The following is a 57351-nucleotide window of genomic DNA, read 5'->3' on the forward strand; positions in this document are numbered from 1 at the left end:
ATAGAACTGTATGCGCTCCCCCTCTACCTTTCCTTTTAAAATAATTGCCCTTCCCTCTTCTATTGGAATAAAGCCTATCGGGTATTCATACCTTTTGTTTTCCGCCTTCAGAATGCTGATTACCTTTCCCAGCTCTTCATCATGGCTCACATGCAGATACAGATAATTCTGATCATCATACATGAATATCAGCCCCGCCATCTGCTTGAAAACCTCCGGTTCAAATTCCATACAGGCGGATGCTTCAAAGGAAAATTCAGTCCACCTCCTGGCTATCAGGCTCTGGGAAAAACGGCTGGCAAGCCCGGAGCGTCCGTACATACGAAGGAAGCCCGGACGTTCTGTCAGGCTGATGTAATGCGCATCCATCGCAACCCTGAGGGACTGATATTCCCGGTCCAGCTCCTCTTCATTAAAATCATCCCGTGCTGCTTTCCCAGGGAACGGACATAGTGGCAGCTTCGGCGCATCCGCTTCCGTTTCCGGCAGGCTGTCTAACGTCTCCTTATCCAGGACAAGCCAGTCATCCTCCGTCCATCTTACCTTTTGGATTGCCGTTTCCCGTCCCAGGGTATAACGGCGGCTTCCCGGGAATCGGGGCGCATCCGCGCTGTTTCTGGCGGTAAGGGGTCTCCCGCAAAGATGGACCATGTACCATTCTCCGCCCTGCGTCTCCACCAGATCCCCATGTCCGCATTTCTGAAGGGCAAGCTCCTCATGATGGCGGCAGGTCAGAATCGACCAGGCTTCCTCTCCGGTATGCTCCATAAAATCCGCACGGTACATTTCGTATGGCCCCCATACGCTGCGGGAACGCTGGATAGTCTGTCCATGCGCCTCACCGGTCCCCGTGTCCGCCGAAAAAAGATAATACCATCCATTCCGTTTATAAATATGGGGGCCTTCCAGGAATATAGTGTCCGCCGCATAGATTTCCCTCACCGGCCCTGTCATTTCCTTCCTGACCGGATCGTACTCCTGCAGCACCAGCCTCCCCGCATATTTCTTCGGCACCCGGTGGTCCGTCACCATGCTTACCATATATTTTCGTCCGTCCTCATCGTGGAACAAAGACGGGTCAAATCCAAAATTATTCAAAGCGATGGGATCCGACCAGGGCCCATGGATGCTTTCCGCCGTCACCAGATAATTATTGGTATCGTACATATTACAGTAAAAGGCCTTCACAACCGTATAAACCAGATAAAATATCCCTTTATCATAGGTCAGGCACGGCGCCCAGACGCCCTGGCTCGCTCCCACGCCCCTCAGATCCAGCTGACCGGTTCGGTTCAGCGGATATTCTATCAGCTCCCAGTTGACCAGATCCCTGGAATGGTGCAGCCTTACGCCCGGCCACCACTCAAAGGTGGACGTTGCTATGTAGTAATCGTCGTCCACCCGAATGATGGACGGATCCGGATGAAAGCCCCTCAATATGGGATTCTTAATCTTCATAATGCACTCCTCTTTCATTTCGGATTACCAGGGCAATCCGCTCTCTACTTACAATTCTCCTTCCTGTATTCCACCGGCGTCATATTTTCCGAAGCCCTGAATACCTTGGAAAAGTAATTGGCATTGGAATAGCCGCAGCGCTCCGCGATCTCCGAAACCTTGATATGGGGATTGCAGAGAAGCTTTTTAGAAAGGTTCAGACGGTAGTCACTGATATACTGCTTTACGGTAACGCCGGTTTCCTTTCTAAACAGCACATTCAGATGTGCCGCCGAAAAATGCATATCCGCAGCGATATCCGTGACAGACAGCTCCGCTTCCCGGCAGTGCTGCTCTATATAGGTAATGGTATCACGCACCAGCCGGGAGTACTGTGTTTCCTTCTCCCTGTGGATGCCAAAGGCCTCCAGGAGCCTGTCAAACAGCTCCATCACTTCCGCCATTGAAGAGGCCTCCCGGATTTTCTGTTCCGCATCCTCCTCCGTATCAATACCCTCCACCGACAAAAGCAGCGCGTTCTTCTCCTGTATCAGAAGTCTGGCAAAGGCGCTCATCAGCATGACAATGTCCTCCTGCCGGTAGAAGCCCTCCCCGCATATTTTCTCCGCCAGCTCATGCAGCCAGGCGGTTACCTCTCCGGCGTCTTCCTTGAGGATTCTGTCAAACTCCGCATAGAGTCCCGGATTGAGCTTTTTCATCTCAGGAATGCCGTCTTCAATTTCAAATATCCGCCTTTCACTTTTAAAAAAGGACTGCTCTGCATTCAGAAGCGCAATTTCTGAGCTTGCCGCCACAGCCATCAGATTGTCGGTTTCAAAGCCTATGCCCAAACACAGGCCTTCCTTCAGTCCGGCCATCTCACGGCATTTTTCCCTGATTCGGCTTTGCTGAAAGGCACCGAAAGCGCCGAGGAACAGATATTTTCCCCGATCCAGCATGGTCAGTAGATAATCTATTCCCGTATCCTTCCAGAATTCGGCCGCTAAAGGCTCCAGTTCTCCGGCATTCTCCTCATTTTTGTTCCAGAGTACTGCGGTCAGATAGCCTGCTTTTTCCGGGAAACCGACCTCGCGGCAGAGCTTTTCGATCAGCGCTTTGTCCTTGGTTTTCAGCTTCAGCATGTTTAAAAGCCGCTGGCGTTCCAGTTTCTGCCACTGGCCCTCTTTTTTCTCAAAGAGCTCTTTTTCCCGGACAAACGTTACGGCCTTCTTCACCGCCTGCTCCACCTTATCCAGTTCAATCGGCTTTTCCACGAATTCCACCGCATCCAGGGAAATCGCCTTTTTCAGGTATTCGATTTCCATGTAACCGCTCATGAACAAAAGCTTGCTGTCAGGGCACTGGCGTATCAGCCGTTCCGCAAATTCCAGACCGTTAAGCTTCGGCATACGGATATCGGTCAGCACGATGTCCGGGCGGAACCAGCCCGATATCGTCAGCGCTTCCCGGCCGTCCTTCGCCTGCATAATCTCGTCAATCCCGTATTTTTCCCAGGGAATGGATTCAATCAGCCCTTCTCTTGCATAATCCTCATCATCCGCAATCAGTAATCTCACTGTGTTTCCCCCTCTCCCGTCTTTTTCCCGATTCTTATGCTGACGCAGGTTCCCACGCCCTGCGTGCTTTCATAGGTAATGCATTTGTCCATATTATAAAACAGGGTCAGCCGTGTCTCAATATTGCTGATGCCGTACTTGCTTCCCTTATGCTTCCGCTCGTTCTCCTGCCCTGTCGCCATGCCCACGCCGTCATCGGTTACGGACAGGAAGATTTCATCGTCCTCTTCCCAGCCGCTGATCAGGATGGTTCCCCGGCCGCTGCTTTTTTCCATGATTCCATGGACAATGGCATTTTCTATCAGGGGCTGCAGTGTAATTTTTGGGATAAGGAACCTGCGTATCTGGTCGTCCACATCGATCTCAAACAGGATTTTGCCCCGGAAGCGCTTCTGCTGGATGGCAATGTAGGCTTCACAAAGCTCGATTTCCAGCCCGATGGTGATGATATCCTGCCCCTTATTCAGTATCAGCTTGTAATACCGGGCCAGGGAAAGCACGGTTTCCCTGATATTATCCATCTCATTCCGGGAGGCCATCCAGTTGATCATATCCAGGGTGTTGTACAGAAAATGTGGGTTGATCTGGGACTGCAGCGCCATCAGCTCGGCCCCCTTCTTTTCCTGGCCCAGACGGTATTGCTCCTCTAAAAGCATGCGGATACGGCGGATCATATAATTGTAATTGCCAATCAGCTGGCCCACCTCGTCCTGTCCCTCTTTTTCATCCAGAGTTTCCAGTTTTCCTTCCCTTACCTTTGCAACCGTCGTGGACAGCTGCAGGATTCTGGCGCAGACCGAACGGGCGATCAGCCACACCGCCGCCAGAAGCGCTGCGCAGACAGCGGCAAAGAATATGACCGTCCACATCCCGGTTTCCCAGAAAATCCCCTCCACCGTATCTGAAGGCATTACCGCAAAAAGAATAAGCCCGCTGTCCCCGATTTCATCCCTTCTGGCATAATATTCCCTGCCGTCCGCCCGGACCTTTCCGCCCTCCTTAAGGCAGGCATTTTCCAGTTCATCAGAGGGTGCTATTTTTTCATACAGGGCTCTGTCGCTGACGGTCATCAGCTCCCCCTGGGCGGACTTGATATAATACACTTCTTTCTGTGGGGTATTCAAAAAGCTTTCCTTCAGCTTATCCGCATGGATATATACATGCATGCTTCCCAGGTTCTTGCTGAAATCCTCCAGATTGGTCACGGGGCGGATGAATATCAGGTACTGCCCGTTTTCCCCGTTCTTCTCCATTTCCCCGGTAAGCCATACCGGCCGGTAGCCGTTCTTTTCCATGAGCGCATGGATTTCCTGGCCGCGTTCACTGTCCCAGTCCCTCACATAGCCGGAAATGCTGTCGGCAAAGGGATAATCGCCGTCCAGATAAAAAAGGCAGGAATCATAATCCGTGCCGTAATATATGTTTTCAATCCAGTCCCAGGCCGACTGCAGCTGTACATACTGCTGGCTGAAGCCTTTGCTTTCCATGAGGTTCTTCAGATAATAATTCAGGTTTTCATTGCCGATAGCCATTCTTGTGATGCTTTCCACCCGCTCCAGACGCTCCTCCAGCATGGAACGGGTCTGCTCAAAACGCTGCCTGGCCAGAAATTCCTGATTGATTTCCGTGGATGCGTAAAGCTGCCGGTAGGATACCGCAAAGGCCGCCCCCATGGCTGCCAGACAGGCACAGGAAAACAGCAGGAACATTTTTATGGTAAGCGAAAGATCGCTGAATTTTCCCGGAAAGAAATGCTTACGTGGAATGCTTCCACTCCATTTCCAGCCGGACAGTCTATTCCGAAATGAAATATCCTTCATGATTCTGCCCTCCCGACGCGTGTTTTAATTACGCCAAAAGCCTTCCCGCGATCCGTCTGCCGGACCGCAGGAAGGCGGTGCCTGTCTTTAGTTTGCCGTTTTGCTGTAACTGTACGGTATCTTCCCAGTTACGATTTCTTTTCCTTGAATGCAGTAAGCTGCCGCTGCATTTCCTCTATATATTTCTGGATGCCGGCCTTATCCAGCTGTGCAAGCACGTTTTCATAATCCCCGTTTCTGTCCTGTGTTACACCGCAGAGCAGAGGTGTCATATACTGTGCCTTTACAGATTCCAAAGCCGCTGTTTCCGAAGAAAGTGAGGAAGCATCGAAGATAAATCCATCCAGAGGGCTGAATTCCTCCGGGGTAACCCGAGTTGCGTCCATCTGCTCCTGCCAGTAAGCGTTTTGGCTGGGAACCTCTTCCTCCATATAGCCGTCAACCAGCCCGGTCCAGGAGGGTTTTATATTTGCCGCATCGATTCCTGCCGTGGTAATTTTTCCTTCTTCCCTGCTATAGTTTTCACCTTCCACTCCCCACCTGAGCAAATCATAATAGTCCTGATCCGTATGGGCTTTTTCTATAAACTGCAGGGCCTTTACCGGCTCCTTGCATTTGGGGTTTATGGAAATACATGTGGAATTGGATACGGAAGGAAGGTATACGGGAGCTTTCCCGAAACCATAATCATACCAGCCCATTTCCCATTCCGGATTTGTTTTGCTGATTTCGTTCACGGTCGCCGTCAGTGACCATGCCGGGGAATTGGTGGTAGTCACCTTTTTGTCCGCCTTTACCAGTTCCGAAATCTTATTGCCTTCATTTGCGCTCGAAGCCAGAATATCGTGATCGATGATTCCGTCTTTGTACCATTTTTCCATATATTCCAGCATGGTTTTGTATTCCGGTGTTTGTGTCCTGTCTAACACCGTATAGGGATCGTCAATGGAAACCACCGTATAAGGAGTATTCATATAACTGTCAAGCTCCAGATATTTGCCTGCGGCCAGAATATTCCATACACAGGACCAGATGCGGCTGTCCATTACCACCGAGCTTTCCGGATATTCATCCTTTGCTTTATACATGTACTGTTCCATCGTTTCCAGGCTGTTGATTTCCGGAAGCCCCCAGCTCTTGCGGAGATCCTCCCGGTACATGAAGCCTTCATTCGCAGCTACGCTGTCCGTTGCTTTTCCAAACTGCGGAATCCCGTACAGCTTCCCTCCGATTTCACAGCTTTCCAGCGTCTTATCGGAAACCACGGAATAATGGGCCACCAGATCAGGCACTTCACTGAGCAGGGGCTTCAGATCGAGGAATGCATTTTTAGTCGCCATCACCTTATAATCTGAAAAATTGCCGCCCACATACAAATCGTATTCGCCGGAAGCGATGTTCAAATTGATTTTATTCTTTTCATCACCCCAGGGGATAAAATCAAACCGTACCTTAATTCCCAGATCCTTTACTGTAAGGGCATCCAGCTGCTCATAAAATGTATCCATGCCGGACGCCGGCTCATTTCCCATGGTAAATGCTTTTAAGGTAACAGCTTCACCGGATTCCTCCGCGGGCTGTTCCTGCTGCACTGTCTGTTCCGTACTGCCAGCATCTGCAGCGCTTTCACCGCCTGCCGTTCCTGCACCGCCTGACGTATCTGCCGTACCGCAGCCTGCCAGTGACGCCGCCAGAACTGCCGCCGTCCCCAAGGCTACCGCTTTTTTCCATACATTTTTCACCGTAATCATTCTTCTCTTCATACCCGAACCTCCTTTTTTATTATACATCAGGCCCATTCGGCCTGTCTGCATACCACTTGAAAAAATAGCTATACGTATTCCTGCCTCAGCATCAGCCCTTAACGCCGCCAATGGTAAGCCCTCCTACAAAATACCGCTGTACAAACGGATAAAACAGCAGCACCGGCCCAGTGGCTATAATTGCCGTCGCCAGCTTCATCGTCTCACCAGGCAGGGAAGCAACGCTGTCCACCAGCCCTTTCTCACTCATCATGGCGGACAGGTTCGCCATCATGGACTGCAGAAAATACTGCAGGGTATACAAATCCGTATTTTTGATATACAGATTGCAGCGGAACCACTCATTCCAGTAGCCAAGGGCCAGAAACAGGCCGATGGTAGCCACCGCAGGCTTTGCCAGCGGCATAATAACCTTATAATAGATTTTAAAATCACCGGCGCCGTCAATCCGCGCAGATTCCACCAAATCATGGGGAATGCTTTTCACGAAATTGCGAAACAGGAAGATATTGAACGGATTCATGACCGCCGGCAGGATCAATACCCAGATATTGTTGTTTAAATGCAGGATATTCACATTCACAAGATAGGAGGGAATCATTCCCGCTGAAAACAGGGTAGTGAAATAAATAAAAAAAGCAAATTTATTTCTGTGCTTAAAGTCCGGCCGGGATAGCACATACCCGCTTACAGAGGTCGTCAGCAGCCCGATTGCAGTTCCGGCCAGGGTAATGAAAATGGTCACAAGGTACGCCTGGGGAATGGAATTCCCCATATGAAAAACCGACCGGTAGGCGTCCAGGGTAAATTCCTGCGGCAGCAGGGAATAACCGTTGACCGCAATCGCAGATTCGCTGCTGAAGGAGCCTGCCAATATGAAAATAAACGGAGTCACGCAGGCCGCGGCCAGCAGGGAAATAAAAAGCATGCTCAGGCCATTGAAAACTGCCGCCTTCCAGCCGTGCCGGATATGTACATCGGCCTGTACCCGGCCGTCCATCGTTTTTCTTTTCTTTTTCATTTAAGTCTCCCCCTAAAACAACGCATTTTCCGGACTCACCTTATTCACAATCCGGTTAACCACCATGACCAGCACAAATCCGAATACTGACTGGTACAACCCCGCGGCCGCCCCCCGCCCCATGTTGAAATCCACCGCCAGGGAACGGTAAACATAGGTATCTATAATATCCGTTTTATCCAGCAGCAGGCCGTTGTTCCCCACAATCTGGTAAAACAGCTCAAAGGAGCCTTTGATAATCCCTCCCAGAGCCAGCATAATCAGCATGATCGCCGTAGGCTTCAGCAGCGGAAGGGTGATATAGCGGATTCTTTTCCAGTTGGACGCACCGTCCACATAGGCCGCCTCATAGATGCTTTCGTCAATTCCAAGAATGGCCGCCATATAGACCACGCTGCCATAGCCCAGCCCCTTCCACACCTGCACCGCCACGATTATGGCCGGCCACACCTGTGGATTCTGGTAAAAATCAAATTTTTCAAAGCCAAGGGCTGTAATGATATTATTCGCTATGCCGTATTTGTAGCTGAAAATGTTATAGACGATAACCCCTATGGTAACCATGGACACGAAATAGGGCATAAACATCAATGTCTGGGAAACCTTTACAAAATATTTTCTGTGTATCTCCTTCAGCAGCACGGCCACCGTTATCTGCGCCAGGTTGCCGATTAAAATAAAGGCCAGGTTATACAGTATCGTGTTTTTCGTCAGCTTCCAGATGATGGAATCCATGCCTCCTGAAAAAAGGAATTCAAAATTCCGGAATCCGCAGAACGGGCTTCTCAGCCCCTGCATGAAGTCATAATCCACAAATGCATAATAAAGGCCGGGCATGGGAAGGTAACAGAAAAGCAGGAAGAAAACCACCATGGGAATCAGCATAAAATAGTAGGTTTTATGACGGCGGAAATCATCAAAGGGCCTTTTCTTTTTTACTGCCGCCTGCATATTATTCTTTTTCATAAACTCTCCGATCCGTGCGTAAATACACACCTGCTGCTTTTTGAAACCGCTTTGCTTTCTTGCTTATATTCAGGATAGCGGATCCGGGCAGCGGAAAAAATATGACTTTTTGATTAAAAAGGGTAATTTTTGAATAACCGGTATGGCCCGGGCATGCGTCGAACGATCTTCAGACCAGGCTTTGTATGGAAGTTTTCCATCCCAGAGCTGTAATATGGAAAACTTCCACACAAAAAAAGACAACCTTATATGATTGTCTTTTTTGCATGTACTTATTAAATTTTACTTTGTTAATTGTCTGCTTTCTTTTCTTGCCTGGAATCCTGTTCCAAAATATTATTAACTAATTTTTCAAGTTCCTTACGATCAGGGAGATATAATTCGTATTTTGAAACAAACAAATTACTATCCATACCGTATGTTGCATACTCTACATTTGAAACAGTCGTTTCAATCTCATTAACCAACGGCTGAAGCATATCTGTCTGCTCTAAATCATGCATACTATATCCTTTCTGAATTTGTCAGACGTTGTCTGACAAATTGAATATTCCTTATTACTCATAACAATGCTCTTAAATAAATATTATATTTCAAATTGCACTAAAAAGAAATAACAGAATTATACGAATTAAATTGGAATAACTTATATAAGGAATTTTGCAATTCACTTAAACCCAGATAAACAGTCTCCTTTGCTTATCCGCAGACTTATTCCTTAACTCCCTGCGCAGGAATCCTCTTCCGTGTTATTCCTTACACCACTTTTTCCGCTCCACCATCCGTCCCATCAGGAAGGCAATTATCCCCACTCCAATCCCGGTCTGGACGCAGAATAAAAGACTTTCAACCTCGCCCGGGATTTCCCCGTTCAGGGCGGTTTCAAAGACAGGCGTGAACCAGGGCTCATATTCCCCGGCAATCTCCTCTATCTTCTGGCTCCCCGCGTCGTCGGAGCCGCCAAATTCCGCTCCCTTCCTGGCAAACAGCGGCACCACCACAATCAGTACCACCAGAACTATCAATATTATTGCTGTTTTTGCTTCTTTTTTCATGGCTATACCCCTTTCATACCGCAGGCAGGCCTGCAATACTGCATTAATAAGTAGTTTGAAATGAACTTTCAAACCTCTGCCTCCTGTACACCGCAGAAAAACCTGCGGTACCGAATCAATCTCTGCCTGTAACTGTCCGGTTTCCTCACAGCTGCCTCTGTTCTATCATTTACCGGCCTTCATAAAACCGATTGCCTTTAACTCCGGCTTCGCATAGTTTTCCAGCGCCATCATAATCAGCACGGTCAGCAGGCCTTCAACAACGGCCAGCGGCAGCTGGGTCGGCGCAAACACGCCGAGGAATTCCAGGGCGGACGCAAATACGCCTCCCTGCGTGCTGGGATATGCCAGCGCAAGCTGTATGCTCGTTACACAATAGGTAAAAAGATCCCCGAAGAAAGCGGCGAGGAAAATCCCGGCCATCCTGTTCACCCTACATTTTTTGCAGAGCAGATAAATTCCATAAGTAACGAACGGTCCTGCAATCGCCATGGAAAAGGTATTGGCTCCCAGCGTTGTCAGTCCCCCATGCGCAAGCAGAACCGCCTGGAACAGCAAAACAATAATGCCCAATATGCTGACGGTGCCGGGGCCGAAAAGGATTGCGCCCAGGCCGGTTCCCGTCATATGGGAACAGCTTCCTGTGACGGAAGGAATTTTAAGTGCGGACAGGACGAATATGTAAGCGCCCGCCATGGCCAGCATAGTGATTGCCTTTCTGTTTTCCTGAAACAGCCTGCGTATGGTAAAAAAACCTTTTACCAGGAACGGCAGGCAGACAACGCCCCAGGCGATGCAGTAGCCGGCCGGAAGGTAGCCCTCCATAATATGCATGGCATTGACCGTTGGGTATACTGCAAAGGCAACGGAAAATGCAATGCTCAGCTTCAGAATTTTCTTTTGTTTCTCTGTCATTCTTTTGAATCTCCTCTCTCATTTTTACAGGCGGCGATCCATTCCGCCGCCTGCTGTGTGGTAGACGGATATCCCTTTCGATCCGCCACCAGCCCATTTTTAAGCAACGCGTCCCAGACCTCCATAATGGATGGCTTTTTTAAATGGGCCCTTTCCATCATTTCCTTTTGGGCAAATATTTCAGCCGGCGTTCCGTCACCAATCAGTATTCCATCGCAAAAAACAAGAATCCTGTCTGCAAAACGCCATGCGAAATCCACATCATGTGTTGCAACCAGCAGAGTTTTTCCATCCTCATGAAGCTTACCCAGAATATCCTCCACCCTCTGCGCATTCATTGGATCCAACGCAGCCATCGGTTCGTCAAATATGAGCAGCTCAGGCTCCATCGCCAGAATATCTGCAATGCTGACCTGTTTCTTTTCCCCTCCGCTCAGATAATGCGGCGCACGCTGCTGCAGCTCTTCCAGGCCAAGATAGGAAACTGCAGCATCCACCCTGTGTATTACCTCACTGCGTTCCAGGCCCAGATTCATGGGCCCGAAGGAAATTTCCGCCCGTACATTCGCTGCGATAATCTGGCTGTCCGCATCCTGGAATACAAAACCTACTTTTTTGCGCAGCAGGTTCAGCTCTTTTTTCCCTATTTTGCTTCCGCAAAGAAGGATATCCCCGGAATCAGGCCTCAATACCCCGTTCAGATTCAGGAAAAAGGTGGATTTTCCCGCTCCGTTCGAACCCATAACCGCAATTCTCTCACCGCGCCTGATAATGAGATTCACATCTTTTAAAACCGGTTCCTCCCCGTAGGTAAAGGACAGTCCCTTTACCTGCAGCAATACTTCATTTTCCATATGCTCTCCTATACAATGACCGCGATACCCAAAAGGACAAGCAGGTAAAGCCCGGTAAAAACAAGCTGCCCTCCCGCAGGCGGATTTTCTTCCGATAAAAATTCCAGCTTCCCGTCATATCCTCTTGACAGCAGGGCATCGTAATAAGCATTCGCTTTTTTTAACGATACAAGAAACAGGTTCCCTGCTATCTGGGCAAAGCTTTTGCAGGACTGGCGGAAAGAATGGCAGCCCAGCCGCGCTTTCGCTGCGATCTGCATTTGCTCCGAGACATCTATCAGGATAAAAATATATCTGTATATCAGGTTCATCAATTCAACCAGCAGGCGCGGGAGGTGAAGCCTCTGAAGCACCAGAACCAGTTCGCTGACCGGCGTGGCAAGGGATATCATATATAAAGCGCTCATTCCGGCCATTGCCTTCAGGAACACCCTACCTGCCAGAATCAGGTTTTCCTGATAAAAGCATATCCAGAAAAAATGGGCCGGAAGATTCCAGTCTCCCAAAGGCGCACGGCCAAATTCCACGGCAATCGCCGCGCCGCTGAAAACCATAAAGGCAAGAGGCACCGTCATAAAATGTATGTAGGCCTTCCATGGTATTTTCCCTTTCATCAGCGTAAGCGCTCCCATGGTGAGTATCACGTAAATGGAAACCGCCGGCTTATCAAAGGCTATTACCAGGCAAAGCGTCATGACCGCAAGAAACATTTTCAGCCCTGCATTCCAGCAACGCATTCCTGAACGATATGCATAATAATCTATTTTCATCACGTATTCCCTGTATGTCCGCAATCCGGCCCGGCGCAAATGCATGAGCCGCCTGAATTACAGCCTCTTTTGAGCATAAAAAAACCTGCTTGTACACAATCGGACTGTGCGTACAAACAGGTAACAAAAATAAGGCCCTCAAAAGGGCTTATTTTATAAGTTCCTGTCCATCGCAGTCCCTATAAACACAAATAAAAAGGCAGGTCTTCTGACTTGCGCATCCTCACATTTTCTCGTCTTCCCATTTCCACAGTGACCGCCTTCCGGCTGAAAAAATGCTCCGCGTATACAGCGACGGGATCGTCCGGGATTCCCACCCGGTTCCCTATTATCCTGAACTGCGGCAAAAAACCGCATCAGGCACCTTTTTACTTCAAATTTCCATCAGTATATCATTCCTTGTAAAATTTAGCAATGACATTTTGAGATTACAGCCGCTCCGGGCAAAACCACTCCGGCACATCCCTCCTGAAATTATCAAACCACCGCAAAACATCCTTCACGTGTTTCACAGCATACGGAAGCTCATCCTTCTGCAAATAATATGCCCAGGGCACCATAATAACCGCGCCTACAGCCAGATAATAGGCAAGCAGCTTCCAAAATTGCAACGGAGGTTCCCCGCCAAAATATCCCCGGATCAGACCTGTAACAAAATACGGATGCACATCGGTAAGGCCTATGCTGCCAAACTCCTTCCAGGGATCCGCATAATTATCAAAATCAAGCAGCTCCCAGTCGATTACAGACACCTCACCCGCATCAGTTATCATCAGATTGCCAACATGGTAATCCCCATGCTGGAGGCACTGCGGTCTGCCGTTAAGCAAATGCCTGTTATTCTCCACAAAGGCAAGCAAAATATCGCTGCCGTCAATCCGGATCCCGCAATCCGAAAAAGCCTTTATCCGGCAGTCGTTTTCATTGAAATACCTTTTTTGCCAGGGTTCCAGTTCCGGCGCAGGTATCGTGTGGATAGTCCGCAGTATCTCCCCGGCTTTTATGCCGATACTATATTGCCTCGTTTCAGGCAGAAACGGCAAAAGCTTTTCCCCATTCCTTCCCTCACACCAGGTCAAAAGCTGATAAACGCATCTCCCGCCATCACAGCTTCCGAAAGCAGCGGGCCTGCACATGGGAATGCCAATGCTGTCGGCTTTCCGCATTCTATCAAACGCCGTTTTCTTCCGTTCATACTCCGTTCCAGCCGACAACCGCAGTAAAAAGTGCCCACCGTCTGAAGTCTCCACATGAAATTTTCTGTCACCCGACAGACCTTCCGTAACTGTTTCATAGCTTTTTATATCCAGCTTTTCCATCAGTTCCCTGCATATTTGCGTACCTGTATCTTCCTGCTCCTTTTCCGCCCATCCTGTATCCATCATTCCATCCCCCTCCTGCCGTTTCAGTCAATACCATACAGTGCACGAATGGCATTCCCAATCCGCCTGATCCCTTCCACAATCTTCTCCTCCTGCGTATTGGAAAAATTAATCCGCATCGTATTGGTTTTTCCGCTGTTGGGATAAAAGGAATCCCCCGGAACAAAGGCCACATCCTGCTCCAGGCATTTTTCAAGAAGCTTGGTCGTATTCACTTTTCCATCCAGCTCCACCCAGAGGAAAAGGCCGCCCTCCGGCTTCGTGTATTTGATATTGTCCGGGAAAAAACGCTCAATTGAATCCACTGCCGCGTCACGCCTTCTGTGGTATACCTCCCGTATTTTATCAATATGCTCATCAATATCATACTTTTCCAGGAAAGAAGAAATAACCATCTGCGCCACTGTATTACACTGCAGATCCACGCCCTGCTTCACCAGCACATATTTGCGGATCACCTCTTTTTCCCCTGCGATCCAGCCAATCCGATAGCCGGGGCAGAAAATTTTGGAAAAGGTTCCTGTACACAGCACATTCCCCTCTTTGTCAAAAGATTTTACAGAGGGCAGGAAATCTCCTTCATACCGTAGCTCCCCATAAGGATTGTCTTCAATGACCACAACGTTATATTTTGCCGAAAGCTCGGCAAGCTGACGCCTTCTTGCCAGGCTCCAGGTCCGTCCCGTAGGATTCTGGAAATCCGGGACAATGTATATCAGCTTCGCCCCCGGATTCTCCTCCAGGGCCTTTTCCAGCCGGGAGATTACCATCCCATCTTCATCCGTTTCCACCTCGGCAAATCTGCAGCCGTAAGCCCGGAAAGCGCTGATGGCCGCCAGATACGTGGGGCTTTCACACAAAACCACATCCCCTTCCTCCAGAAAAACCTTTCCGGTAAGATCCAGCGCCTGCTGTGACCCATGGGTAATCATTATATTGTCCTCGTCAAAAGACGTTCCCAGCCGGGAGTTCATCCGTTCCGCAATCCATCTGCGCAGCGGCTGGAAGCCTTCTGTGGTCGTATACTGAAGGGCCTGCTCTCCGCAGCAGTCCAGCACATAATCGTTGACCTCCTTGATTTCCTGAATGGGAAACAGCTCCGAGGCAGGCAGGCCTCCGGCAAAGGATATGACCTCCGGCCTTTCCGTCAGCTTCAGCAGCTCCCTGATTTCAGAAGCCCTGATATTGGATAATCTTCCTGCATATCTGTATTCCATAACAATCTCCTCCTGCCGTTTTCCGAAAACGGCACTTTTTTATATCACTGCCCCCGCAGTGGTTTTTCTTATAAAATAGGACTGATTTCACCGTCTGAAAATGCTCCGTCCTCTTTTTCCGATACCGTCAGCTTCCTGATAACCTCGCATAAAACCCTGATCCCCTCCGCAATTCTGTTCCTGGGAGGGAAGGTGTAGTTCAGCCGGATATAATTTCCCCCCTTCTGTCCCGGCAGATAGAAGGGCGTTCCCGGAAGGACGGCAACGCCGTTTTGCGCCGCCTGGGTGGCGAGCAGATCCGCAGGCAGCCCCTCCGGCAGCCTGCACCACAGGTAATAGCCCCCGTCCGGGTGATTCCAGGTGAGGCCCGGCGGCGCATAGGTTTTAAGCGCATCCATCATAATATCCCTTCCGTCCCTGTATTCCCGGCGGATCAGGGAGAGATATTTTTCCATTTCCCCACTGGCAATAAAGCGTTCCACAATCAGCTGGGAAATGCAGCTGGAATGCAGATCCATCAGCTGGCGGATATTGGACAGCCTGTAAATCAGCTTTTTATTCGCCCAGATCCAGCCCAGCCGAAGCCCGGGATAAACGGTCTTGGAAAAGGTGCTCAGGTATATGACATAACCGCTCTTATCCATGGATTTTAGCGGGGTCATTGTCTGTCCCTCATAGCACAGCTCACTGTAAGGATCATCCTCCAGCACCGGCACCCCGTATTTATTTATCAGCTCCAGGAAGCGGATGCGCTTGGAGGTGCTCATGGAAACGCCGCAGGGATTATGATAGGCCGGCATCGTGTAAATCAGCTTTGGCCGGTACCTGGTCAGCAGCTGCTCCAGCACATCCACATTCATCCCGTCCTCTTCCATGGGTATCGCCATCAGCCTCGCCCCCAGGGAGCGGAAGGCCTGGATCGCCGGAAAAAAGGAGGGTTCTTCAATAAACACGATATCCCCCGGGTTGATAAAGGCCCTCGCCACCAGATCGATACCCTGCTGCGCCCCGGAAACTATCATGATTTCCGAAGGCTGGCAGAAGCAGGAACGCTTCTGCATGTAAGAGCTCATCACCCTGCGGAAGGAGGAAAAGCCTGCCACAGGTGAAACAAGCATGCTGCTCTGCCTTTCAAGCAGCTCCTCCCCGATGCCTTCAAAGGCCTGTATGGGCGGATTCTCAAAAGAGGCAATGCCTGCCGCAAAGGAAATCACATCCTTTCTGTTTGCTATTTCCAGGTATTTATTCACATCGAAGCCGTCGCTGTTTTTCAGATAATCACTGAACAGGTGATCCCAGATGGGTTCTCCGGGATAAACTGCTTTCACCGGTTCCTCACCACACGCCCGGACGGCAATCGTTCCCCGTCCCACATGGGACGCCATCAGTCCGTCCGCCTTCAGCTCCTTGTAGGCGTTCAGCACCGTGGTGCGGTTTACGCCCAGCGCCTCCGCCAGCTGGCGTTCGGATGGGAACTGGTAGCCCTCCGGAATTTCCCCGGAGGTGATCTGCGCCCGGATTTGTTCCACGATCTGCTGGTAGAGCGGTAGTTTTTTTGATTTGTCTATCTGAAGCTTCATAGATATTCTCATCTGCCTTTATTTTTATTGGTTGGATCCAATTTTATTTTATACGTATAATTTTATTGGTTCAACATCCAATTTGGTTTATTTTTATACAGCCAATTTTAAAGGGGATTTTTTCTATGATTCTCTAAGATTACCCGATATTACAGCTTTTCCGCCATTCTACTTTTAGTCGGTAGCATTTTTAAGCCCCCTTTCGTATAATGAGGGAGCAGACAAAGGAGGGTACAATGGAACCGAAAGACATGGGAAACAAAATTAAAAATGCCCGTATGGCAAAAGGAATGACACAGAAGGAACTGGCCTCCCAAGTTCATGTTACGGACAAGGCCGTTTCCAAATGGGAACGCGGACTCTGCTTTCCTGATATGAGCAACCTGGAGCCGCTGGCCGACGCTCTGGGTATGAAAATGACAGAGCTTTTTATAGACAGCTCTGTAAACGAATCCGAAGAAGAAAAGGCGGAAACCTCTTTAAAAGAGGCGGTACAGCTTGTAAAGGCAAGGCAGAAGAAACAGCGACGTGACATTATTCTGGCATTTGTGGGCATGTTCCTGTTTGAGCTGCTGGCCTTTATGGCCATATGCTTTTTTTTAGTTACTGATCTTTTTGTGGAAAAAGACAAGGCAGAACGGATTGAAGATTATGAAACCTATATGGCAGTTCCCGATGCCCGCCATAATCCCTTTGCACCACATGGAAAGGTGGAATGGATTTTCCCCCGGTCGATCCCGGAGGGCGCCCATGTAAATGATTTCTATTATGAATATTATAATCCCTGGGATCCCAATTACGTCATCTATCTGGACGTCACCTATGACGAAGACGCCTATGAGAAGGAACGGGACCGAATTTCCACAAAATGCGGCATGCCTTTGGATCAGACACGGTATCAGGTATACGGGGCCGAGGGCTTCTACTACCCTGTTTTATCCGCTTCAGGAGATTCCTCAGGCATCCTGTATGCGCTGACCGATGAAAAGGCCCGCCGCATTATGTATGTGGAAATCGCTTTCTGCAACTATTTCTCCGATATTGACTATGAACCGATTATCCCTCCGGAAATTCTTCCCGTGGGCTTTGACGCCGGTAAAAATAACCCGACAAGGCGGAAATTCGTGGTGGAACAGGAAGGGCTGCGCATTTACAACGCAGCCCCTTCCTGACTTTTCCTATTTTACCAGTTCCCTTATCACCTCAGGCGCAATCTCCTGCTCCGGCAGGAATTCCTCCGATATATATATACCTGTAAACAGCAGCCTTCAGCGCCTTTAAAAAGCATAGGAGGATGACTCCCGCACAGTACGGGGCTGAGTGTGAGGGTTAAGCTGCGGGATGCCGCAGCCCTTCACGCGGCCCGGCGGACAAGGTGCCGCAGCATTTCACTCCGGTCTGGCCTCCCCGTGCTTTTTGGCACAGCCCGGCCGCCCGGAAATTTATATTCATCCTTCCCGTGCCGCCGATACTGCCAGCAGCAGCGCCGTTGTGGTCTGGTTCATGCTTCCGTCATAAATCTCTTCGTCCAGCGTAACCGCATCCTTATAGGGCGTCACGTTCTGCAGCACATTTCCGTCCGCATCCAGCAGCTGTATCCGGTAAGAATACCCGATTCTTTGCTGCAACGCTTCCCCAGGCCGTATGTCCAGCGCCGCGTAGGCTTCCAGAATCTGCTTCTTCTCTTCCTGAGTGCCCACCATAAAAACCGTGCCGGTATTTCCGTTTGTCACCCGGATATCGGCCACCTCTTCCACCGGCACCAGAACCTCCCGCACATCAAATCCAGCTGCTTCTTCCCCATTTGCTTCCGTATTCACACCATAAACGCCTTCCGCAGGATCTGCAAGCCTGAAGCAGTCCTTCCCCGCAGTTTCCGGGTCCTCGTAAATGACCCGGAATGCCACATCCTTTCCCGGATAACCCGGTTCGGGAAAAACACTGTTCATAATACCAACACCGACATAGAGATAAATCTGATCTCCTAACGCATATCTTATATGGCTGCCGTAGCTGACTCCCCCAAATCCTGCATCTTCATTATCCTCCAGCTTATATGATAATCCGCCAAAGATAACCCTTCCGGTTTCCCGCTCCGTAATGTCCACGGTCTTTTTTTCCGTATCCACACGATAATCCAGCAGCCTGCCGATTTCCTCCTCCAGCTTTTCACCGCTCAGCTCATAAGGATCCATATGCGCGGTATCATAAGTTTCAAATACCAGGAGCTTTTCCAGATACAGCCCCGTTCCGCTTCCTACCAAAAAAGCAAGCGCCGCCTCGTCTCTTCCATCTCCGTCATAATCCCCGGCAGAAAGCTTCGGGCCGTCATACAAATTCACCCACTCCGCATCCACTTCATTAATGTTGTCCATTCCATCCAGACGGAAATTCATGTAAATGCCCCGATAACCGTATTCCGGGCTGACACAGCCGTATGCCTCATAAAGCCCGTCCTCTGTTGCGGCCAGCCGTACCATATAATCCCCGTCCTCCGGAACCACATCACCAAAGGAAAGCATCCTCCGGCTCTTCCAGCAATTTTCAAATACCCTGCCCATCACCTCATGAATATCGGGCAGTACCGTATCTTCCCGGCTCCCCTCCTGTGACATGGATGACTCTGGCTGACCATCCTCAGTATAGTTCACAGTTCCGGCCGTTTCAGGGGTTCCGGCCGTTTCCTCCGTTCCGTTTATTCCTGCGCTGTTTATTTCTGTGCCGTTTATTTCTGCTTTGTCTGTCCCCGCTCCATCCGCGCCGCCCGTCCCATTGGTCAGGCATACGGCGGCGATAACAAGAATCATAAGCGTTCCTCCAACGGCAGCCCATACGCCTGGCTTACGGAAACCAAGGATATTTTTTACGCGGCTTTTTGCATCCTTTTCCCCAAAAGAAAGGGGACCGGCGGGATGCAGCCGTCTGTTGGATGCAAAGGAAAGCAGCGAAAGGCTGTAATCCTTTTTGATTTCGCTTCCCATCTCCACCAGAACGTGCTCATCACAGCTCATCTCCATATCCCGCCCCATGCAGAAAAAAGCAAGCCACACAAACGGATGGAACCAGTATACGGCGGCCAGAAAAAATGCCAGTGCCTTGACGTAAACATCTTTTCTTCTGATATGAAACTCTTCATGGCGGATAATATACTCCCGTTCCCGTTCACTCAGGCGGAAAGGAAGGTAAATCCTTGGCCCAAACAGCCCCAGGACAAAGGGTGAACTGATATTGCCGCATTCATAAACATTGTCCTGAAGGCGGACCGCCATATGTACCGTCCTTCTGAGCCGCAGCCAGCAAAACAGGCTGTATAAAAGAATCGTTGCCAGCCCGGCCAGCCAAACCCACGATGCTATACGCAGCAAATCTGCCGCGCTCACACTTCCTCCTGTGATGCCGTCCAGAACCTTCTGCATCATACCTTCAGCCGCACCGGCCGGTATATTTCCGGTGGAATTTCCTGCCGCGCCGGCTATATCCACACCGGCTGTACCCGCAGCCACAGTTCCCCCTGCGTTTAATGCGTTTGCCGCAGCTCCTGCCCCCTGTGCCATTCCCTGCGCCCCGGAAGCCAGGCCGGCACCGGCTCTCTTTGCAACTCCCGCAGCACTTCCTCCCGCGGTAAGCCATTCCACCGCCGCTGCAATCCCCGCAGCCTTCCGCCCGATAAAATCAACATTAAACAGGCTGAATGCGGAAGAAACCGAAACCGGGCATATCAGCCGGAGCGCCGGAACCGCCCACAGATAATAGGAGTATTTCTTAGGAAGCCGCAGCCTTTGAAACAACAGCCGGACGGCCAGTACCACAAGGATCACCCAGGATGCCGTCATTCCCATGGAGATCAGCTGTGAAAACAATCCGCTTGCCATAAACAATCCCTCCTATTCCTCTTTATGTGCATCGATTAATGCCTTAATGCTTTCCGCTTCTTTTTCCGAAAGCGTTTTCCCCCCAAGGAAAGCGGCCACAAACTGGGGCAGGGAGCCTCCAAAGGTACGCTCCACAAAATATTCCGTTTCCTCCTTCTGTACCCGCTCCCTTGGGATCACAACGGAAACCACCGCATTTTCATTGGTAATATAGCCCTTATCACAAAGCTTTTTTATTGCCGTATAAGTGGTTGATTTTTTCCATCCCAGCTGACCTGCGCACAGTTTTACCAGTTCTCCTGAATTCACCGGCGCATTCTCCCATACAATCAGCATAAAACGATAATCACTGTCACATAATTTCAGATACTCCATAAAAAATCCTCCCTGATATAATAAGTCGGTGGTTATAGACCTTCTTTCCTTTAGTCTATAACCACCGACCTGCTTTGTCAATCAGTTTCTGAAGTATTTACCTGAAGAAACTGCCGGCCTTTAATAATTCATTATATAACAACAAAGAGGATATCGTTTAGGATATCCCCCTTGCCCTGTTACATATTCATCGTTCCCATCCGAAGCCTTTTCACCGAAATCTGCAAAAGTTTCAATACGTTTACTCTTACTGCCAAAATCAATACGTTCCTGTACTGTCAGCGGAAGGCGAAAGGATTGCCCTGGGGCTGTAGCAATTCCGGAATTCCTCTTTTGCGGCCTTCGAATACTTTTCAACAAACTTCAGTTTCGCTTCCGAATAGCCGTTGGGCCTTCCGTCTACAATGCGCCGTATTTTCCCACTTTCAATATCGCTCAGTATATTTTCCTTCAGCTTCCCGTATTCCGCCGCCACATCAGGATGCGCAATCAGGTAATCCCTAAAATATAACTCATCCCAGTTCCCCAGGTATCTCACATGGAGATGGAAAACCCTTTCTTCATACCCATCAATGGAATAGCCTTTCCCAAGCAGTAATTTCATCGGGTCATCCCACCGGATAAAAATTGCCTCCCCATATCCAATCGCCTTTAAAGCATCAACCAGCCTGGTTACATTACAGCAGCCATCAATCTCAAGCAGCATATCTATTGTAGGTTTCGCTATGACACCTTCGACAGCACTGCTCCCAATATGGTTCATCCGCACAACATCCTCGGCATTTACAGCATCTAAAATAATTTTCTTCTCGCTTTCATACCAGTCCTTATAACTTGTATTGTACTCCTTTAAAATGATTGGGAACGTTTTCTTAAATTCGTCCGCCGATAGTTCAGATACTTTCTTAGCCATAGCTGACACTCCTTGTCTGTGATAAAAAATCGCGCTGTTGATTTGATGGTTAAATCATAACATAACCGTTCCGGAGTTTCCACTTCGGTTTTCGGTTATTTCCGAAGGAAATTATCATTCCGTCATTTTCCCAAGAACGATAAAGGCAAAAAATTTATATCATCACGCATTCTGCAGAACCTCAATTGCATTTTGTCACAATCCCGCACAATTTTAATTTAAAATAAAATGCACCACTCCGCAGTCATACTGCGCCCAGATCCCATGTCTCGCCTCATCCCCTGACCTCACTCTGTCCACCACAAAACGGCCCTCCTCAAAATGCCCTTCCTCCAGGCAAAGGAACTCCATATTGTGAGCCAGATGCTGTCCGTTCAGCCAGTTAACCGGTATCGATCCGTCCTCCGGCTCAGCACCGGTAAAAAACAGTCTTACCTTATGCCCCACCAGATAAAATTCATTCTCCGCCATACAAAACAGCATTCCTCTTGCCGTCTCCTCAGCCAGGCTGGCCGGAAGACGGTTCAACCCCTCCAAATCCCGGTTATGATGGTAATCAAGCGGCACCCAGCCGGCATAATCTGTTCCCACACCCGCAAAGGAAACCCGGCATCTGCGGCCCGCGATTTCCATGTACTGTGAGTCCTGCCCCAGGCTCTGGCAGAAAACAGCAGTCTGCCGCACCCTGCCATCATACAACAGCTCCGATGCCGCCTTCAGCATGGCAAAGGAATGCATGATCGGGACAGCGGAAGCCTTCAGCTCCCCACTCTCATCCAGACAGCTTTCTATGCCGAACACATGATATCCAACGGCCTTGTGCTCACCCACCGCGCCAAACATACATGCAGCGTTCACGCTTGTCAGCCCCGATTCCGGCACATAAAGCGGCCAGCCTTTTTCCTTCCCGTCATAAATGTCATAGGCTTTGCGTACCGTGTCAGGGTTCATCTCGTAAATATCCGGGCACAGGGCATCCAGATGGCCGCATACACACTGCCACAGCGGCAGGCACTTGGAAACCGCCCCTCCGCAGGGATATTCCAGCCCGGCCAGATTCCAGCCGTGCATGCTGTTCCTGTCCATCCACACATTGGTATACATGAAAATATCCCTGACCGCTTTCCCTCTGGCCGCGATTTCATCGATATAGGAAGCAATCGCCCATGCCGTACAAAGCTCTGCGCCGAAGGCGCCAAACATTTCCTTCCAGCTTCCCGTGCTGACACCGCCGTTTTTCAGCCAGCTTTCATGTATGGCGCCCGCATCCTGCGACTGCGCCAGCAGCCTGATAGCCTCCGGCACCTCCCTGGAAAAAGCAGCCGTCCCCTGCTCACTGAAATCCCTCCTGGTCGCTGCAAAAATACCCGGTTCATTTTCCACCTGAACCGCTATAATGGTTTCTCTTTTTTCATCATAATCTTTCAGAATCTTCAACAGCTCACAGAAAGCTTCCGCATCTTTTTCCAGGTTATTCCTGCTGTGAGGGGAAAGCACCGTGGTTTCCGTGCCGTCCTTACACCGCACCCTCGGAAAACGTTCCCGATCCTTCTTCACCCAGGCCGGCGTGTATTCCATCTGCCCGTTTTTCCAGGTGCCGAACCATAACAGGATTCCATGCAGTCCATGGCTGCGGACAGCATCAATAATCGCATGGACGTAGCTGGTATTATACACGCCCTCCTCCGGCTCAAACGCATCCCAGCACACAGGGACCGCTATCGTATTTCCCCCGATTGCCCTGACGCTTTGGAACGACCTTTCCGCATCCTCCCCTGCTTTTCCTTCCCCAATCCCTCCAATCGGATAGGACGAAGAATTATGTACCTGTCCTCCTAATGAAAAAAATGGTTTCCCCGAAACCGTAAAACATGAATGTCTCATATTGCCCCTCCTTTTTCTGCCGCTCTTTCAACGGCCCCCAATCTTCGTTACAATCTCTTTAAATCATCTTAACCAAACTCCACTTCCCATTATTACAGTGCTCTCCGCAGTTCCTCCCATCCCGGCGCAAAGACCTTTTCACTCCCCTCCGACAAAACAGGCCCCCCAGCGCCGCCAGCATTGCATAGCCCTCCCCTGCGGCATCCATCATAAGATCCAGCTGTTTCCCCCTGATTTTCGTCAGATTACAGTCCAGCGCATAGCAGACATAGCATATCGGCAGGATAAACGCCAGGTGGCTTTATACCAGCCATCCATATATGAAACATAAACCGGCTGATATTTTCCCGTAAAAATGCTGGAAAACACAGTTTTCGTCCCTTCATCCGGCATGCTGTGCAGAAAACCGCAGGATAAATGTGAGATACCGAAACGCACACAGATTACCTCACCCTCCTCCCTGCGCCGCGTGCCAACACCGTTACCTCATGACCATTTTCCCATAATACATGGCACAGATAACTGCCGATAACCCCTGTACCGATAACCATAATTTTCATACCGGATACACCCCCTTTCTCCTGACAGCCGCCTGTGAATCTCTTTTCCCGGCTATAATGTTAGCTGGTTCTAACTAAGAGTAACACACTGGCAGGAATAATACATTGCAGCACAAGGGATGAGACAGTTTACAAGCATAATAATAAGCGAATACCATGTATCAATGACACGCGCCTTGACAAGGCCTGATACATCTTCTATAGTACAAATATTATCGACCGTGGGGACAGGCCGCTGAATACACGGAGCAACTACCAACCTCCAAAACAGCCGGCCCTAAGCCCGGCATTCTGTTCCGATACCGCCACTTAGCAACTTTCGCCCTTTTATCAATGATATCGCCGCCCGCTAAACTCACAATCACAGGAGGAATCCGCCATGAAGCACATGATAAGACTTACCGACCACACAGCAACGGACATTATGGATATCTTTCACATCGCAGATGAAATCCGGCAGGGAAAATACGCAAATATCCTGAAGGGAAAAAGTATTGTCATGTTTTTCCCCGAAACAAGCATCCGCACAAGAGTTACCTTTGAAAAAGGCATCTCCCTGCTGGGCGGCCAGCCCATCCTGTTCCCGCCTGAAGCCCTGGATAAAAAAGAGGCGCTGCAGGATGTCTGCGGCTATCTCAGTCTTTGGGCCGACGCCCTTATCGTCAGGCACAAGGATATCCGCCTCCTTGAAAAACTGGCGCAGCATTCCAATATCCCCGTGATCAACGCCATGACCGACAGCAACCATCCCTGCGAGATCATCGCAGATATGTATGCCCTTTCCAAACGGAGAAAAGATTTCCTAAAAGACAGCTACCTGTTCTGCGGTGAAAACGGCAACATCGGCCTGGCATGGAAGGAAGCCTCACTTGTCATGGGCTTTGATTTATCGCAGTGCTGTCCAAAGGGCTGGGAAATGGAGCACATTACAGCCTTTGATACTATTACGGAGGCCATCCGGGGAAAAGACATCATATGTACGGATTCCCTGCCCCCGGATGCTCCCGCGGCCTTCAAAAACTGCCAGGTAACCAGGGCAGTTATGGAAATGGCCAACAAAGGCGCCCTGCTCAATCCCTGTCCTCCCTTTTCCCGGGGCAGGGAAGTCTCCGCCGACGCCCTGGACTCCGAATACTTCGTGGGCTATGAATTTAAGAAACACCTGCTTGAGGTACAGCAGGCCATCCTCATTTACTGCCTCACAAGGTAATCCTCTCCCCGCGCCAAAACAGTCTGTACTTTCCGGATTACGGCTGCCCTCCCGACAAAATAAGCTCTATCAGCCGGGAAGCCTCGCTTTTCGTCAGCGTTTCCGGATTCCAGTTGATTTTTATCTTTTTCTGTGCCGCCAGCCTCGCCAGGAATGCCACCTGCTTCGGGCTGGCGGGGAACTCCGTCCTCCCCTTCCCGCTGCAGTTCAGGGGCGCCGGTTTAAAAACCCGAGGTTCTCTTTCTTCAAAATAATGAGCAAGCGTCTGATACAGCTTTGCCGTTGCCAAAGCATCATGATATGCCCGGTGTGCCGCCTTATTGTCTATCTCATAATGGGCGCACAGGGCCTCCAGGCTTTTCGATTCCATATTTTTATGGACGCGCCGGGCAATTTTCAGGGTATCAATCCCCTGCTTCTCAAAAGACGGCCCCAAAAGCTCCGCCTGGTTTTTCATAAAGCTGTAATCAAAAATAATATTATGCCCCACCAGCACTTCATTCCCACAGAAATCCAGAAACGCAGGAATCACCTCCTCCCGTCTGCGGGCGTCGGCCACCATCTCATTGGTAATTCCGGTAATCTCCGTGATTCTTGCGGAAATAGGCTCGCGCGGCATTATGAATTCCATAAATCGTTCCTGAACCTTCCCGTCCTGCACTTTCAGCGCGCCGATTTCAATAATTTCATTGGTCTCCGGGCTCAGACCTGTGGTTTCCAGGTCAAAAGCAATATATGATTTTAACATGTCCTCTGCCGTATTCCTTTCCTTTTCGGCACCGCAACCGCTGCGGCCACAGGCCGGATAAGCTTTATCTTCGAAAATTACCATCCGCATTCATTATAAAATATTTTTGTTAATTATTCTACCTCAAGCGGTTCTGGTACGGCTTATTTTTTCTCAAAAAGAGCTTTCACCATAGCTGCTGTATTTTTCCCTGCTTTTTGATACAATGAAAAGAAAACAGGAAAGCGGCTTTTGTCCGGCAAGGTGGAATTATGATTGATATAGGCATGCCAACGCTCATCGAGTTACCCGAAATTGAAGACTGTGCCGCACTATGTTCTAAGCTTGGGCTTCAGTTTGTGGAGCTGAATATGAATCTCCCCCAATACCAGACTGTCAGCTTAGATACTGACAGACTGGAAGCAGCTGCGAAGAGATACGGTATTTATTTTACCATACATTTGGACGAAAACCTGAATGTCAGCGATTTCAACCTGTTTGTCGCTCAAGCCTATACCCGCACGGTATTGGAAACAATCCGTATTGCACGCAGGCTGAATATCCCAGTGCTTAATATGCATTTGTCCGAAGGCGTGTATTTTACGCTTCCCGACAGGAAAATATTTCTGTACGAGCAATACAGGGAGCAATATTTACAGAGCATCCGGCTTTTCCGGGAAACCTGCGAGAATAATGTCGGAGCGTCCAACCTTAAAATCTGCATTGAAAACAGCAGCGGCTACACGGATTTTCAGCTTCTGGCGCTGGATCTGCTGCTGGAAAGCACCGTATTCGCGCTGACCTTTGATATCGGACATGATTACTGCATCAATCATAAGGATGAGCCGATAATAATCAGCCGCAGAGACAGGCTGCACCATTTTCATTTCCACGACGCCACGGCGGGAAAAAATCACCTTCCCCTTGGCGCCGGGGAAATCGCCCTGCAGAAGTATCTGCATCTTGCCCTCCAATGCCATGCCCGCCTGGTTCTGGAAACGAAAACCGTGGAGGGGCTGGAAAGGTCGGCGGAATGGATGAAAGCGCATCTTATGGATGCTTAAAAAAGCTCTGCCGCTTTACAGCGGACAGAGCTTCCATATCTAATAATTGTATCCTGCAGGCTTTTGTCATTCTTTCACGGCACCAAGCATAATACCGTTTACAAAGTACTTCTGTAAAAAAGGATACACGACCAGCATGGGTATCATTGCAATGAAGATTTTTGCCGCATCCAGAGATTTGTTGGAAAGTTTATCCATCTTCTCGATCTGATCCATAGACAGATTGGTCGTCTGTATGCTGACCACCATTTGCTTGATATAGGTCTGCAGCGGATAATGCCGTTCCCCGCTGGAAAGCACAAGCCCCTGGAAAAATTCATTCCAGTAGCCCACGCTGGTGAACAGAATCAATGTGGCAAGAACAGGAATCGCACAGGGAACCACGATCCGGAATAGTATTCTCCACTCCCCTGCACCGTCTACCTGTGCCGCTTCTATCAGCTCCTTCGGAATCCCCCTGTAAAAATTAATCAGCAGAATCAAATTGAAAACCGGCAGGCCGCCGCACAATACCAGTCCCCATATATTATCAATCAGTCCGTATTTTACCATGGTGATATACCAGGGAATGGTCCCTCCGTTAAAAAGCATACAGAAAATGACTATCCACATAATCACGTTCTTAGGCCTGTATTCTGAGGCCGGCTTAGATAACGGATAGGCAAAAATAATCAGTATCAGCATGGTTACAATTGTGCCTAGGACCGTTCTTTCCACGGATATCAGAAATGAACGGAAGAACTGCGTATCCCCCATAATCTGCTGGTAGGAAGCCAGTGAAAAGCCCACGGGATAAAAAGTAACCAACCCGGAGTTTGCAGCCGATTTACTGGAAACGGATAAACAGAAGGCATACCAGAGAGGATAAATACAGGAAACGGACAGCAGCGTCATAAGAATGACGTTAAATACATTAAATATTCTGCTTCCTATTGATTTACTTTGGATCATATGTATTCTCCTTTACAAATATAAATTGTATTCGCGAACCGACGGACTCAGAAAATTTTATAATCTGCAGCCTTGTATGCAATGATATAGGACACCACAATCAGGATAAAACTGATTGCGGATTTAAACAGGCCTGCTGCCGTAGCCAGTGAGAACTGCACATTCAATAATCCCATCCGGTAAACCCAGGTATCCAGAATATCTCCCGTGGAATAGACAAGTGGGCTGTACAGGTTAAATACCTGATCGAAACCTGCATTCAGGACATTCCCTAATCCCAGGACAGCTACCACGACGATCGTCGGCGCAATTCCCGGCAGCGTAATATGCCACACGGCCTTCAGCCTGCTGCAGCCGTCTATGGCTGCGGCTTCATACAGATCCTGGCTGACGCCTGTCAAAGCCGCCAGGTAAATAACCGCATTATATCCAAATTCCTTCCATACATCAGAAAAAATAACCAGCTGCCTGAAATATTTTTCTTCCGCAAACCAAATCTTAGGCTCCACGCCAAAAGCAGACACTATCGTATTAAAAGCCCCCCGGAAGCTGAACAGCTCCAGAAAAATACTCGCCAGAATAACCCATGAAAGGAAATGGGGCAGATAAACCACCGTCTGAACGATCTTCTTAAATTTCATTTTTCTTATTTCATTCAGAAGAAGTGCAAAAGCAAGAGGTACAATTACGTTTAGTACAAGCTTTGATACAGCAATAATTACGGTATTCACTATAACACGTTTACTGTCGCTCATAGAAAAGAGGTATTGAAAATTTTCCAGGCCGATAAAATCAGACCGGAAAAAACCTTTTACCGGATCATAATTTTCAAAAGCCATTACAATGCCTATCATGGGAACAATATTAAATAAAATCAGCCAGAGCATTCCAACGCCCACCATGATATTATAATTCAGAAAGGTTGTGGATTTTCTTTTCCTGCCAGGCTTTTGCAGATGCATAAGAGCAGTTTTCATAAGATTCCTCCATGTAAATATTTATATTGCTTCTGATTGAAAGAAGGAAGGATTACAGCAGGGCTGCAATCCTTCTTAAAGCCTATTGAAGCTCGGCTACTTCCTGCAGAATCGTATCTCCGCCTTCCGCTTTCCACTTTTTAATGAATTCATCATAAGCGCTGATATCGGATTTTCCAGTGATTACCTTCATAACCATTTCCTTTTCCATAGACAGAAGATTGGACCACTTGCTCTCCATAGTTGGTGTCTGGCTGAAAACACAGCTGCGGGTCTTCTTGTCAACAGTCGTGGTGGCATAAGGCCTGTCACCGATAAGCAGGGAATACATTCTCTGGAAATCACCGAAGTTCTCCATGCTGAAGTCCTCAATAGAAAGCTGTTTTCCACTCTCATAGCCTGGAACAACATCCTTTACCACGGAAACATCGTTGGCCAGCAGCTTGTATGCACTGGAAATACCCTGATAATCCTCGGGAGAAGTTTTTCCATCCAGTACGTTAATCAATTCGTGATAGGTATATTCACACTCATCCGCCGGAGCCATCAGCGTTCTTACCGGCCAGAAATCCAAGGGCTGCTCAGATACATCAAACTTGCTCTCGTCTCTGAGCAATACGTTAGCCATAATAATAACCGCTTTCGCCACATCCTCAGAAGCATTTTTATTGATTACACAATAGCCAGTGGTGGCAGAGCCTGCCTTTACATAATATTTATTATCATCCGTATAAATGGGATATGCCTGCCAGTTCGCCGTGGGATCATTTCTGTATGCATCCCCGATGCCGTAACCGGATACCCACCAGGCTCCAAAAAACATTCCGACCTTTCCGGAATTAATCAGTTCGATTGTAGAATCCCTTGTCCCCATTTCCTGATCGATATATCCCTTTTGATACCAGTCGGCCAGACGTTCCAGGGTTGCTCTCGTTGCCGCGCTATCCGTTCCATAAGTCACATTTCCGTTCTCATCCTTCAAAAAGATACCTGGATAACAATCATTAGCTGAAAATACGGCGTCGAAACCGCCTGTAGTAGTCGCTGTTTCCTGGAAAGTTGTATAACAGTTGGTATTTTTATCAGGACCGGCAATCGGTATTGTATCCTCGCCTGCAGGCTTCTTTTCCGCAAATACTTTTGCTATATTCTCTACATCATCCAATGTTTTCGGTGCTTCCAGTCCACATTCATTCAGCCAGTCCTGGCGAATATTGATAACCTGTATTCCTGCTGTCTCCACTTCAGTTGCTGGAATTGCATACTGCCGGCCATCCACGCTGGCTTCTTTGATTGCCTCTCCACCCGTAGATTCCATTACCTCCTTCACTTGAGGAGACTGCATCTGCTGGAACAGGTCGGTAATATCATACAGCTGACCACTTCTTGCCGCCTTCAACATATACTCCCTGGAAACTGTCATTGCATCAGGCAGCGTATTGCTGGCGATGCAAAGCGCCACCTTCTGTGTATAATCGTTGCCGCTGGCTGCAGTCCAATCCACTACTACCTTAATGTTGAAATTCTCCAGCAGATAATCCGTATACTGGTTATTCTCCACGCTCAGTCCTTCCGGCAGCGTATCTGTGGGACTGACGCCCTGCCCGATATGAACCTCCACAACCTCCGGGAATTTCTGAAATGCGGCTTCCTGTGAACCGGCTGTTTCTGTCGATACGGAACCTCCCTCAACCTCTGAAGCCGGAACATCTGCAGTTCCCGCATCTGTTGGCTTTGAACCGCAGCCCGCAAGCAATGAAAATGTCATTGCGCCTGCAAGTAACATGGAAACAAGTTTTTTCTTTTTCATTGTAAACCTCCCTGTTTATGCGGAGAAAATACGACTTCTGTACGAGCAGAGGATTTTCTCCATTATTGTGTAAAATAAAGTTACTGTTGTTTTTCTGTCTTTATTTTATTATTTATTTTACCCATACGTAACCAGCAAACGCCCCCATTTTATAGAACAATTGCATAGACATATATGTCATTTGTAAATAATTTTCTAAAAAAACAGAACAAATATATAAAACAGAGACGTTTGTTCTTTCCACTGCGAACAAACGTCTCTGTAAGGCTGTAACATAATACCCCTGTTTATTATTTCCCGGCAAAATACTGTACAATATACCCAATCATTATTTATCAGAAAGCGCCCTCTTATACTCAGAAAATGTAATGCCTTCCCTGAGCTGGAATACCTTTGCAAAATATTTTTCATCCCGGTAGCCTACCTGATAAGACACCTCAGAAAAGGACAGGCTGTAGTTTTCCCTGACCATTTTCTTTGCCAGCTCCACTCTCTCCTTCCGTATAAAACCATTCACGGAAAAACCGGTATATTTTTTAAAGCTGGTAGAGAAATAGCTGCGTGACATGCTTATGGAATCCGCCGCATCTTCGGTTTTTAATTCGTTTTCGGTCAGATGCTCCAGGATATAATCTGCAGCAACCAGTATAAGGCTCTCGATACGCTGATTATTTTCCTGACGGCGGATACTGTCAATCAGCTTCTCCCTCATTTGCGGCATCCACTCCATCTGACTATCATGAAAATCAAAATCATCCTCAGAAAGATGCACCTCAAAGCTCTGGGAAACAGTACGCAACATATGCAGTAAAAGTCGGTAACGTTCGATTTCATTCAGCTGTGCGGCCGCCGTCCTTTCCCTTAAGACCTCCATTTCTTCCCTGTTATAAATACAGTGTAATGCACTGATTTCATCACAAAATCCATCAATAAGCTCTTTTTTGCTTTCTCTGGGAGAGCTTTCCGCCGTCGCCCGGGAATCCATCTGTGAAGCAATCCGCCGGAAGATTTCCGCACAATCCTCCTGATCCAGCTGCAGCTTGGAGATATAGTCACAGACACCCAGCCGCAGCGCCTTTTGAATATAATCAAAGCTTTCATGCGAGCTCAGAACCACATATTTTATTTCCGGCCTTCTCAGCTTACATTCTCGTATAAAATCCAGCCCACACAGCACCGGCATCGCCAGATCCACAACGGCAAGATCCACTTCATTCTGTTCAATGAAATCCAGGGCAAGCGCTCCATTGGCCACATCCCCAACAACCGTAAAACCGCACTCCTCCCAGGGAACAATGGATATCAACCCTTTCCTGGCCAGTTTATCATCATCAACAATCAGCACTCGATACATGAGCATCACCCTTCGGTAAAATAATTTTAACCACAGTTCCTTTTCCGGCCGAGCTTTCAATCCGCAGCTTAGCCCGCTCCCCATACACTGCGTCCAATGTCATTTTCAGATACCGAAGCCCTATTCCTTTATTTTTCCGGCTTTCTTCCGGATTTTCCACCTCATTCTCCGGAGTCAGCACGAACCCTTTTCCATCATCAGTAAGCGTAATATGTATCTGATCCGCTTCCTGCCACACTTTTACCCACAGATGGCCGAACTCGTCCATATTATGGCAGACGGAATTTTCCGCAATTGGCTGAAGAATGAAGCGCGCGCATTCCTGATCCAGGTAATCTCCTTCCTCCACATCCATAATATAGTCAAAATCATAGGTTGTCTGCTGCAGCTCCAGATAATTTTCAAGAGCGCGCAGCTCAGTGCGCAGGGTCGTTACATAATCAATTTTTCCCAGCGAATAAGACAGGATATAGCCCAGCCGGTTCACATAGGATGAAATATCCTCTGCCTTTTCTGCAATTGCCATCCAGCGTACCGTATTCAGTGCATTCATTAGAAAATGGGGATTGATTTGGTATTTCAGTTTTTCCAGCTCCAGCAACGACTTTTCCTTCATCTGCTGCTGGTTTTTATCCATCAGTGACTTAATCTGCTGCTTCATCCGGTTAAACACTTCAAACAGATGATCAAATTCCTTCAGGTTAAAGTGGTATTCCGATATTTCAAAATTACCATCGCTGAAATATGCCATTTCATTTTCCAATGCTTTAAGAGGCCGGGATAGCAGCCAAATCTGTGAAAACGTAACAATGGCAAGAATTGCAAAAGAAATAAATACTGCAATAAAAATCCAGATCAGCCACTGATTGGTCTGATGGGAATATTCATTAAATGGAAGCAAAAGGACATAAGAAAAACCATATCTGCTGTTTTCCGCAACACCTATGTATTGATTCTGATTAATCATTCCTTCATCATCTACCGCAACGGATGTTCCTACAGGAAAATTATCCGAACTGCTGTAGATTACCCGGTTCTCAGAATCCAGCTGAAGAAAAGCATACGCTGTTTTCTCCAGCTCCGATTTATTCCGCAGCGAAGAAAGCACATCCGTCTTCGCCTCCAGATAAATGACAGCCTCCAAACCGTTACTGAACACGATGGGCCGCATTACTGAAACCACATCCTTATTCAGAATATTATTATACGTTTCATGTACCGGCTGGAATACTATCTCATCCGTCTTAATGAGAACCGGCAGGCCCTCTGGTTCGAAATGTTCGGACACCGGAAAACTGGAAAAAATAATTTCATTAGAACCGTTATCCTGTTCCTTCTCAGAAAAATAGACTGAAAGCAGGATATTTTCGGTTCCAAAGGTTGCAATGTTCAGGCTGTTTGCAAATAAACTATAATCATTAATTCTGTCATACTGTATGCTTCCCGAAAGAAAGGAATCATACTTTTCTCCAATCAGTCCTGTAGGAGTCATGTTTTGTGAAACCTGCAATATCTCATTATATTCGGAATCAACACGGCTGATAATATCCTGAAGCGCCGCGGTGAGTGAATTTTCCACACGGGAACGCTGGGCGATCGTCCAGGAAAAACGGATTACGATAAAAATAAGAATAAGGCACAGAAGAATGCTTACTATAAGGATTTGTAAAAATCTAACCTTTAAGGAGTTTCCAGATAAAAATTTCCCCCTTTTGATGGGCTCCTTAAAAGAACTCCCCTTTAAGAAGTTTTCCTTCAAGAAGCTCCTGAATCGGGGTTCACTGCTGTTCCTGATTTTATGAAATGTCTGTTTCCCCTCATTGCGCTGCAATATATCCCCCTCCATCCCCTCTGTTTACGACACAGACCTTTTCTTTCTCACCATATTGAGGTATGCCTGCTGCCGGATACACCGATATATCTCATATGACGACTGACAGCGGATTAACTGTTTTTCAGTGTTTTATTTTTTCATTTCTCCTAATTTTCAGAACAATTCTTTTATAACTTTTTATGGGAATTTTTTATATTTCTTTATAAATTCTATAAAAGTATAGAACATTTTCAGAGGGAAATCAATCCCTGCTGCAGCCTTGCTGCTACAGTCTTATTCTATCTATGTTCAGGATAAACGCATAAATTTCACCACAATATATTAATGGTGCAAATATACAAAACAAATAATATAAAATATTACATTTTCATCTTATCGCAAAGTAATACAGCATTTACATATTTCCCTAACAATTAACAGTTAATATATAAATGCTGTATCGCATAAAAACAAGAATTCATTAAGAAGCATCTTCAGTATTAATTGTATACTATAGAATCAGTAATATTGTATAATGTATACTCCTCATCATTTATAATTGCATAATGAGTACAATATACTCGATAGGTTTTTCCAACTTCAGCTTTCAAGTATACTACCGATCCCATATAATAATCAGAATCATATGTATAATGATCTCTTATTGTAATATCCTTCCAACCTAATGTTGTTTTTTCTTGAAGCACAATATCTTTACAACCGATTTCTGTTGCTTCTGTAGTTGCTCGAGTAGTAAATGTAACTCCTACACCATTCTTATTAATCCCAATGCCCAAATCACAAGAGGCTAAGGATTCTTCTGCAAAAACGGTAGTTTCATTTTCTGAAGATGCCTTAATATCGATTTGTTCAACAGGAATATCAATAAAATCAGTGCTACTATCTGAAGCCTCCAAATTAGTTGGTTTTGCTAATACTACTCCGACCAAAACTAATGAAATAAATACTCTTAATCTTTTTTTCATCTTTTCTCCTTACTTTCGAAAAACTTCCTCCTAATGAATTCTTCTTATAATTATTCTACCAATCTATAGAAAAGTTACAAAAAGCAGCTATCTCCCTTTTAAAGGATAATAGCTGCCTTTTGTAATGATTATAATTTAAAATTATTAATGATTCGTTTTAATTCTGTTATATCTACATTAGTATTTACAATATAAATCTCCTGACCATCTAAAAAATAAGCCTCTAATTGTTCGTTCTTTTTATAATACTGAACCTTACCATCATTTGATTCATCAACTTTTTCCCATTCACTGTCAAAGGACAATATGTTCTCAGAATAATCTCTTTCATATATATCGATTTCTATTCGTATATAAAGTTCTTGATAATTATATCTCGCTATTATAGCTTTTTTAGACTCCATACTATCTATACATATATTTTCCATTTTAAAGTTTTCTGGCATATACTGTGGCTTTAATAGTTGCTTACCAACTATACTCTCTATTTCATTCCATCCACTATAATATACAGCAGATCCACTCGCATCATCAATCCCATCCACATTCCCAGTAACCGTAACCTTCGTCCGCCCAACCTCGTCCCTAACCACCTCAAAGAACGATTTCTTCTTCAAAGCATAACTCCCGAAATTCACCGACAACATCAAAACCAGGCAGGCCGCCGCACCGGTAGCGATCCGAACCAGCCTCCTCCTCCACTTCACTCCGTTCTTCTTACCATTTTCCCTGGATTCCATAACATCGCCATTATCCGGCTCACTGTCAGCTCCAGGCTCCACATCCAACACAATACTGTCCGTCCCGCCAAAACGAACCGCAGCTTCCTCCTCACCGCCGCCCGCAGCTTCTGCATTTACATCTGCATCTGCGGCCGCCGCCATACCCATGCCGCTACCGGACGCCGCCTCTTCGGCTTCCGCGTCCGCCTCCGCAAACTCCTCCTCCAGCCCATACCGGCTCTTAAACCTCTCAAACGCCGCCTCCGGATCCGAGGGAAACTTCGGATCATCCTCCTTCGGATCAAGCACATCAAGAAGCCTTACGATAGCGTCCACCTCTTTATCGTCAAATTCCTCCTCGCTGGCCTCATAGGTGTACCAGTACAGCTTTTCATACAGTTCCTCAATTAACTTTTCATCACGTTTCCCTTTTCCCTGTGTCATAACTTGTCTCCTATGGAAGTAATCAGCTGAAATGTAAGATTGCAGACACTGAATAAAAACGGCAGAAGCATACTGCCGCGTATTTTCTGCTTCATTCTCAAAATCCTGACCTTAAAACAGTTCTCGGTAATCCCCAGCTTCTTCGCCATTTCCTGCGATGTATACCCATATTCATAATAGCACCGGAGAAGCTCCAGCTCTTCCTCCGACAGGATCTCACCGACAGTGGAATAGGCCTCCACCATCTTGAAATCATCCACCCTGCTCCCGTTTCCCAACGTAGCATTATCCAGAAGGAAATCAAAATCAAGACTGTACTTTCTCTGTTTTTCCTCCCACTTCATCACCTTGTTTTTGGCGGTGATGCGGAGCCAACCGTGGATATTCGGATGATTCACCAGTTCCTTCCGCTTTCTGTAGAATTCATAGAAGGTCTCCTGCGCAACATCCTCAACCGCGTTGCTGTCGGTGAGCATTCGGCGGACATACCTTACTATCTCATCGAACTCTTCATTATACAGTTCTTCGAAAAACTTTTTGCTATCCTCCATTGGCCCTCTATCCTCTTTCGTCATATTACCTTCTTTCAGGTCAAATGGTCTTCTTTCCTGAAGCGCCATACATATGGCCATCCCCCCGCCCCTGCCTGTCCCGTTTTTCCTGGAAGACACAGAACACCCTGTCCGCAGCCGCATGTAAGTGCCTGCACTATTTATACAATTTTGTCAGATTTTCAAGAATCTGCTCCAGGACCTGTGTCTTATCCTTGGGACAATCCTTGAAAATCTCTACCACTGTTTTATCAGAAGTCAGTTCTCCTGTTAAAAGATACGTAGGATCCAGTCCCATTCTTTCATAAACCAGCAAAATTTTTTCTATGGAAAGCCTTTTATTTCCACGTTCAATCTCTCCATAAAAAGTCGTGGACATTTCCAGAAGCTCCGCTGTATCTTCCTGCGTCATCTTCAGTTTCTTTCTCTGCCTGCGCAGACGTTCTCCGATTTCAACCAATACAAGTGTTGCCGCCATTCCGATTCTCCATTTCCAGTTTTTTCCTAAGGTACGTTATTATGATACTGTGATTAAGAATGGCTTTTTAGCAACTATATATTTGTATTTGTCATGAAAAAACTACTATAAATTATGATTTCTCCTTTAATTGTATTAAAAAAAGAGAAGGGAGCGTTATCCTCTCCCTTCCCGAAAAACTCTGCCGCAGTCCGGATTGTCAGAAGTTCTTTAAATCCTCTATCAGCTCATCTACGTTTTCTTCCAGAGTAGCCCAACTGGTACAGAATCTTACCGCGCTGTGAGTTTCATCCACACGCTCCTGATAGCAATATCCATATTTTTCTCCCAGCTTTTCCAGAACCGCATCCGGAATTATGGGGAAAATCTGATTTGTCCTGTTCTCCACCAGCATAGGATAGCCTTTTTCCAGAAACGCGCTGCGCAGCTTTTCGGCCAGGCGAATCGCATTCTTTGAAATTTCCATATAAAGATTATCCTCAAACAGCGTCTCAAACTGGATTCCCAGCAGACGGCCCTTTGCCAGCATTCCACCCTTCTGTTTGATAAAATAGCGGAAATCCTTTTTCAGTTCTTCATTGGCTATCACCACCGCTTCCCCGAACAGGGCGCCCACCTTGGTGCCTCCAATGTAAAAAACATCACAATGCTGCGAAAGGAAAGGAAGATCCAGCTCATTGTCCGGCGCCGCCAGACCGTAGCCCAGCCTTGCCCCGTCCATAAACAGATACAGTCCGTATTTTCTGCAGACGCTGCTTAAATCCTCAATTTCCTTCCTGCTATAAAGTGTCCCGTATTCCGTAGGATTGGATATGTAAACCATTTTCGGCTGCACCGTATGCTCAAAGGAATCATCATTGATATGGGCAAGATACAGCTGCTCCACCTGGCCGGCATCCAGCTTGCCGTCCTTGTGCGGGACAGAAAGCACCTTATGTCCCAGTGATTCCACCGCCCCGGTTTCATGTACATTGATATGTCCGCTCTGTGCGGAAACCACCCCCTGATGGGAGCGAAGAGCCGCATCTATAACCGTCATATTCGCCTGTGTGCCGCCTACCAGGAAATGTACCGCCAGAGTATCGTCACCGCAGGCCTTTCTGATCAGCTCCGCCGCATGCCGGCAATGGGCATCCTCACCGTAGCCGGGAGTCTGCTCCATATTGGTTTCCAGCATTTTTTCCATCACCTTCGGATGAGCGCCTTCATTGTAATCGCATTGAAATAAAATCATTTGTATTGTAACTCCTTAATTGTCTTTTTTCTTCAGGACTGCCAGCACATAATCCCATACCCGTTTGGTGGAAGAAATGCTCAGCCGTTCCTCAGGCGTATGGATATCCTTCATATCCGGGCCGATGGATACACAATCCAGGCCAGGCAGCTTGCCCGCCAGGATGCCGCATTCCAGGCCGGCATGAATGGCTTCGATTCTGGGCTTTTTCCCATACATCTCTTCATAGATTTCCACCATTTTATCACGAAGGGCGGAATCCTGACGGTATTCCCATGCCGGATAATCCCCGGAAATCTCATAGGTGCCGCCCTGGGATTCCAGAAGCAGGCATACCTTGTCTATAATCATCTGTTTTTCGCTCATGACAGAGCTGCGGACGGAATAATCCAGTTCCAGAACGCCATCCGCCATTTTCAGGATGCCCAGATTCAGCGAGGTCTGTACCAGCCCTTTAATATCCGCGCTCATGGCCTGGATTCCATTGGGCATCATGAAAAGGAGCATTTCTGCTTTTTCAGTGCTTTCCTTTGTAAAAGCCTCCCATTCGCCCTGTTCTTTTCCTGCCACAGTAATTGAAATACCGGGATCCGTAACGGAAAATTCCCTGCGCAGAATCTCTTCAAAGGACTTCAGGCTTTCCTCCAGTGCCGCACACTCCTCCTCACGGGCAAAAATCTGTGCATGGGAAGAGGAAGGGATCGCATTGTCCGCACTGCCGCCGGTCATGTCCATAAAACGGAAATCTCCGTTTTTTCTGCAAAAATGGATCAGCCTTCCCAGCATGGCATTGGCATTAGCCCTTCCTTTGTCAATCTCCGCACCGGAATGGCCTCCCAGCAGGCCTTCCACGCCTACCTGGTACCGATAGCCCTGCAGCTTCTGTGTCTCCACTTTAACCCTGCCGTGGACCCTTGCGCCGCCTGCACAGCTGGTAAGCAGTACGCCTTCTTCTTCGTTGTCCAGGTTCAGCATCCTGCGGCCCCTGCACATGGAAAGATCAATTCCATTCGCCCCTTCCATGCCGGTTTCCTCGTCCACGGTTATGATAACCTCCAGACGGGGATGCTCGCAGCTGTCGGAATCCAGAATGGCCAGCGCATAAGCCACCGCGATTCCGTCGTCGCCTCCCAGCGTGGTATCCCGCGCCAGAAGATAATCTCCATCCACCTCCAGATCCAGCCCTTCCTTTGTCATATCCCTGGTACAGCCGGGCTTTTTCACCGCAACCATATCCATATGCCCCTGGAGAAGGATCGGCTCCTGCGATTCATAGCCTGCCGAAGCTTCCTTAATGATGACCACATTTTTCAGCTCATCCTGTACATACTCAAGATTCCTTGCCTTCGCAAAATCCACAAGATAATCGCTTATTTGCTCCACATTTCCCGAACCGTGAGGTATCTGACAGATTTCCTCAAAAAAATGAAAGACTTCCTTTGGCTCAAGCTGACTAATTTTGCCCATACTCTCTTTACTCCTTTTATATGTTTCCTTGTGTAATACCTCAAACCTATAAAGCGGCCTGATAGAAGTCTATCAAACCGCTTAACAACTCCCCGAGTAGGGCTCGAACCTACAACAACTCGGTTAACAGCCGAGTGCTCTACCATTGAGCTATCGAGGACTATGAAATTAATCAGTGATTTCTCTCACTAGATATGATTATAGTTTCCAGTATTCCCCTTGTCAATAGAAGATATTCACTTTTTCCCGGTTTTCTTTGAAATCATTTGCAGCCCTCACCCCATCAGGGCTTCGGCCACCGCATCCCTGCTTCCCGGCCTCTTTTTCCTCCGTCCCGTACGGACAGGCTCTACATAGTTTCGCCGCGTCCATCCTCCCGCCAAACCCGTTCCCTGTTGCTCTCACGGATACGCTCCTGAAAGGTCAGGCAGGGCTCTCTCCGTTTTCCCTGCTCTGTAAATTTTGCGGAAAAGGCGATGAAAATCATATAAATATAGGGCATTCCCAGATTGGTTTCCAGCAGGGAATTCACCACAAGCGTAGCCAGCTTTGCCTCCAGCGTCTCAAATCCCGCGCTGCGTACGCCACCGATTAAAAGCCCCGCTTCCCAACCGAACTGTGCCAGGATTCCGATGCCCAGCAACCAGAGGACAGGCGCTTTTAACGCAGCTTCCTTTCTTGTAATGTTCCATATGACAAGCCCCAGATAGCCCACGATGAGAATGGCAGCCATATAGCCGTGGTAGGCTCCCGTTGTCCGCTGGATGATCACCGGCTGCTGCGCCCCGCCGAACGCCGTGGAAATCAAAGGGCAGCAGATCCACCAGCCTATCAGCAGCACGGACCATTCCAGCAGATTTTTATCCTTGGAAAGCCACAGCCATATCCATGTAAAATTGGTAAAACCAAAGCTCATTGACATCCACAGCAGAACCCAGAAAAGGCTGTAGCCGTTTTCAATGGAACGCGCATGGCACAGCAGGTGGAAAATCCCATAATCCACCGCCATATAAACCAGTCCGAAAATCAGCCCCACCACTACCGTCGTAAACTTCTTTTTATAAAGCAAAAGCCCCATGAAAATCAACAGGAAAATAATATCCAGCCAGATATAAAGAGGATCGAACTGCCGCCTCGCTATAATTTCTCCCATGCCGTATCCCTCCGTTTTTGTTATCATACCTGCCATTATACCATAGCCTGACGGAATAGGTTACCTGATATTATATGATGCTTCTTTTTTCAAAGAACAATGCGTGAGCAGCCATGGCTGTAATTAACAGAGCGGCGGCATGATTTTTTCATACCGCCGCCGTTTCCCTTCAACAATTCTTTTTTCACACTTTTACAAATACGGAGGCCGGCTGTTTACAGCGTGGGCAGGTAAAGCCTTCCGGCAAAGGCCCTTCGTGAATATATCCGCATACAGTACAACGCCATTTTTCTATTTTTTCTTCCTTTTCCTCCTGTTTCTCCCTGTCGTTATCAGGCAGCAGTTCAAGCAGCCTTTCGGCAGCTTCCTTCGGGAACTCCTCCCCAGGAGGGTTATTAAGAAGCGACTGCAGCAGGCTGTGGGTATTGCCGCTCTGTGGCAGCATATAGCCGGCTTCCCGCAAAATATCCTCGGCCATGAGCCGGTTCGATTTTGCTATGGCTTCCGCCAGCTGTTTTAATACCGGTGAGTCCCCATTTTCCGCAAGCTGCCGGGCAATCCTCTCCTGGACGGTCTTGCTTTTCAACAGCGCATACAGGGCATCAGCCACATTTTTTTCCTTGGGCTGCTGGGGCGGGTATTCCGTGGGAACCATGGAAATCGCGCCGGACGGGCAGCTTTGTGCACAGACGCCGCACCCGATACATTTATTCACATCAATAATACTGTTCTCCGTATCCGCAGCCCCAGTGGGACACACATACAGACACAGACAGTCCTTCGTACATAAACGGATGTTTCTTACCGCGATCTTCTTCATCCTGCCTGCCCCCTTTCCACCTTTGTCATTTTCCAGCCTGGCACCTTACATACGGGACAAAGCGCAGGAGGCGTATCGCCTATGTAAATAAAACCACAGATATCACAAACATAAATATTTGTGTGCTCCAGCAGCGCATCCCCTTCCTTTTCATACCTCTGTAAAATGGAATTTACGATCCTGCTGACCTTTTCTCCCCAGACCAGGGCACGCAGCGCGCCTCTGTCCGGTTTTACTCCCGCTGCTTCGTTCGCGGCAGGATACCCCGATTTCAAATCCACATGCAGCATGGAAAGCAGTCTGCTTATATCCGCCTCCGGTTCTTCCGGAGTGATATTTTTAAAATAATCGGCCAGCTGCATAAACAAGGCTGTTTCTTCTGATAAATATTGCTTCTCGCTGCCGCGGGCCAGATTGGAACAAAGAGCGGAAAGCTCTCCTGCTGTCAGCTCCCGAAGCTCTTCCCTTTCTTCCCCGTCATTCCCCATCTTCTCCGCATTCCCGGACAAAATCGGGACTTTATACGCCTCCCCTGCAGCTGTTTGAGCCGTTTCCTTCTTTTCTGGTTCAGGCTTATTCACAGCGGCCGCCTGTTCCCTGAATTCTGACTTTCCGGCGCCGCACACAGGGCAGACCCAGCCCTCCGGCACTGCCTCCCACGTAGTGCCAGGTGCGATTCCTCCGGCAGGATAGCCCGCCGCTTCGTCGTAAATGTAACCACAGACCGTACATACATACTTTTTCACGCCTTTACCTCCTTCTTTTTATCACCTATGCTTGTCCTTCTCGTCATAATAATAATATATCAGCTTCCGGCTTATTATTCTGTGACCAAGTTACAGTAATGATAATAATTACTATTTTATTTATAAAAATAAAATACCTTTCTGCAATTGGCCCCTGTTCCTTTTGAAAAGCATTTATCATTATTGGCCGTGTTTCTAATCTTACCAGCACTTTTTGGGCTTTCTTAACCAAAATACACGCCTTTCAACCTTTTAAAGTCAAAAAGCGTGTATTTCATTTAAGCTTCATATATCCCGTCACCGATAGCTTTCATACAGATCCTTCATATGCTCATCCATCACTTTTCCGGCTTCTTCCGCATTCCCCGCTTCGAAAGCTGCCAGAATCTTCTCATGATAAAACAGCCCGGCCTGGTTTCCCCTCTTCTGGACGATTTGGTCAAACGCACTTTTCATCACCTCATTTAAAATGCCATAAATGCGTATGATTACGGAATTCCCTGCCAGCTGGGCTATTTTCAGATGGAATTCGTAATCCAGCCGGGCAAACTCGGGAAGATAATCCCTGGCCTGGCGCATTCTCCGGAAAATATCCGCCAGCTCCGCTTTCCCTGCATCGTCCGCCCGTCTGCATGCCTCTTTACAGACCGGCCCTTCGATCATGCTGCGAAGCTGCAGTATTTCCTCCAGCCCCTTATCATTGATATAGGCCGCTGAAACCAGAGGGCTCAGCATGGCGGCCGCATCCGGGCTGCGCACGAAGGATCCCTCTCCGAACCGGGTCTCTAAAAGCTCCAGCGCAGACAGCTTCTGCAGGGCATTGCGCACCGTCACGCGGCTGACCCCGAACTGCTGGGCCAGTTCATTTTCCGAGGGGATTTTTTCCCCCGGCTTCCATTCTCCTTCCAGAATCAGCTCCTTCATCTGGCCAAAAACCTGATCGCTTATGCTTTCCCTGCTGATTTTATAAATTGCCATAGCAGTCCCTTTCCTTACAGCAGCCCGGCTTTTTTAAGAATCCCGCGTATTTTTTCCGAATCCCCCTGATCCGCTTCCGGGAAAGGCAGGGAAGAGGCGGCGCTGCCGATGATTCCTTTGATTGCCATCGCTTCTTTAATATAGGGAATAAAAGGCGTCCCCACCTGGTAAATTTCCATAAGCAGATCAATTTTCTGCTGAATCGCTGCAGCCTCAGCCAGATCCTCCCTGGCAAAAGCCTCCGTCCATGCGTGGCACAGTCCGGGAACCAGATTGGACAGCCCTGCAATGCAGCCATCGCCTCCTGCCAGCACATTATGGGCAAAATTGTCGTCAAACCCGGAATAAACTTCAAACGCGGGGAACTCCCCCTTCACCAGCTTTATCAGCTCTCTCGTATGATCCATTCCAGCCTGGGTGTCCTTATAGCCCACAATATTCCTGTACTTTCTCACCAGCCGCAGCGTGATTTCCGGCGTCAGGTCATAGCCGGTGCGATCCGGAAAATTATACAGGTAGATGGACTGCTCCGGAAGCGCCTCCGCAATCCTGGCATAATACGTTTCCAGCCCTTCGGGGCTCAGCGGGAAATAATAAGGCGGCAGGAGAATGATTGCATCCGCGCCTTCTTCCCCGGCAAAACGGGACAGCGCAAGCAGTTCCTCAAAAACCATGCTTGTCGTCCCCACAATCAGCTGCGTTCTGTGCGCTATTTTGTCAACTGCAAACCGTATCAGATCCTTTTTCTGTTCCATAGTCAGCGCAAAAAATTCCCCGATGCTGCCCAGAAGCAGAATTCCGTCCACGCCTCCTTCGATCAAATGTTCATAAACCTTTCCGCAGCCCTCAAAATCGATGGTTCCATCCTTCCCCATAACTGTGACTGCCGGTGTGATATAACGTGCTTTCATCTTTACCTCCTTTATATCGCAGTTCTGCCTGCGATTTTCATTAATCCGTTGTTTGTAGAAAACCTCCGGGCTTCTCCTGTCTTTAAACAAGGCGCACAATCAGTTTCAGTAACCCGCGCCCTTCATTGCCGAGGCCGCAGCCTGGGTATATCTTTTCAGTACGCCCTTATAGCTTTTCTTTTTCAGCGGCCGGCTGTTCCTTCTTTCGCCCAGGATTGCCTGGACGGCGTCCGCCTCCATACGTTCTCCCGCGATCCCCACAATATCTATCGTCTTTTTCTCAATATCATAGGCCAGAAGATCCCCTGTTTCTATGTAGGCAATCGGCCCGCCGCAGGCCGCCTCGGGAGAGACATGGCCGATGGCCGCGCCTCTTGTGGCTCCGGAAAAACGGCCGTCCGTTATCAGGGAAACCCTGCCGTTCAGCCTGTGGTCACAGCAGATTGCCTCCGTGGTCATCAGCATTTCCGGCATGCCGCTGCCCCGCGGGCCTTCGTAGCGGATAACCAGGATCTCTCCCGGATTGATTTTTCCTTCCACCACTGCGTCGTGGGCATCCTCTTCACAGTCGAAAACCACGGCCTTTCCAACATGGGAGCGCATGCTTTTTTCACAGGCGGAATATTTGACTACCGCGCCCTCCGGCGCCAGGCTGCCCTTCAGCACAGCGATGGAGCCTGACTCCTCCGCCTGCTCTAAAGGAAATATTACCTCCTCTGTATCAAGCCCGTAGTTATGCAGATAGCCTTCCCCTCTTTCCAGGAAATGCTCTTTTTGTATTTCCTCCAGATTTTCCCCCAGCGTCCTTCCGGTTACGGTCAGTACATCCAAATCCAGGTATTTTTCCAGAAGCAGCTGGACTCTTGGGATTCCTCCGGCAAACCAGAAGGCTTCGGTAAGGTGCCGGCCGCTGGGATTGATATTGCCTATGTGGGGAATCGTCCGGTTTATCTCATTAAACAGCTCGGGATCCAGTTCGATTCCCAGTTCCCCTGCGATGGCCGGCAAATGAAGCAGCGCATTGGTGGAGCCGCCTATGGCACTGTGGATGACAATGGCGTTGCGGAATGCCGCGGGCGTCAGTATTTTATCCGGCCGGATATCTTTTTCCACAAGCTCCATGATTTTCCGCCCCGCCCTCCTTGCCATGGAAAGGATATCCCGCATGGTGGCCGGTGCCAGTGCGCTGCCGGGCAGCGCAAGCCCCAGCGCCTCCGCCATGCACTGCATGGTGCTCGCCGTCCCCATGAAGGTACATGCGCCGGCGGAAGGACAGCCTGTCAGCTTATAATCACGGATTTCATCCGGCGTAATCTCATTTTTCCTCTTCTGTCTCAAAGAAATATCGCCCGCCACAAGAGAGGTGGTCTGGTTCGGCCCGGGGCGCATGCTGCCGCCCGGAATAAAAATGGCGGGAATATTGACTCTGGCCGCCGCCTTCAGATGCGCCGGTATGGATTTGTCACAGGAAGAGGAAAGCAGCATCCCGTCCCAGGGCACAAACCCGGCATGCATCTCGATCATATCTGCGATCACTTCCCTTGACGCCAGCACCAGATTCATCCCGTCGTGTCCCTGCGCACAGCCGTCGCAAATATCCGTCACATGGAACTGCGCCGGATGCCCGCCCTTCTCATATACCCCATACACCGCCTGTGTGCTCAGGCCTGCCAGATGTACGCTCCCGGGATGGCTGTCCCCATAAGCGTCCTCCACCAGAATCTGCGGTTTTCCGATGTCCTCCTCATCCCAGCCGCTACCCAGCTGCAGCGCGTCAAACTGCGCCCAGCCAAAACGTTCCTTTTCACTGCGTATTGCCATAGTAACCCCCTTTTTATCCTTGTATTCCGTACGTCTTGTATACCTGTATTACAGGTAACTTCAGATTAAGCCTGCCGGCGGAAAAAGTCAAGTACCATTATGCCCTGTATTCCTATTGACAATTCCCTCTGCAAAGTATATAGTGTGTATTAAGCTAATACACACTGATATTTCAGAAAGGTTCTCACGATGAAAATATTGATTTCCAACAGCTCCGACCTGCCGCTCTACCAGCAGATTAAGGATCAGCTGAAGGACGCCATCCTGCAGGGAGATCTGAAGGACGGGGACAGCATGCCCTCCATACGCCGCTTTGCCAATGACCTGGGAGTCAGCGTCCTCACGATCCGCCGCGTTTACGATGAACTGGAGCAGGAAGGCTTCCTTGTGCAGCAGGTAGGAGTCGGCACCTTTGTTTCCGCCGCCAATGCGGAGCTGCTCCGGGATGCCAGACGCCGTGTGGTGGAGCAGAAAATGCAGGACGCCCTTGAATCCGCACGCGGGCTACACATCCCCCGGGATGAGCTGCACGCCATGCTCGATATTCTTTATGATGATTTTAAAAACACCTGACAAACCATATTTTCCATCTCCGGCCGGCCCTGCCGGACGGCGCTTTACGTCCCTCCATCGCTTTACGTCCCTCCATCCTGTGAAAGGAGCTGTCTGCCATGAAAAATATCATAGAAGTTAATAATCTCACCAAGAAATATCCGTGCTTCACCCTGTCCCAGGCAAGCTTTACCGTACCCGAGGGCTGTATCACCGGTTTTGTGGGCGCCAACGGCGCAGGAAAAACCACAACGCTGCGTGCCATCCTCGGCCTTCTGCAGCCTGACGGCGGAGAAATCCGTCTTTTCGGCAAGCAGTGTCCCCTCCATCCCGGCACAGCTTCCGATTTCCAAAGGAACCTGCTTGCCGACCGCATCGGCGTGGTGCTCGGCGCCGGCGCTTTTTATGAAAACCTCACCATCCGGCAGATGAAGCAGGCAATAGCCCCCGCCTACAGCAGCTGGCAGGAGGACGAATTCCGGAAGCTGTCAAAGCGCTTCGGCCTGGAGCCCTCCAGTAAAATCAAAACCCTGTCCTCCGGCACCAAAATGAAGCTGGCGCTTGCGCTGGCCCTCTCCCACAATGCGGAGCTCCTAATCATGGATGAACCCACAGGCGGCCTGGATCCGTTTGTCCGTGACACCTTTCTTACCCTTCTGAGGGAGTTTATGGAAAAAGGCGGCCGCGGCGTGCTTTTTTCCACACATATCACCTCCGATTTGGATAAATGCGCAGACAATATTATTTTTATCGATCATGGAAAAATTCTGCTGGAGGAGGATAAGGACGCGCTTCTGGACAGCTGGCGCCTGGTCAAAGGTGACCGTGCCTCACTTACACCGGAAAAGGAAACCTTTCTGCGCTGTCTGCGGATTACCGATTTCGGCTTCACAGCAGTCACCGATCAGCCGGAGAAAGCAAGACAGCTTTTTCCGGAAGCACTGTTTGACCGTGCTTGCGTGGATGACATCATGATTGCCCTGTGCGAAGGCCGGCCGGATTCTTTTGAAAACCGGCGCGTCCTGTCACAGGAAATTACGGAAAGGGGGCTGTGAATTAGATGAAAGCACATATATCTCTGATAAAAAAAGACCTGTTCCTCATGGGTAACTATCTTTGCTTTATCCCTGTTTTTACACTGGTGCTCCCCTTTTTCTATTATTGGCGGCTGCCGGATTTTTCCCTGCAGAAGGGAACCGGCCTGCTCATTTTAATTGTGGCTTCCGTTTACAGCGAATTCCTCGCTTATGAACAGATTTTCCTGAAGGATGCGGAGTTTCCAAAGGCGCTCTCACTTCTGTGTGCCTCACCCTACCGCAGGAGGGATATTGTACTGTGCCGGTATCTTCTGTTCTGCCTGGTTTTCATTGCAACCGCGGTTATTTACACCATACCCGCCATGCTGCTGCCCTCCTCCTTCCTCCCCACAATGCCGGAATATGCCGTCGCTTTTTTCCTGAATACACTGTTGTTCTGCATACTTACGCCTCTCCAGTATCAGTTCGGCTTTGAGAATTCCAAGTTTGTCCTGGTAATCATTATCATGGCCTCCTGCTTTCTTCTGCCCGTACTTTTGAAAAAGAACGCGCTCCAGCCGGCTTGGCTGCTTACCCTGCCCTCCGTCCCTCTGTTCCTGGCGCTGCTTTTTCTGTGTGCAGTCCTGCTGTCGGTGTCTGCCACCGTGACAATATGGATTTTCGGCAGAAAAGAACTTATGTGAAAGGAAGTATACCAATGAGATACCCGTTCAACCAGCTTTGCTATATTGCAGGCATCCTGATGTTTTTTATGACACTGACGGAAATCCTCCGCCTGACAGTGGTTCTGCCCCGTTCCCGCCGCACTGCCGCCGTGGTGACCAAAGTACGTCCCGCCAAACCGGAGGATTTATCCCGGCGGAAGGCTGCGGGCCCTGGAAAAAAGAAGGCCTTACCTCTCATGGCATTTGTCACCTATTCCGTGGAAGGCCGGAATTATTTTTCCAGAAATGAAATTCCGGTCCCTGCCGGAACCCAGGTGGGAGATCAGGTGAAAATCCGCTATGCCGTCCATTTTCCTGACATGATAGTGGAACGTTCCTTTTCCAGGCTCCTGCTTTTTGCCGTCTTTTCCCTGCTTTTTTTCCTGCTTGGTTTTCTGGTGTAGATGAGATGGACAAAAAACAGAGGCTCCTTCCAGCTAAAATGAACGCTGATAAAGCTGAAAAAGGTTACTGTTCACTCCGTGACCAGTAACCTTTTTCATTCCATATTTTCTTATCCGGCAATACTTTTTCAGGTTCCGCCGTTTTCAGCGGACACTTCTGCGCATCCCGGCTTTTGCATCACAGGATACTTATTTGGTCAATGCAACCATAATATCGTTGGAACGGTTAACGAACTTGGTCATAGCCTCCGCATCCAGCGGTCCCTGCTGCAGCTTGGCAAGATCGTAAAGCTGTTCACAAATCAGTGCTTCATTCTTATTGTCCTTGTCGTCCTTATGCGCAATCACATACTCAACAAGGGGATGGCTTACGTTGAGCACCAGGGTTTCGCCCTCGCCGCCGAACATTCCCATATCCATGCCGTTCATGGCATACATTTTCATCATATCCTGCATTCTTCTGCTCTCTTCAGAAATGGTGAGGACGGAAGAAACCTTTTTATTTTTCAGCTTCTCAACCTTTACGGTCAGCTTGTCATTCTTAAGCGCCTTGCGGACCAGCTTCTGAAGCTCCTCGGACTGGGCATTCAGCTCTTCCTGGGTCTTCTTGGAGGTCTTTGCCTTGAAGGTATCCGTCAAATCCGCATCGATTCTCTGGAATTTGATGCCTTCATTCTTCATTTCCAGCTGATTGATGAAGGGCTGGTCAATCTGGTCAGGCAGCACGACAGCATCCATCTTAGCCTGCTTGAACATGTTCACGTACTGGCTCTGCACCTTCAGGTCGGTTGCGTAGTAGATGGTCTTTTCCTTCTTTTCCTCTTCTGCGCCTTCTCCTGCTTCTTCCCCGGCAGCTGCTTCGTCAACAACCTCTGCCTCTACCTTTTCGCCGTTTTCATCAACAGCGCTGTCGCCTTCTTCCTTTTCGTCCGGATCAACCTTGTTGACTTCCAGACAGTCAGGCAGCGTCATGTATTTGCCGTCCAGGTTCTTGAAAAGGATATAATCCGTCATCTTCTCGCAGAACTTGTCATCCTTCAGGCAGCCGAATTTAACGAAGGGACTGATGTCATCCCAGTATTTCTCATATTCTTCCCTGTCGGTCTTGCACATACCGGACAGCTTGTCGGCAACCTTCTTGGTGATATAATCGGAAATCTTCTTCACGAAGCCGTCGTTCTGCAGCGCGCTTCTGGAAACGTTCAGCGGCAGATCAGGACAGTCGATGACGCCCTTTAAGAGCATCAGGAATTCCGGGATTACCTCTTTGATATTATCGGCAATAAATACCTGGTTATTGTAAAGCTTGATGGTTCCCTCGATGGACTCATATTCCATGTTGATCTTGGGGAAATACAGGATTCCCTTCAGATTAAACGGATAGTCCATGTTCAGATGGATCCAGAACAGCGGCTCCTTGTAATCCTGGAAAACCTTGCGGTAAAATTCAATATAATCATCCTTCGTACACTCGCTGGGATTCTTGGTCCAGAGAGGATGGATATCATTCATTACAACGGGACGCTTCTTGATTTTCAGCCTGACAGGCTTCTCTTCAGTTTCTTCGCCTTCCTTGGCATCCTCTTTCTTCTCAGGCTGGATGGTTTCCAGAACCTCATCCGTATCCAGCTTCTCAGCTTCATCGATGGTCTGGGTCTCCGGCGTGTTTTCCCTGGAAAGGAAAATCTCTACCGGCATGAAGGAGCAGTACTTCTTAACAACCTCCTGCGCCTTGTATTCGTTGCAGAACTGGAGGCAGTCCTCGTTCAGGAACAGCGTAATCTGTGTTCCCACCTTGTCCCAGGTGCCGTCCTCCATCTCAAATTCCGTACCGCCGTCGCATTCCCAGTGTACCGGAGCTGCTCCTTCCTTATAGGAAAGCGTATCAATGTGCACTTCATCGGCAACCATAAATGCGGAATAGAAGCCCAGTCCGAAATGGCCGATGATCTGATTGTCGTCAGATTTGTCCTTATACTTTTCAATAAAATCGGTTGCGCCGGAGAAGGCGATCTGGTTGATGTATTCCTCCACCTCATCCGCTGTCATACCAATACCATTATCAATAAATTTCAGGGTTTTCTCTTCCGGATTCACGATAACCTGGATTTCCGGCTTATAGCCGTCCGGTAAGGAATACTCTCCCATCACATCCAGCTTCTTTAATTTCGTAATAGCGTCGCAGCCGTTGGAAATCAGTTCCCTGTAAAAAATATCGTGGTCAGAATACAGCCATTTCTTAATAATAGGGAAAATGTTCTCGCTGTTAATGGACAAGCTGCCATGTTTTTCTGCCATAATTCATCACATTCCTTTCTTTTTTTCCACGGACTTTTTTCTTTTGTCCGGTTTTGCTCTAGGAATAAGTGTACTTCGATCTTTAAAAAAAGTCAATAGAAAATTAGCACTCAATTTAGTTGAGTGCTAACAAAAGTATGAAAAATATATAAAGAAAAAATAAACTCAGCTTTTATCTGCTTTCCCTTTGTCCGAACAAGCTGCGAATATTTGAATATCAGTTCTGATAAATTTGAACCGTTACTGTTATATTGTAAAACTGCAACTGTGAGTGTACTGAACAGTTTTCGTAAAACTAATATATTATACAAATTTAATTTAGTTGACAAAGTCAAACAAACAGTATATATTTGACTTTGTCAATTAAATTATACTAACTAAAAAGGAGTCCTGTCCATGCATCCTTCTTTACCTCACTATATTTCCCTCCTGCGGAAGGATTTTACCGAATATTGCGGACAGAAGCTGTCCGAGCAGGGACTTTCCCAGGGACTGTTGTATTTTATTCTGTATATAGGAAAGCATCCCGGCTGTTCCCCCGGCGAGCTGAGCCGTTCCCTTCAAATGGATGCCGGCCATTCCACCCGTTCCCTTACCCGTCTGGAGGAAACAGGCTTTATCCTCCGCCAGGCAAATCCTGCGGATAAGCGTTCCTGCATTTTAGAGCTGACGGACAAGGGACAGGATGCCTTTGACTTAAGCCATGATTTGTTTGACCGCTGGGAGGCGGAGGCTGTCCGGGGCCTGACTCAGGAAGAGCACACACAGCTGCTTGCCCTGCTGAGCAGAATCCTGCCCGGGGAAAGGAAGGAACCACCATGTATGAAACCATAAACAGCTCTGTCACACTGGGTGGACTGACCCTGAAAAACCGGATCATCTTCGCCCCTACCTCCATGGGGCTGAAAGAGGATGAACTTCTTGCAAAAATGGAAGCCATTGCCGCCGGCGGCTGTGCCATGATCATCATAGGGGATGTTCCCGTGGGAAAAAGGGGCTTCCATTCACTTTTTACCCGCAAAGGGGCCGCTTACTACCGCAGGCTGACAGCCGCCGCCCATGAACATGGCTGCCTGATCTGCGCCCAGCTGCATCAGTCGGACTCCGACTGGAAGGGCATGCTGCGTTTTCTTCCCGGCATCCTTGCAAAACGAATTTCCCACGAGGAACTGCGCCGTCTGTTGAATGATCAAATATCCCCTTACATTACCGCGCTCCCTCCGGAAAAAATCTGCAGGATCACCTCCTCCTTCGGTTCCGCCGCCCTGGAAGCCAAAAAGCTTGGCTTTGATATGGTCCAGGTCCATGGCGACAGGATGTGCGGCAGCTTCAGCTCCTCCCTCTACAACAAACGCCAGGATTCCTACGGCGGTTCACCTGAAAACCGGGCGCGCTTTGCAGTGGAATGCATTTCCGCCATCCGCAGTGCACTCCCCCAATTTCCCATAGATTTTAAACTGGCCGTGCGCAGGGAAAACCCGCATTATGGAAACGCCGGCATCCCGCAGGAGGAACTTCCCATATTTGTACCTCTCCTGGAACAGGCAGGCGTAACCAGCTTCCATGTTACACTGGCCAACCACGGCGCTCTTACCGACACCATTCCGCCGGCCAGCCAGCCTTTTTTCAGCCAAGAAGGCTGCTTCCTGGATTTCTGTGATGCGCTGCGCGGGCTGACCGCACTCCCCCTCTGCGGCGTGGGCGGCCTGGTCCATCCTTCTTTTATCGAAGAACAGCTTCAGAAGCACAGGATCGACTGCGCCGCCATGAGCCGCCAGCTCATCGCAGATCCGGATTGGGTGAAAAAGGTGCGGGAAGGCAGGGAGGATTCCATCCACTACTGTATCCGCTGTAATCAGGAATGCCTGGGCGGCATGCAGCAGCACCGGGGTGTCCACTGTATTTATGACGGTCAAATACCCTGCTGCAAGTAACAGAGTATAAGCTTGCAGCGCCGCAGAGCTACAGGCATTTGCCCCGCCGCAGTCACCGGATATCCATACAGGCATGGCCGCCTTGCTCGTTGCCCGCTGAAAAAAATGCCTGTAAAAACATTGCGTTTTAAACGTCAACGCATCGCAATGCCGTATAAGAGCATATGGGAAACCGCTCCGGCAGAAAGGAAAGAATCATGAAATATTCCGTTGTATTCAGCAGCCGCACAGGCAACACCGCACAGCTGGCACAGGCCGTCCTGGCAGCGCTTCCTCCGGAGGACTGTATTTATTCCGGCAGCCTTGATGAACTGATGCAGGCAGGAGAGGCTGCCGGCTGGCAGGAAGCCCCTTATCTGCTGGCAGGCTTCTGGACCGATAAAGGTAGCTGTGATGAAAAAATGACCGTATTCCTTCAGGGAATCCATCATAAAAAGGTCTTTCTTTTCGGAACCGCGGGCTTTGGAGGAAGCGATGCCTACTTTTCCCGGATTCTTGAAAATGTAAGCGCACAGCTTCCTGATGACAATACGCTCCTTGGAACCTACATGTGCCAGGGGAAAATGCCTGCTGCCGTAAAAGAGCGCTACGAAGCCATGCTGGAAAAAGCTCCTGACAATGAAAGGGCCGCCGCCTTCCTCACTAATTTCAGCCAGGCGCTGTCCCATCCTGATGCGGACGACCTGGAAAAGCTTCAGATGCGTATCCGTGATATTTTTACAGAACAAAAGGCTTAGGCTTACAGGCGCAAATATCATAAAATAAAGTGTGCAGGCAATCAATCGCCTGCACACTTTTTTTACACTCTCCTTTATTTAACAATCCCAGGGACAGTCACAAGCCTCTGCAGCAGAGCTCCAATCACTGTCAGACAATTATGGAGTACTGCAGAAATTCATATTTAAGCCTGGTCCCTTCATCCGTTTCCGGCGGCAGAAGCGCCCTGGCTACCAGCTTAATTTCATCAGATTCCTCGTCCGTCCTTTTCAGATTGGCATAATCGCCGTCCAGACTCACCACCACATATTCAAACGTATTCATCCCTGTCCTGCTTCCTTTCCTCATACAGCCGGAAACTACGGCTGCGAAAAATATTTTTTATAAACTTCAAAAAAACTGCTTGTAGTCACCGCATCGTCATGAATCATATTTACAGAATCCCACAGCGGCTCGTTCAGATTCTTCGCCAGGGAGTTCACAAAGCTGTCGTATTCCTGCCCGAAAACCTCATCCTTGCGCTTTTCCACGATTTTCAGCTTGTTCCTATCCGTTTCCTCCCGGTTGAAGGTATTGATGCACTTGATGATCTCATACCCCTCCGCAGTCTCCACAATCCCGCTGATTTCATCCGTCCCCAGATTAAAAGCGGCGGTTTCAAAGGCCACTTCCCGTTCTCCCTTACCGAAGGATATCGTTCCCTGGGGATCATCGCTGTACTTTTCAATGAGTGCTTCGAAGGCTTCCCCCTCCGATGCCGCGGCCAGCACCTCCTGGGCCCTGCGGTAGCATTTTGCCTTTTCCGCGTCCGAAAAAGCAGAAATTGTACCATCCGCATTTTCCGTAACCGTTTTGATCAGGATATGCTGCACCGTGATATTTCTGGCCTCGTCATCGCTGATTTCCGGATTAATGTCGCTGATAATCTGACGGTACACCTTGTCCGCCAGAGCATAATCACGGTACATCCCCTCAATCAGCTGGCTCGTAACCCCCATGGCGCTGCGCTCCGTTTCATTCAGGGACTCATAATACTCGCCGGCGGCCTGCACAGCCAACTCCTCCTCTTCCGGAGAAAGCACAATTTCCCTGCGGGCAGCCAGAAGCGTCATGGCCTTGATCTGGGAAATCTCCGCCAGAACCTTGTCCTTCAGCCGCTCTTCCAAACCTGCCCCCTCAGACTTTGTCTCCCATATTTCCCTGCCGTATACCGACTCATAGGTATTCTGCTCAGTGGTCAGATATACCATAAGCTCAGGAAGGGTACAGGAGGTGTCCTCCAGACGGAATATTTCATTTTTATTAAAACCGGTGGTAAGTACGATTTTTACCGGTTCCGCGCTGCTGCAGGCATTCAGCGGCAGCAGCAGGCAGGATGCCAGAAGGCAGCCCGCCAGCCTCATTGCTGTTTTTTTCATTCTCACTTTCCCATGCTTTTAATAATGCTTCTTGCCACACTCAGGCCGTTGGCGGAAGCCTGCTGAAGCCCTCTGGTCACCCCGGCGCCGTCTCCGATGGCGCGAAGCCCCTTGATGCTCGTTTCAAAATCCTTATTCACCACCACCTTGTTGGAGTAGAATTTCACCTCTACGCCGTAAAGCAGGGTTTCGTCACTGGCGATACCCGGAGTCACCTTATCCAGCGCCTCAATCATCTCCGCGATATCCACCATGATCCTGTGAGGGAATACCAGAGACAGATCGCCGGGCACTGCATCCTTTAACGTGGGGATCAGGTTGTTCCGGCACAGTCTCTCCTCCGTCGTCCTTCTGCCCCTTTTAAAATCACCGAAGGTCTGCACAAGAATCTTACCGCCGCAGAGCATGTTGGAAAGTTCTGCAATTTTACGTCCATACTCAATCGGTGTGCTGAACGGTTTGGTGAAATTTTTGGACACAAGCAATGCAAAATTCGTATTACTCGTTTTATAATCCTGGGATTTATAGGCATGGCCATTCACCACGGCAAGCCCGCCCTCATAATATTCCGTCGCCACCTCTCCCGAAGGATTCGTACAGAAGGTACGCACCTTATCATCAAAGGTAGGCGTATAGAAAATCAGCTTCGCTTCATACAGATTCTCATTCAGGAACTGCATGACCTCGTCACGCACCTCCACACGTACGCCGATATCCACCGTACCCGGCGTTGTCTCTATTCCGATCTGTGCGCATTTATCCTTGAACCAGTCGGCACCCTCACGCCCTACCGCAGATACTACCTCATCCGCCAGGAAGGTATCTCCTTTGTCCGTGACCACGCCCCTTACATGGCCGTTTTCCACAAGAATCTCAGAAACCATGGTATTAAAAAGCATTTCCACGCCCTTTTCAGCCAGCGCCTCCTGCAGACGGGAGTAAATCTTATACCCCTCTTCCGTCCCCAGATGACGGATAGGGCACTCCACCAGCTTCAGGTTTGCATTGATAGCCTCCCTGCGGATTTCCCGGATCTCCTTTTCCTTATCTATACCATACACACGCGTATCCGCGCCAAACTTCAGATAAATATCATCCGACTCATGAATCAGAGCCTTTGTTTCCTCATATCCCAGTATCTCCGGCAGGTTCCCGCCAACATCAGGCGACAGGGAAAGCTTTCCGTCCGAAAAAGCCCCTGCTCCTGCAAAGCCCGTAGTGATGGAACAGGGCTTACAGCCTACGCAGACCTTGGTCTTCCTCTTAGGACACGTCCTTTTTTCAATCGGCCGTCCCTTCTCCACCATCAGGACCTTCAAATCCTTATTCTTCTCCAGCAGCTCATAAGCGCAGAAAATACCTCCCGGCCCGGCTCCGATAATAATCACATCATAATTCTTCTCCATATAAACCCCTGTTCTGCCCGGTCATAAACTTTATTTTCAGCATTTCAAACACCTACGAACCTGTCGTAAATGCCGCACAGTACCCCTCTTTGACATTTCCTGCGCCTCTTACGGCCGGACACCGTAAACCTCCCCGCAGCCATGCTGTTTGCCGGCTTTATTATACCTATTTTACGGGATAAAGTCAATGAAACCTGCTTTTCCATCCAGGGGTGTCTTTCATGTATTTTAACTGTTCATTATCTTCACAGTTCCTGCAGTTCCGTTATATCCAGGGAAGCGAAATGGCAAAAAGAAATAGCATCCCTCCCCGCAAATCATGCAGCGTCCGGATGCTACTCTTTATAGTTTTTTCAAGCGAGGATTATCGGTACGTGGTTTCTGTCTGCGCTCTTTTGAGTTTAACGCTACACAATACTACAGCGGGAAACATCAGCTTCCACCACACACTGCGGCGGCTTATTTTACGGGTTCAGAACCGACTTTTCTTTCCAGTTCTTCTATCCGCTTCATGGCCTTATCAAGCGCGGCAGTCTGGGCAGCAATCAGCTCCTGCATTTCTTCCTCGTACTTTTTCTTCTCTTCCTCACGCCTCTTCTTCTCTTCCTCGTGTCTCTTCTTCTCTTCTTCCAAGGCAGCAGCCTGTGCATCTATCGTCGCCTGCATCTCGTCTATCATATACTGCACTGTGTTCCGATCCATC

53 protein-coding genes, 1 tRNA gene and 1 riboswitch (1 of these 55 running past the window's edge) are annotated in these 57351 nt (G+C 48.6%); of the genes, 10 read left to right on the plus strand and 44 right to left on the minus strand.

Features of this window, described 5'->3' with window-relative positions:
* The 14 genes from HMPREF1548_RS27015 to pdxR all read right to left on the minus strand — a co-directional run.
* Nucleotides 1-1458, minus strand: the 5' portion of a protein-coding gene (locus HMPREF1548_RS27015; RefSeq protein WP_051358492.1) for a glycoside hydrolase family 43 protein. It extends 213 nt beyond the left edge of the window; only the first 1458 of its 1671 coding nucleotides appear in the window; it begins with the start codon at nt 1456-1458; its stop codon lies beyond the left edge, outside the window.
* 44 nt (nt 1459-1502) lie between these two features.
* Nucleotides 1503-3014, minus strand: a complete 1512-nt coding sequence (locus HMPREF1548_RS27020; protein ID WP_021640026.1) for a response regulator — start codon at nt 3012-3014, stop codon at nt 1503-1505.
* Nucleotides 3011-4834 (minus strand): sensor histidine kinase, encoded by a 1824-nt coding sequence (locus HMPREF1548_RS27025; protein ID WP_021640027.1) that lies wholly within the window; start codon nt 4832-4834, stop codon nt 3011-3013. The genes HMPREF1548_RS27020 and HMPREF1548_RS27025 overlap by 4 nt, the downstream gene beginning before the upstream one ends.
* Before the next feature lie 128 nt (nt 4835-4962).
* Nucleotides 4963-6597, minus strand: coding sequence for a DUF3502 domain-containing protein (locus HMPREF1548_RS27030; RefSeq protein WP_180998345.1), 1635 nt, complete (start codon nt 6595-6597; stop codon nt 4963-4965).
* 91 nt (nt 6598-6688) lie between these two features.
* Nucleotides 6689-7618 carry a carbohydrate ABC transporter permease gene (locus tag HMPREF1548_RS27035; protein ID WP_021640029.1) on the minus strand — a complete coding sequence of 310 codons (930 nt, stop codon included), beginning with the start codon at nt 7616-7618 and terminating at the stop codon, nt 6689-6691.
* Nucleotides 7619-7630: 12 nt separating this feature from the next.
* Nucleotides 7631-8584: an ABC transporter permease gene (locus HMPREF1548_RS27040; RefSeq protein ID WP_021640030.1), complete on the minus strand. Its 954-nt coding sequence runs from the start codon at nt 8582-8584 to the stop codon at nt 7631-7633.
* Nucleotides 8585-8874: 290 nt separating this feature from the next.
* A complete protein-coding gene (locus tag HMPREF1548_RS27045) occupies nt 8875-9087 on the minus strand; it encodes a hypothetical protein (protein WP_021640032.1) in 213 nt (70 codons plus the stop codon).
* A gap of 246 nt (nt 9088-9333) precedes the next feature.
* Nucleotides 9334-9639 carry an energy-coupling factor ABC transporter substrate-binding protein gene (locus HMPREF1548_RS27050; protein ID WP_035324267.1) on the minus strand — a complete coding sequence of 102 codons (306 nt, stop codon included), beginning with the start codon at nt 9637-9639 and terminating at the stop codon, nt 9334-9336.
* A 165-nt stretch (nt 9640-9804) separates the two neighbouring features.
* A complete protein-coding gene (locus HMPREF1548_RS27055) occupies nt 9805-10554 on the minus strand; it encodes an energy-coupling factor ABC transporter permease (RefSeq protein WP_021640034.1) in 750 nt (249 codons plus the stop codon).
* Entirely contained in the window at nt 10551-11408 is an 858-nt protein-coding gene (locus HMPREF1548_RS27060) for an energy-coupling factor ABC transporter ATP-binding protein (RefSeq protein ID WP_021640035.1), read from the minus strand. The genes HMPREF1548_RS27055 and HMPREF1548_RS27060 overlap by 4 nt, the downstream gene beginning before the upstream one ends.
* Nucleotides 11409-11416: 8 nt before the next feature.
* Nucleotides 11417-12178, minus strand: coding sequence for a cobalt ECF transporter T component CbiQ (cbiQ, locus tag HMPREF1548_RS27065; RefSeq protein WP_021640036.1), 762 nt, complete (start codon nt 12176-12178; stop codon nt 11417-11419).
* A gap of 181 nt (nt 12179-12359) precedes the next feature.
* A riboswitch (cobalamin riboswitch) is annotated at nt 12360-12554 on the minus strand.
* Between the two features lie 52 nt (nt 12555-12606).
* On the minus strand, nt 12607-13563 hold the full coding sequence (locus tag HMPREF1548_RS27070) for a phosphotransferase family protein (RefSeq protein WP_021640037.1): 957 nt from the start codon (nt 13561-13563) through the stop codon (nt 12607-12609).
* A gap of 20 nt (nt 13564-13583) precedes the next feature.
* Complete coding sequence (locus HMPREF1548_RS27075; protein ID WP_021640038.1) at nt 13584-14777, minus strand: aminotransferase-like domain-containing protein; 1194 nt, start codon at nt 14775-14777, stop codon at nt 13584-13586.
* 68 nt (nt 14778-14845) lie between these two features.
* Nucleotides 14846-16357 carry a MocR-like pyridoxine biosynthesis transcription factor PdxR gene (gene pdxR, locus HMPREF1548_RS27080; protein WP_021640039.1) on the minus strand — a complete coding sequence of 504 codons (1512 nt, stop codon included), beginning with the start codon at nt 16355-16357 and terminating at the stop codon, nt 14846-14848.
* Nucleotides 16358-16593: 236 nt separating this feature from the next.
* Between pdxR and HMPREF1548_RS27085 the strand changes: the two genes are divergently transcribed.
* Nucleotides 16594-17529, plus strand: a complete 936-nt coding sequence (locus HMPREF1548_RS27085) for a helix-turn-helix domain-containing protein (RefSeq protein ID WP_051358493.1) — start codon at nt 16594-16596, stop codon at nt 17527-17529.
* 276 nt (nt 17530-17805) lie between these two features.
* Here the strand turns inward: HMPREF1548_RS27085 and HMPREF1548_RS27090 are convergent, their stop codons facing one another.
* The 5 genes from HMPREF1548_RS27090 to HMPREF1548_RS29730 form a co-directional block, all read right to left on the minus strand.
* Nucleotides 17806-20229 carry a M56 family metallopeptidase gene (locus HMPREF1548_RS27090; protein ID WP_021640042.1) on the minus strand — a complete coding sequence of 808 codons (2424 nt, stop codon included), beginning with the start codon at nt 20227-20229 and terminating at the stop codon, nt 17806-17808.
* 12 nt (nt 20230-20241) lie between these two features.
* Nucleotides 20242-20604, minus strand: a complete 363-nt coding sequence (locus HMPREF1548_RS27095; protein WP_035324206.1) for a BlaI/MecI/CopY family transcriptional regulator — start codon at nt 20602-20604, stop codon at nt 20242-20244.
* 259 nt (nt 20605-20863) lie between these two features.
* Nucleotides 20864-21517, minus strand: a complete 654-nt coding sequence (locus HMPREF1548_RS27100; RefSeq protein ID WP_021640044.1) for a GrpB family protein — start codon at nt 21515-21517, stop codon at nt 20864-20866.
* Between the two features lie 213 nt (nt 21518-21730).
* Nucleotides 21731-23401 (minus strand): DUF5597 domain-containing protein, encoded by a 1671-nt coding sequence (locus HMPREF1548_RS27105; protein WP_021640045.1) that lies wholly within the window; start codon nt 23399-23401, stop codon nt 21731-21733.
* Between the two features lie 443 nt (nt 23402-23844).
* Nucleotides 23845-23961: a 2-dehydropantoate 2-reductase N-terminal domain-containing protein gene (locus HMPREF1548_RS29730; protein ID WP_021640048.1), complete on the minus strand. Its 117-nt coding sequence runs from the start codon at nt 23959-23961 to the stop codon at nt 23845-23847.
* Between the two features lie 379 nt (nt 23962-24340).
* Here HMPREF1548_RS29730 and HMPREF1548_RS27115 point away from each other — a divergent pair, with 379 nt between their 5' ends.
* A complete protein-coding gene (locus HMPREF1548_RS27115) occupies nt 24341-25171 on the plus strand; it encodes an ornithine carbamoyltransferase (protein WP_021640049.1) in 831 nt (276 codons plus the stop codon).
* Between the two features lie 37 nt (nt 25172-25208).
* Here the strand turns inward: HMPREF1548_RS27115 and HMPREF1548_RS27120 are convergent, their stop codons facing one another.
* On the minus strand, nt 25209-25919 hold the full coding sequence (locus HMPREF1548_RS27120) for a 3'-5' exonuclease (RefSeq protein WP_035324279.1): 711 nt from the start codon (nt 25917-25919) through the stop codon (nt 25209-25211).
* Between the two features lie 251 nt (nt 25920-26170).
* On the opposite strand from HMPREF1548_RS27120, the gene HMPREF1548_RS27125 reads away from it, so the two are divergent.
* Complete coding sequence (locus HMPREF1548_RS27125; RefSeq protein WP_021640051.1) at nt 26171-26962, plus strand: sugar phosphate isomerase/epimerase family protein; 792 nt, start codon at nt 26171-26173, stop codon at nt 26960-26962.
* A gap of 66 nt (nt 26963-27028) precedes the next feature.
* Here the strand turns inward: HMPREF1548_RS27125 and HMPREF1548_RS27130 are convergent, their stop codons facing one another.
* From HMPREF1548_RS27130 to ilvD, 19 genes are all read right to left on the minus strand, one after another.
* Complete coding sequence (locus HMPREF1548_RS27130) at nt 27029-27913, minus strand: carbohydrate ABC transporter permease (RefSeq protein ID WP_021640052.1); 885 nt, start codon at nt 27911-27913, stop codon at nt 27029-27031.
* A gap of 47 nt (nt 27914-27960) precedes the next feature.
* Nucleotides 27961-28890, minus strand: a complete 930-nt coding sequence (locus HMPREF1548_RS27135) for an ABC transporter permease (RefSeq protein ID WP_021640053.1) — start codon at nt 28888-28890, stop codon at nt 27961-27963.
* 82 nt (nt 28891-28972) lie between these two features.
* The gene (locus tag HMPREF1548_RS27140) at nt 28973-30700 is read right to left on the minus strand and encodes a type 2 periplasmic-binding domain-containing protein (protein ID WP_021640054.1); all 1728 of its coding nucleotides are present in this window, start codon (nt 30698-30700) and stop codon (nt 28973-28975) included.
* A 328-nt stretch (nt 30701-31028) separates the two neighbouring features.
* Complete coding sequence (locus tag HMPREF1548_RS27145) at nt 31029-32054, minus strand: response regulator transcription factor (protein WP_035324208.1); 1026 nt, start codon at nt 32052-32054, stop codon at nt 31029-31031.
* Nucleotides 32032-33633 (minus strand): sensor histidine kinase, encoded by a 1602-nt coding sequence (locus HMPREF1548_RS27150; RefSeq protein WP_198168691.1) that lies wholly within the window; start codon nt 33631-33633, stop codon nt 32032-32034. Before HMPREF1548_RS27150 ends, HMPREF1548_RS27145 begins: the two co-directional genes overlap by 23 nt.
* Nucleotides 33634-34367: 734 nt before the next feature.
* Nucleotides 34368-34853 carry a hypothetical protein gene (locus tag HMPREF1548_RS27155; protein WP_021640057.1) on the minus strand — a complete coding sequence of 162 codons (486 nt, stop codon included), beginning with the start codon at nt 34851-34853 and terminating at the stop codon, nt 34368-34370.
* Nucleotides 34854-34981: 128 nt separating this feature from the next.
* The gene (locus HMPREF1548_RS27160; RefSeq protein ID WP_021640058.1) at nt 34982-36019 is read right to left on the minus strand and encodes a hypothetical protein; all 1038 of its coding nucleotides are present in this window, start codon (nt 36017-36019) and stop codon (nt 34982-34984) included.
* Nucleotides 36016-36594: an RNA polymerase sigma factor gene (locus HMPREF1548_RS27165; RefSeq protein WP_198168692.1), complete on the minus strand. Its 579-nt coding sequence runs from the start codon at nt 36592-36594 to the stop codon at nt 36016-36018. The genes HMPREF1548_RS27160 and HMPREF1548_RS27165 overlap by 4 nt, the downstream gene beginning before the upstream one ends.
* A 133-nt stretch (nt 36595-36727) precedes the next feature.
* Nucleotides 36728-37048 carry a helix-turn-helix domain-containing protein gene (locus HMPREF1548_RS27170; protein WP_021640060.1) on the minus strand — a complete coding sequence of 107 codons (321 nt, stop codon included), beginning with the start codon at nt 37046-37048 and terminating at the stop codon, nt 36728-36730.
* 199 nt (nt 37049-37247) lie between these two features.
* On the minus strand, nt 37248-38282 hold the full coding sequence (locus HMPREF1548_RS27175) for a threonine aldolase family protein (RefSeq protein ID WP_021640061.1): 1035 nt from the start codon (nt 38280-38282) through the stop codon (nt 37248-37250).
* 15 nt (nt 38283-38297) lie between these two features.
* A complete protein-coding gene (locus tag HMPREF1548_RS27180) occupies nt 38298-39749 on the minus strand; it encodes an aminoacyl-histidine dipeptidase (RefSeq protein WP_021640062.1) in 1452 nt (483 codons plus the stop codon).
* Between the two features lie 88 nt (nt 39750-39837).
* A tRNA-Asn gene (locus HMPREF1548_RS27185) sits at nt 39838-39909 on the minus strand.
* Nucleotides 39910-40098: 189 nt separating this feature from the next.
* On the minus strand, nt 40099-40902 hold the full coding sequence (locus HMPREF1548_RS27190) for a hypothetical protein (protein WP_051358494.1): 804 nt from the start codon (nt 40900-40902) through the stop codon (nt 40099-40101).
* A gap of 184 nt (nt 40903-41086) precedes the next feature.
* A complete protein-coding gene (locus HMPREF1548_RS27195; protein ID WP_021640065.1) occupies nt 41087-41722 on the minus strand; it encodes a rubredoxin-like domain-containing protein in 636 nt (211 codons plus the stop codon).
* Nucleotides 41719-42468 carry a rubredoxin gene (locus tag HMPREF1548_RS27200; RefSeq protein WP_021640066.1) on the minus strand — a complete coding sequence of 250 codons (750 nt, stop codon included), beginning with the start codon at nt 42466-42468 and terminating at the stop codon, nt 41719-41721. Before HMPREF1548_RS27200 ends, HMPREF1548_RS27195 begins: the two co-directional genes overlap by 4 nt.
* A gap of 43 nt (nt 42469-42511) precedes the next feature.
* Nucleotides 42512-42700, minus strand: coding sequence for a hypothetical protein (locus HMPREF1548_RS27205; RefSeq protein ID WP_035324214.1), 189 nt, complete (start codon nt 42698-42700; stop codon nt 42512-42514).
* A gap of 65 nt (nt 42701-42765) precedes the next feature.
* The gene (locus HMPREF1548_RS27210) at nt 42766-43446 is read right to left on the minus strand and encodes a FadR/GntR family transcriptional regulator (RefSeq protein ID WP_021640068.1); all 681 of its coding nucleotides are present in this window, start codon (nt 43444-43446) and stop codon (nt 42766-42768) included.
* A 14-nt stretch (nt 43447-43460) separates the two neighbouring features.
* Complete coding sequence (locus HMPREF1548_RS27215) at nt 43461-44357, minus strand: dihydrodipicolinate synthase family protein (protein WP_035324217.1); 897 nt, start codon at nt 44355-44357, stop codon at nt 43461-43463.
* Nucleotides 44358-44462: 105 nt separating this feature from the next.
* Nucleotides 44463-46178, minus strand: a complete 1716-nt coding sequence (gene ilvD / locus HMPREF1548_RS27220) for a dihydroxy-acid dehydratase (protein ID WP_021640070.1) — start codon at nt 46176-46178, stop codon at nt 44463-44465.
* Nucleotides 46179-46367: 189 nt separating this feature from the next.
* On the opposite strand from ilvD, the gene HMPREF1548_RS27225 reads away from it, so the two are divergent.
* From HMPREF1548_RS27225 to HMPREF1548_RS27240, 4 genes are all read left to right on the plus strand, one after another.
* The gene (locus HMPREF1548_RS27225) at nt 46368-46751 is read left to right on the plus strand and encodes a GntR family transcriptional regulator (RefSeq protein WP_021640071.1); all 384 of its coding nucleotides are present in this window, start codon (nt 46368-46370) and stop codon (nt 46749-46751) included.
* 98 nt (nt 46752-46849) lie between these two features.
* A complete protein-coding gene (locus tag HMPREF1548_RS27230) occupies nt 46850-47785 on the plus strand; it encodes an ABC transporter ATP-binding protein (protein ID WP_021640072.1) in 936 nt (311 codons plus the stop codon).
* Between the two features lie 5 nt (nt 47786-47790).
* On the plus strand, nt 47791-48450 hold the full coding sequence (locus HMPREF1548_RS27235) for an ABC-2 transporter permease (protein ID WP_021640073.1): 660 nt from the start codon (nt 47791-47793) through the stop codon (nt 48448-48450).
* A 14-nt stretch (nt 48451-48464) separates the two neighbouring features.
* Nucleotides 48465-48875, plus strand: coding sequence for a DUF3592 domain-containing protein (locus tag HMPREF1548_RS27240; protein WP_021640074.1), 411 nt, complete (start codon nt 48465-48467; stop codon nt 48873-48875).
* A 189-nt stretch (nt 48876-49064) separates the two neighbouring features.
* Here the strand turns inward: HMPREF1548_RS27240 and htpG are convergent, their stop codons facing one another.
* Nucleotides 49065-51173 (minus strand): molecular chaperone HtpG, encoded by a 2109-nt coding sequence (gene htpG / locus HMPREF1548_RS27245; RefSeq protein WP_021640075.1) that lies wholly within the window; start codon nt 51171-51173, stop codon nt 49065-49067.
* Between the two features lie 396 nt (nt 51174-51569).
* Here htpG and bilQ point away from each other — a divergent pair, with 396 nt between their 5' ends.
* The 3 genes from bilQ to bilS all read left to right on the plus strand — a co-directional run bounded on the left by bilQ (nt 51570) and on the right by bilS (nt 53844).
* Nucleotides 51570-52007, plus strand: coding sequence for a bilirubin utilization transcriptional regulator BilQ (bilQ, locus tag HMPREF1548_RS27250; protein WP_035324219.1), 438 nt, complete (start codon nt 51570-51572; stop codon nt 52005-52007).
* Nucleotides 51992-53107, plus strand: coding sequence for a bilirubin reductase (gene bilR, locus HMPREF1548_RS27255; protein WP_021640078.1), 1116 nt, complete (start codon nt 51992-51994; stop codon nt 53105-53107). The genes bilQ and bilR overlap by 16 nt, the downstream gene beginning before the upstream one ends.
* A gap of 197 nt (nt 53108-53304) precedes the next feature.
* Nucleotides 53305-53844: a flavodoxin family protein BilS gene (gene bilS, locus HMPREF1548_RS27260; protein WP_035324290.1), complete on the plus strand. Its 540-nt coding sequence runs from the start codon at nt 53305-53307 to the stop codon at nt 53842-53844.
* Between the two features lie 130 nt (nt 53845-53974).
* Here the strand turns inward: bilS and HMPREF1548_RS27265 are convergent, their stop codons facing one another.
* The 4 genes from HMPREF1548_RS27265 to HMPREF1548_RS30175 form a co-directional block, all read right to left on the minus strand.
* Entirely contained in the window at nt 53975-54148 is a 174-nt protein-coding gene (locus HMPREF1548_RS27265; protein WP_035324221.1) for a hypothetical protein, read from the minus strand.
* A gap of 35 nt (nt 54149-54183) precedes the next feature.
* Nucleotides 54184-55242 (minus strand): peptidylprolyl isomerase, encoded by a 1059-nt coding sequence (locus HMPREF1548_RS27270; RefSeq protein WP_021640082.1) that lies wholly within the window; start codon nt 55240-55242, stop codon nt 54184-54186.
* Nucleotides 55243-55244: 2 nt separating this feature from the next.
* Nucleotides 55245-56648 carry an NAD(P)/FAD-dependent oxidoreductase gene (locus tag HMPREF1548_RS27275; RefSeq protein ID WP_021640083.1) on the minus strand — a complete coding sequence of 468 codons (1404 nt, stop codon included), beginning with the start codon at nt 56646-56648 and terminating at the stop codon, nt 55245-55247.
* Between the two features lie 459 nt (nt 56649-57107).
* Nucleotides 57108-57351, minus strand: a 244-nt coding sequence (locus HMPREF1548_RS30175; protein ID WP_021640085.1) for a hypothetical protein, incomplete at its 5' end; no start/stop codon positions are given.

Source organism: Clostridium sp. KLE 1755 (assembly GCF_000466465.2).
In the GTDB taxonomy this organism is placed as follows: Bacteria; Bacillota; Clostridia; order Lachnospirales; family Lachnospiraceae; genus Eisenbergiella; species Eisenbergiella porci.

What these genes read in the sequence shown, in the direction of transcription:
- HMPREF1548_RS27025 (WP_021640027.1), bottom strand. Translation starts at nt 4,834, where the DNA reads ATGAAGGATATTTCATTTCGGAATAGACTGTCCGGCTGGAAATGGAGT.
- HMPREF1548_RS27030 (WP_180998345.1), bottom strand. Translation starts at nt 6,597, where the DNA reads ATGAAGAGAAGAATGATTACGGTGAAAAATGTATGGAAAAAAGCGGTA.
- HMPREF1548_RS27035 (WP_021640029.1), bottom strand. Translation starts at nt 7,618, where the DNA reads ATGAAAAAGAAAAGAAAAACGATGGACGGCCGGGTACAGGCCGATGTA.
- HMPREF1548_RS27040 (WP_021640030.1), bottom strand. Translation starts at nt 8,584, where the DNA reads ATGAAAAAGAATAATATGCAGGCGGCAGTAAAAAAGAAAAGGCCCTTT.
- HMPREF1548_RS27045 (WP_021640032.1), bottom strand. Translation starts at nt 9,087, where the DNA reads ATGCATGATTTAGAGCAGACAGATATGCTTCAGCCGTTGGTTAATGAG.
- HMPREF1548_RS27050 (WP_035324267.1), bottom strand. Translation starts at nt 9,639, where the DNA reads ATGAAAAAAGAAGCAAAAACAGCAATAATATTGATAGTTCTGGTGGTA.
- HMPREF1548_RS27055 (WP_021640034.1), bottom strand. Translation starts at nt 10,554, where the DNA reads ATGACAGAGAAACAAAAGAAAATTCTGAAGCTGAGCATTGCATTTTCC.
- HMPREF1548_RS27060 (WP_021640035.1), bottom strand. Translation starts at nt 11,408, where the DNA reads ATGGAAAATGAAGTATTGCTGCAGGTAAAGGGACTGTCCTTTACCTAC.
- cbiQ (WP_021640036.1), bottom strand. Translation starts at nt 12,178, where the DNA reads ATGAAAATAGATTATTATGCATATCGTTCAGGAATGCGTTGCTGGAAT.
- HMPREF1548_RS27070 (WP_021640037.1), bottom strand. Translation starts at nt 13,563, where the DNA reads ATGATGGATACAGGATGGGCGGAAAAGGAGCAGGAAGATACAGGTACG.
- HMPREF1548_RS27075 (WP_021640038.1), bottom strand. Translation starts at nt 14,777, where the DNA reads ATGGAATACAGATATGCAGGAAGATTATCCAATATCAGGGCTTCTGAA.
- pdxR (WP_021640039.1), bottom strand. Translation starts at nt 16,357, where the DNA reads ATGAAGCTTCAGATAGACAAATCAAAAAAACTACCGCTCTACCAGCAG.
- HMPREF1548_RS27085 (WP_051358493.1), top strand. Translation starts at nt 16,594, where the DNA reads ATGGAACCGAAAGACATGGGAAACAAAATTAAAAATGCCCGTATGGCA.
- HMPREF1548_RS27090 (WP_021640042.1), bottom strand. Translation starts at nt 20,229, where the DNA reads ATGGCAAGCGGATTGTTTTCACAGCTGATCTCCATGGGAATGACGGCA.
- HMPREF1548_RS27095 (WP_035324206.1), bottom strand. Translation starts at nt 20,604, where the DNA reads ATGGAGTATCTGAAATTATGTGACAGTGATTATCGTTTTATGCTGATT.
- HMPREF1548_RS27100 (WP_021640044.1), bottom strand. Translation starts at nt 21,517, where the DNA reads ATGGCTAAGAAAGTATCTGAACTATCGGCGGACGAATTTAAGAAAACG.
- HMPREF1548_RS27105 (WP_021640045.1), bottom strand. Translation starts at nt 23,401, where the DNA reads ATGAGACATTCATGTTTTACGGTTTCGGGGAAACCATTTTTTTCATTA.
- HMPREF1548_RS29730 (WP_021640048.1), bottom strand. Translation starts at nt 23,961, where the DNA reads ATGAAAATTATGGTTATCGGTACAGGGGTTATCGGCAGTTATCTGTGC.
- HMPREF1548_RS27115 (WP_021640049.1), top strand. Translation starts at nt 24,341, where the DNA reads ATGAAGCACATGATAAGACTTACCGACCACACAGCAACGGACATTATG.
- HMPREF1548_RS27120 (WP_035324279.1), bottom strand. Translation starts at nt 25,919, where the DNA reads ATGTTAAAATCATATATTGCTTTTGACCTGGAAACCACAGGTCTGAGC.
- HMPREF1548_RS27125 (WP_021640051.1), top strand. Translation starts at nt 26,171, where the DNA reads ATGATTGATATAGGCATGCCAACGCTCATCGAGTTACCCGAAATTGAA.
- HMPREF1548_RS27130 (WP_021640052.1), bottom strand. Translation starts at nt 27,913, where the DNA reads ATGATCCAAAGTAAATCAATAGGAAGCAGAATATTTAATGTATTTAAC.
- HMPREF1548_RS27135 (WP_021640053.1), bottom strand. Translation starts at nt 28,890, where the DNA reads ATGAAAACTGCTCTTATGCATCTGCAAAAGCCTGGCAGGAAAAGAAAA.
- HMPREF1548_RS27140 (WP_021640054.1), bottom strand. Translation starts at nt 30,700, where the DNA reads ATGAAAAAGAAAAAACTTGTTTCCATGTTACTTGCAGGCGCAATGACA.
- HMPREF1548_RS27145 (WP_035324208.1), bottom strand. Translation starts at nt 32,054, where the DNA reads ATGTATCGAGTGCTGATTGTTGATGATGATAAACTGGCCAGGAAAGGG.
- HMPREF1548_RS27155 (WP_021640057.1), bottom strand. Translation starts at nt 34,853, where the DNA reads ATGAAAAAAAGATTAAGAGTATTTATTTCATTAGTTTTGGTCGGAGTA.
- HMPREF1548_RS27160 (WP_021640058.1), bottom strand. Translation starts at nt 36,019, where the DNA reads ATGACACAGGGAAAAGGGAAACGTGATGAAAAGTTAATTGAGGAACTG.
- HMPREF1548_RS27165 (WP_198168692.1), bottom strand. Translation starts at nt 36,594, where the DNA reads ATGACGAAAGAGGATAGAGGGCCAATGGAGGATAGCAAAAAGTTTTTC.
- HMPREF1548_RS27170 (WP_021640060.1), bottom strand. Translation starts at nt 37,048, where the DNA reads ATGGCGGCAACACTTGTATTGGTTGAAATCGGAGAACGTCTGCGCAGG.
- HMPREF1548_RS27175 (WP_021640061.1), bottom strand. Translation starts at nt 38,282, where the DNA reads ATGATTTTATTTCAATGCGATTACAATGAAGGCGCTCATCCGAAGGTG.
- HMPREF1548_RS27180 (WP_021640062.1), bottom strand. Translation starts at nt 39,749, where the DNA reads ATGGGCAAAATTAGTCAGCTTGAGCCAAAGGAAGTCTTTCATTTTTTT.
- HMPREF1548_RS27190 (WP_051358494.1), bottom strand. Translation starts at nt 40,902, where the DNA reads ATGGGAGAAATTATAGCGAGGCGGCAGTTCGATCCTCTTTATATCTGG.
- HMPREF1548_RS27195 (WP_021640065.1), bottom strand. Translation starts at nt 41,722, where the DNA reads ATGAAGAAGATCGCGGTAAGAAACATCCGTTTATGTACGAAGGACTGT.
- HMPREF1548_RS27210 (WP_021640068.1), bottom strand. Translation starts at nt 43,446, where the DNA reads ATGGCAATTTATAAAATCAGCAGGGAAAGCATAAGCGATCAGGTTTTT.
- HMPREF1548_RS27215 (WP_035324217.1), bottom strand. Translation starts at nt 44,357, where the DNA reads ATGAAAGCACGTTATATCACACCGGCAGTCACAGTTATGGGGAAGGAT.
- ilvD (WP_021640070.1), bottom strand. Translation starts at nt 46,178, where the DNA reads ATGGCAATACGCAGTGAAAAGGAACGTTTTGGCTGGGCGCAGTTTGAC.
- HMPREF1548_RS27225 (WP_021640071.1), top strand. Translation starts at nt 46,368, where the DNA reads ATGAAAATATTGATTTCCAACAGCTCCGACCTGCCGCTCTACCAGCAG.
- HMPREF1548_RS27230 (WP_021640072.1), top strand. Translation starts at nt 46,850, where the DNA reads ATGAAAAATATCATAGAAGTTAATAATCTCACCAAGAAATATCCGTGC.
- HMPREF1548_RS27235 (WP_021640073.1), top strand. Translation starts at nt 47,791, where the DNA reads ATGAAAGCACATATATCTCTGATAAAAAAAGACCTGTTCCTCATGGGT.
- HMPREF1548_RS27240 (WP_021640074.1), top strand. Translation starts at nt 48,465, where the DNA reads ATGAGATACCCGTTCAACCAGCTTTGCTATATTGCAGGCATCCTGATG.
- htpG (WP_021640075.1), bottom strand. Translation starts at nt 51,173, where the DNA reads ATGGCAGAAAAACATGGCAGCTTGTCCATTAACAGCGAGAACATTTTC.
- bilQ (WP_035324219.1), top strand. Translation starts at nt 51,570, where the DNA reads ATGCATCCTTCTTTACCTCACTATATTTCCCTCCTGCGGAAGGATTTT.
- bilR (WP_021640078.1), top strand. Translation starts at nt 51,992, where the DNA reads ATGTATGAAACCATAAACAGCTCTGTCACACTGGGTGGACTGACCCTG.
- bilS (WP_035324290.1), top strand. Translation starts at nt 53,305, where the DNA reads ATGAAATATTCCGTTGTATTCAGCAGCCGCACAGGCAACACCGCACAG.
- HMPREF1548_RS27265 (WP_035324221.1), bottom strand. Translation starts at nt 54,148, where the DNA reads ATGAATACGTTTGAATATGTGGTGGTGAGTCTGGACGGCGATTATGCC.
- HMPREF1548_RS27270 (WP_021640082.1), bottom strand. Translation starts at nt 55,242, where the DNA reads ATGAAAAAAACAGCAATGAGGCTGGCGGGCTGCCTTCTGGCATCCTGC.
- HMPREF1548_RS27275 (WP_021640083.1), bottom strand. Translation starts at nt 56,648, where the DNA reads ATGGAGAAGAATTATGATGTGATTATTATCGGAGCCGGGCCGGGAGGT.